Source organism: Tsukamurella sp. NPDC003166, from assembly GCF_040611135.1.
Classification (GTDB): domain Bacteria; phylum Actinomycetota; class Actinomycetes; order Mycobacteriales; family Mycobacteriaceae; genus Tsukamurella.
The window spans coordinates 56540-114210 of the sequence record NZ_JBEXNL010000012.1 but is presented as its reverse complement, the minus strand read 5'-3'; the positions used below and the strand labels follow the sequence as shown (position 1 = coordinate 114210).

Here is a 57671-nt window from a genome sequence, read left to right as displayed (position 1 = left end):
GCTTCACGCCGGCCTCGCGCAGCTGATCCTCGATCTCCTCGACGATGGCGCTCACCTGACGCTCGTTGCTCGCCGACGCGATGACGAAGGCCTCGGTCAGCACGAGCTGTTCGGACACGTCGAGGACGACGATGTCGCTCGCGAGCTTGTCGTCAGCCGCACGGGCCGCGATCGCGGCGAGGGTGCGGGCTTGATCGGACGCGGTCATGATCCTCCTGGGTTGACGGTCTTCTCCTGCGCCGGGCTGCTCTGGTAGAGGGCGCGTTTGGCGATGTACTGGACCACACCGTCGGGCACGAGGTACCAGACGGGGCGCCCGGCGTCGGCCCGCGCGCGGCACTCGGTGGACGAGATGGCCAGCGCGGGCACCTCCACGAGGAACAATCTATCCTTCGGCACGTCCGACAGGTGATCCGCGGCCAGCTGGTAGCCGGGCCGGGAGACCCCGATGAAGGTCGCGAGGCCGAACAGTTCCTCCCAGTCCTGCCAGCTGAGGATGGAGGCGAGGGCGTCGGCGCCGGTGATGAAGTACAGGTCGGCATCCGGGTTCTGGCCCTGCAGGTCGCGCAGGGTGTCCACGGTGTAGGTGTCGCCGCCGCGGTCGATGTCCACGCGGCTCACCGAGAACCGAGGGTTGGACGCCGTCGCGATGACCGTCATCAGGTAACGGTCCTCGGCGGGCGTGACCTCGTTCTTCTGCCACGGACGGCCCGTGGGCACGAACACCACCTCGTCGAGATCGAACCGGTCCGCCACTTCGCTGGCGGCCACGAGGTGGCCGTGATGGATCGGGTCGAAGGTCCCGCCCATGACGCCCACGCGGCGGCGTGCGGCGGTGCTGGACTCACGCATAACCGACCATCCTATGCGGCAGCGGTTCGGGACCGCGTACTCACACGGGCAGCAGGCGTCCGACGACCTCGGCCAGCTGCCCCGCGGTGCGGCACTCGTACATGTCGATCAGGCGGCCGTACTTGTCCGCGACCGAGTCGCCCGTCCCCCAGGAGGCCTTCCGCTCGGGGTTGAGCCAGAACGCGTGCCGCGCCTTCTCGACGAGCTCGTCGAGTTCCGCGAGCGCCGGGTCGGTGTGGTTCGAGCGGGCGTCGCCGAGGATCAGCAGCGTCCCGCGGTGCGTCACAGCGTCGGGGAAGTCGCGGACGAACGTGCGCAGCACGGTGCCGTAGTCCGAGCCGCCGAACCGCGCGACCTTGGTCTCCCGGATCACGCGGTCGAACATGTCCACCACGGTGTCGACCGTCAGCGTGCGCGACGGGTCGATGTAGTCGGTGATCTCGTCCACCGAGTCGACGAACCCGAACACCCGGATCTTGGAGAACTCGGCGCGCAGCGCGTGCGTGAGCAGCAGCGTGAAGTTGGAGAAGCCCGCGACGGAGCCGGACAGGTCGCAGAGCAGCACGAGCTCGGGCTTGGTCGGGCGGGGCCGACGGTGCGCAAGATCGATCGGCACGCCGCCGGTCGACATGGACTTGCGGAGCGTGCGCCGCAGGTCGATGGGGCCGCGGCGGGCGCGGCGCCGCCGCACCAGCAGGCGCGTGGACAACTGCCGGGCCAAGGGCCGGACGGTCTGCTCCATGCGGTGCAGCTCGGTCCGGGTGGCGGCGAAGAAGGCGACGTTCTCCGGCAGCTGCGGCGCGGCGTACTGCGCGACGGCCTCGGGGCCCCGTCGGGCGGCCATGGCAACGGACGTGAGCTCCTGCACCCGCTCGGTCAACCCGGCGACCCGTGAGCGCGCGACCCGGCGGGCGGACTCGTACTCGAAGCTGCCGGGCGCGGCGCCGTCCTCGCCGGCCGCGGCGAGGAGTCCGTTGGCGATGGCGGCGATGAGCGTCTGCGGGTTGAGCGCCTTGAGCGCCTGGTAGGAGGAGAAGGCGGTGCCGGTGGCGGAGTTGTACTCGCCGAGCTGCTCGACGATCTGGCCGGCGATGCCGTCGTGGTCGCCGCCGGCGACGAGCGCGGCGATCGCCTCCTGACGCAGCGCCTCGCGCACCGCATCGGGATCGGGCGGGGTGTCGGCGGCGGGCATCGTCAATGGATCGACCTGATCGGGGGCTTCCCCGGGCACCCCGGAGCACCCGCCCGGGCCGCCCTGGCCCGAGCCGCCGGCGGCACCGTCGGCCCCGAAGCCCCCGCGGACGGGGAAGTACAGGTCGAAGATCACGTCGAAACTCTTGCGGTGCATCTGCTCGCGCAGGAGTACGGCCGCGAGCCCCTCGCGGAGCTGACTGCGATCGGTGAGGTCGAGCACCGTCAGCACCTCGGCGGCCGTGATCGCCTCGCCCGGGCCGATCGCCATACCGCGCTCGCGCAGCGTCCGCACGAAGGCGTGCAGATGCTTGTCGAGCGGGGTCCCGGCCTGCGTGGTGGACATCTACAGGCCCAGCGCCGCGGCGGCGGTCTCGATGTCCACCTGGTGCTTGAGCACCACGCCGAGCGTCGAGCGGAGAGCCGCCTTGTCGATCGAGCCGTTCGCGGTGCCGGTGACACCGAGGGCGAGCAGGGTGCGGCACCAGTCCAGGGTCTCGGAGACGGACGGCTTCTTCTTCAGGTCCAGCCCGCGCAGGGTCGAGATCACGCGCAACAGCTGCTGCGCGACCTCGACCGAGAGGTCCGGGACCCGGCTGCGGATGATCGACAGCTCCAGCTCTGCGTCGGGGAAGTCGATGTGCAGGTACAGGCAGCGGCGCTTGAGCGCCTCCGACAGCTCGCGGGTGGCGTTCGAGGTGAGGAACACCAGCGGCTTGCGCACCGCCGTGATGGTGCCGAGCTCGGGCACCGTCACCGCGTAGTCGGACAGGACCTCCAGCAGCAGCCCCTCGAACTCGAGGTCGGCCTTGTCGGCCTCGTCGATGAGGAGGACCGACGGTCCGCTCTCCCGGACGGCCTGCAGGAGGGGGCGCGGGAGGAGGAACTCCTCGGAGAAGACGTCCTGCTTGGTGTCGTCCCAGTCGCCGTCGGCGCCGCCCGACTGGATGCGCAGGATCTGCTTGGCGTGGTTCCACTCGTAGAGGGCGCGCGCCTCGTCGATGCCCTCGTAGCACTGCAGGCGCACGAATCGCGCCTCGCGGGCCTGGGCGCAGGCGCGGGCCAGCTCGGTCTTGCCGACGCCGGCCGGGCCCTCGACGAGGAGCGGCTTGCCCAGCTTGTCGGCGAGGAACACCGCCGTCGCAGTGGCGACGGACGGTATGTAGCCGGTCTTGCGGAGTGCCGCGGCGACGTCGTCGACGCTGGTGAACAGCGCCGTCGGGGCCGTGATCGTGGTGTTGGTGCTCAGCGTGCAGCCTTCCGTTTGAGGACCTCCTTCTCGAAGCCCTTCGACGCGATCTCTGCACTCATCTTCACACCCTTGCGCACGACGAAGCCGGGCAGCTTGATCTTGAGGTCGATGTTCATGTCGCAGAGCACGTGCACCCTGCCCTCGCCGAGGGGCGTGAGCTGGTAGTACCCGCCCTGGGAGCGGACCGCCATGCCCTCGGCCTCGGACTGCCACGCGACCCTGGTCCCGGGCGTGAAGGTGTAGCGGAACCGCATGCGGTCGCTGATCCCCACCAAGCCTGCTTCGACCTCGACGACGCTCGGAGTGCCGTCCGCCGCCCGCTCGACGATCGTCACGCTCTTGTGCGATGACGACCACTCGGGCAGGGACTCGACGTCCAGCAGCGTCGCGTAGGCGAGCGCCGCCGGCGCGTCGATCTCGAACTCGACCTTCTCATTGATTGCCATTGCAACAATGTAGCCGCCCGGCTGCGCCGTGCGGTGCTGTGGCCGGCGCCGAGCGGATTCAGCCGTTCTTGCGCTTCATGACCTCTTTGGTGAGGCCGTTCTTGATGATGTCCATGGCGAGCTTGATGCCCTTCTTGACCACGAAGCCGGGCGCCTTGACCTTGGGGTCGAGGTACATGGTGACCTTGACGTGCGTCGCATCGTCGCCCTTCGGCGAGAGCTCGTAGATGCCGCCCTGGCTACGCACCGCGGTGCCCTCGTTGCGGGTGTCCCACTTGCAGCTGACGTCGGTGAACACGTAGTCGAAGGTGAGGTTGTCGCTGAACATCAGCAGGCCGACGGAGGCGTCCACCACGCTGGGGCGGCCGTTCGCGTCGCGCTCGACCACCTTGACGTTGCTGTGCGCCGACGACCAGTCCGGCAGGGCGTCGACATCGGCGAGCGTGTCGAGGACCAGCGTGACGGGGGCGTCGATGTCGAATTCGAGGGATTCGTTGATTGCCATGGCGACAACCTACCCCCGACGGTGCCGTCGTCCTGCGGCTCCGGAGTTACCGGGGGCGGACGTGCCCGTCACCCCAGGCGATCCACTTGGTGGAGGTGAGCTCGGGAAGGCCCATCGGGCCGCGTGCATGCAGCTTCTGGGTGGAGATGCCGATCTCGGCACCGAACCCGAACTGCTCACCGTCGGTGAACGCCGTCGAGGCGTTGACCATGACCGCCGCGGCGTCCACGCGCGTGGTGAACGCGCGGGCGGCGGCGAGATCGTCCGTGACGATGGCCTCGGTGTGCCCGGTGCCGTAGCGGTCGATGTGCTCGATCGCCTGATCCAGCCCGTCCACGACCTTCACCGCGACGTCGAGGCTGAGGTACTCGTCCGCCCAGTCGGTCTCGGTCGCGGGGACCATCCCGGCCTCGTCGCCGTGCACGATCACGCCCTCCGCCTGGAAGGTGCCGAGCAGGCGGGGCAGGAACGTGTCCTTCAGTGCCGCATCCACGAGGACGGTCTCGGCGGTGTTGCAGACGCTGGGCCGGCGGGTCTTGGCGTTGAGCACGATCCGCTCGGCCATGTCCTGATCGGCGGAGGCGTGCACGTAGACGTGGCAGTTGCCCGTGCCCGTCTCGATGGTGGGGACGGTCGCGTCGCGCACGACCGCCGCGATGAGCCCCGCGCCCCCGCGCGGGATCACGACGTCGACGAGGCCCCGGGCGCGGATCAGCGCGGTGACGCCGGCGCGGGAGTCGGCCGAGAGCAGCGCGACGGCGTCCGGGGTGGTGCCCGCCGATGCCAGCGACTCGCGCAGCACGGCGACCAGGGCCGCGTTCGACGAGGCCGCCGAGCTCGAGCCGCGTAGCAGCACGGCGTTCCCGGACTTGAGCGTGAGCCCGAAGGCGTCGACGGTGACGTTGGGCCGGGCCTCGTAGACGATGCCGACGACGCCGAGGGGCACGGCGACCTGCCGCAGCTCGAGGCCGTTGGGCAGGGTCGAGCCGCGCAGGACGTTCCCGATGGGGTCCGGCAGGCCTGCGACCTGCCGCAGGCCGGAGGCGATGCCGTCGACCCGGGACTCGTTGAGCGCGAGCCGGTCGATGAGGGACTCCTCGGTACCGGCGCTGCGAGCCCGCTCGACGTCCTCCGCGTTCGCCGCGAGGATCCGGTCCTTGTTCGCCAGCAGCGCGTCGGCGGCGGCGTGCAAGGCGGCGTTCTTCTGCTCGGTGGTCAGCGTGATCAGCTGTTTCGACGCGGCACGGGCGGCGCGGGCCGCCTCCTCGACAGCGGTGGTCGCGGCCTGCAGATCGGCGTCCTGGGCGGTGGGCGTGCTCATGATCCGAGAATACGTGCCGGCACTGCGGCCCTTCCGACGGACATCAGCTCGTGGGGACGCGCACGAAGTCGCCGCCGATGGTGCCGTTCAGGGTCGGCGAGATCGAGTTCATGAAGGCGATCAGCTCACGCGATTCCGCGGGCTCGTACCGGGTGGGCACGAAGTCGTTGTAGGCGGCGGTGCTGGACACCCTGGTGGGCACGATCCGGTAGTCCACGCGGGTCGCCGTCGGCCCCTGTACCGCCACCCTGGTCTGCACGATCATGGTGCGCTTATCCGAGGGGTTGTTGTTGCCGCCGAAACTGAAATTGGCCAGCGAGTACACGATGAGCTTGCCCTTGTACTGCGCCATCGACTGCAGGACGTGCGGGTGACTTCCGATCACCATGTCGGCGCCCGCATCGATGGCGTGCTTCGCGAGGTCCGTCTGCACCTCATAGGGAACGTGCTGCGATTCGATCCCCCAGTGCATGAACGGAATCACCACCTGCGCGCCGCGTGCCCGTAGACCGGCGACGTGCCGGGTGATCGACTCGCGGTTCTGAGCGGTGTCCTGCCAGGTCATCATCCCGAACAGCCCGACCTTCACCCCCTTGACGACGGCGATGTGGTCGCTCTCCTCGTCGAACATGTCGCCGAAGGGCGCCACGCCCACCCGCCGCAGTGCCGCCACGGTGTCGTCGTAGCCTTCCCGGCCGTAGTCGCCCGTGTGATTGTTGGCGGTGGTCGCGGCCTCGATCCCGCCGGCCCGCAGCGATTCGGCGACCGCTGGGGAGCCCCGGAAGTGGTAGAACTCGCCGGTCCCCTTGTCGACCTTCTGGCCGCGCTCGCTCAGCACGACCTCGACGTTGGCCACGGTGAGGTCGTCCGCCCGCAGAATCGGCGCGACGTTCCGGAAGAAGTAGGCGGGGTCGTTACCCGCCGCAGCCCACCGCGCAGGCAGGCTCGTGCCCGCGTCGAACCTGTCGTCCGTGCCCAGGATGTTGTCCCCGATGAAGGAGAGAGTGATCACGGCATCGCCCGTCTGGCGCGCGGACGACGACACGGCCATCTCGGTACTCGACGCGGGCACCCCGCACGCGGACAACACCGTCGCACCGACGACCAATCCCGCTTGCGCCGCGCGGACCCGCCTGCGGTACCCCGTCTCGGTATTCCCCCACCATCGCGTCACGCACTCCACCCTGGGGCGCCGGACGTCGCGCCGTGTGCACCTCCGCCGGATTTCATCCGATCGGAGGACGCCTCGGGGGCGCGGGCGATGCCGCCGTGTCGGTGGGCGGTGCTAGGTTGCGCTCGTGTCCCGCCGGAGAACGCCCCGTCGCCTGTCCAGGCAGTCCTGGATCGGGCTCGTCCTCGTCACGGCGACGGCCGTGTTCGTCGCGGTCGGGGCGTACCGGGACCGGTCCGCAGCGGAGCCCACTCCCGGACCGGCGGCACCGTCGGCCCAGGTGTCCGACGGTGCGCCGCTGGCCGGCGTCCGGATCGTCGCGGCACGCGAACGGGCGCCGCAGGCGTACCGTCGGGCCGCCTTCGGCGAGGCGTGGACCGACGACCAGTCCGCGCCGCTCGGGCACAACGGCTGCGACACCCGCAACGACATCCTCGACCGCGACCTGACCGCCAAGACCTACATCCGGACCTCGGGGTGCCCGAACGCCGTGGCGACCGGCACGCTGGTCGACCCGTACAGCGGCACGACGATGCGTTTCGAGCGCGGGCCGAAGACCTCCGCGAAGGTCCAGATCGACCACGTCATCGCGCTGGCCTATGCGTGGGACATGGGCGCCTGGTCGTGGGACGACGCGAAACGCACCGCGTTCGCCAACGATCCGCGCAACCTGGTCGCGGTCGACGGCCCGGCGAACGAGAACAAGCGTGATTCCCCTCCGGGTCGCTGGATGCCGGCCAACGAGCGCTTCCACTGCCAGTACGCGCGCCAGTTCTCGCTCGTCGCCCGGGAGTACGGGCTGTCCGTCGACCGTGCGTCCGCTGCCGTGGTCGAGCAGTCCGTGGAGACCTGCCGCACCTAAACAAGCATTGCTGCTTGTTTTTTTCGGCCTCGACTGACAGAGTGTGGGCGTGCCCACTTCAGCCCCCGTGTTCGACGCGCTCGAATCCACCTCGGCCGCCGTCGCCGCGATCGCGGACGCCCTCCCCGACTGGTCGCTGCCCACGCCCGCCGAGGGCTGGACGGTCGCCCATCAGGTCGCCCACCTGGCCTGGACCGACGAGGTCTCCCTCGTCGCCGCCACCGATCCCGAGGGGTTCACCGCGCTCCTGCGGGAGGCCATGCAGGACCCGATGGGCTTCGTCGACGCCGGCGCCGCCGAACTGGCCGCCGACCCGGACCTGCGCGCGCGCTGGGACCGCGCCCGCGCCGCACTGGCCGTCGCGCTGCGCGAGGCCGACCCCGGAACGCCGCTCCCCTGGTTCGGCCCACCCATGCGGCCCGCGACGATGGCGAACGCCCGCCTCATGGAGACCTGGGCGCACGGCCTGGACATCGCCGACGCCGCGGGCACCGAGCTCGACGCCCCCGAAGCGCTCCCCCACGTCGCCAAGATCGCCTACAAGACGCGTGATTTCGCGTACACCGTCAACGGCGAGACACCGCCCGCCGAGTCCTTCGACGTCTTCCTGGTCGCCGCCGACGGCTCGGAGATCTCCTTCGGCCCCGGCGATGCGGCGCAGCGCGTCACCGGCTCGCTCGAGGACTTCTGCCGGCTGGCGACCCAGCGCGTCAACGTCGCCGATACCGATCTCGTCGCCACGGGCGAGGACGCCGCCCACTGGCTCACGATCGCGCAGTGCTTCGCCGGGGCCCCCGGCGCCGGCCGCGCCCCGCAGGAGGGACGTCCATGACCCGCACCATCAGCATCGCCAACGTCTCGGGGTTCTACGGCGACCGCGCAGCCGCGATCGGCGAGATGCTCGCCGGACCGCGCGTCGACTACATCACCGGCGACTACCTCGCCGAGCTCACCATGCTCATCCTCGGCCGTGACCGGCTCAAGGACGCGGATCTGGGCTACGCCAAGACCTTCCTGCGCCACCTCACCCCGCACCTCGGCCTCCTCGCCGAGCGCGGCACCAAGGTCGTCGTCAACGCCGGCGGCCTCAACCCGGGCGGCCTCGCCGCCGCCCTCGAGAAGGCCATTGAGAGCTCCGGGGAGTCCGTCCGTCGCCTCAAGGTCGGGTGGGTCGACGGTGACGACCTCATCGCCCGGTCCGCCGAGCTCGGGGTGCCGAACGCGGTCACCGCGAACGCCTATCTCGGCGCCTTCGGCATCGCCGACTGCCTGGCCGCGGGTGCGGACATCGTCATCACCGGCCGTGTCACCGACGCCTCCGTCATCCTCGGTCCCGCCATCGCCGAATTCGGCTGGCAGCGCACCGACTTCGACGCCCTCGCCGGCGCCGTCGCCGCGGGCCACATCATCGAGTGCGGCACCCAGGCCACCGGCGGCAACTACGCCTTCTTCGACCGCCACCCGATCGAGCAGCTCCTCCACCCCGGCTTCCCCATCGCCGAGATCGCCGCCGACGGCTCCTTCGCCATCACCAAGCAGCCCGGCACCGGCGGCGTGGTCGAGGTCGGCACCGTCACCGCGCAGCTGCTCTACGAGGTCACCGGCCAGCGCTACGCGAACCCCGATGTCACGCTGCGACTCGACTCCATGACCCTCACCCAGGACGGCCCGGACCGCGTCGCCGTGAGTGGCGTCCGCGGCGAGGCACCGTCGACCACCACGAAGGTCGCGACCACCACGCTCGGCGGCTTCCGCAACGAGATCGCCTTCCTGCTCACCGGCATCGACGTCGAACGCAAGGCCGCGCTGCTGGAGGCGCAGCTGCGCGATTCGCTCGAGCGGAGCGGCGGCGCACCGTCGGACCTGCAGTTCCGCCTGGCCCGCACCGACCATCCCGACGCCCCCACCGAGGCGGCCGCGTCGGCCACCCTCACCGCGGTGGCGTGGGACACCGACCCGAACCGCGTCGGGCGCGCGTTCAGCTCCGCCGCCGTGGAACTCGCGCTCGCCACCTACCCCGGCGCCTCCCCGATGGCGCCGCCGTCGAGTGGCGGCCCGTACGGGGTGTACCAAGCCGTGTACGTGCCGAACGGCGACGTCCCGCACCGCGCCCACCGGCCCGACGGCACCGTCGTCGACATCGCCCCGCCGGAGGTCGTCCAGGAACTCGTCGCCGACCCCTCCCAGCCCGGCGGCGCGGCCTCGCTCCCGGCCGGCCCGACGGTCCGCGTCCCGCTCGGCACCGTCTTCGGCGCGCGCAGCGGCGACAAGGGCGGCAGCGCCAACGTCGGCGTCTGGGCGGAGTCCGACGCGGGCTACGACTGGCTCCGCAGTAATCTGACCGAACAGGCTCTGCGCGAACTCCTTCCGGAGGCCGCGAGCCTTCCCGTCCGCCGCTACGAGCTGCCGAATCTCAAGGCCCTCAACTTCGTCATCGAGGACCTGCTGGGCAAGGGCGTCGCCCACGGCTACCGGTTCGACCCGCAGGCCAAGGGCGTCGGCGAGTGGCTCCGGGGACGCTATGTCGACCTGCCCACCGGCCTGCTCCCCGCGGGCCACACCACGAAGGAGTTCGCATGACCGGCCTGTGGGAGTCCGAGGAGCGGCTCGCGCTCCGGAAGACGGTGACCGCGTTCACCGAACGCGAGATCATCCCGAACCTCGACGACTGGGAGGCGGGCGGCCTGCTCCCCCGCGAGCTGCACCGCAAGGCGGGCGATCTCGGCCTGCTCGGCGTCTCGTTCCCCGAAGCGGTGGGCGGCGGGGGCGGCGATCCTCGCGACGCCCTCATCGTGTGCGAGGCGATGCACGAGGCCGGCGGCTCCGGCGGCCTGTTCGCCTCGCTGTTCACGTGCGGGATCTCGGTGCCGCACATCATCCTCGCGGGCACCGATGAGCAGAAGCAGAAGTGGGTCGCGCCCGTGCTCGCCGGCGAGAAGATCAGCTCGCTCGGCCTCACCGAGCCCGGCGGCGGCTCCGACCTGAGCCACCTCACGACCACCGCGCGCAAGGACGGCGATCACTACATCGTCAACGGCGCCAAGACCTTCATCACGTCGGGCATCCGCGCCGACTGGGTGGTCACCGCCGTCCGCACCGGCGGCGACGGCGCGAGCGGCATCAGCCTGCTCGTGATTCCCAAGGGTCTGGACGGCTTCGAGGTGAGCGCCCCACTGAAGAAGATGGGCTGGCACGCCTCGGACACGGCCGAGCTGTCCTTCACCGACGTCCGCGTTCCCGCCGAGAACCTCATCGGCCCCGAGGGCAGCGGCTTCCTCATGATCGGCGCCGCCTTCGTCACCGAGCGCCTCGCCCTCGCGGTGCAGGCCTACTCGCACGCGCAGCGCTGCCTCGACCTCACGCTCGACTGGGTCCGCACCCGGGAGACCTTCGGCCAGCCCCTGATCAAACGCCAGGCCGTGCAGAACACCGTGACCGAGATGCGGCGCCGCATCGAGGTCGCCCGCGTGTACAGCCGGCACGTCGCCGACCAGTACGCGGAGGCGATGGAATCCGGCGGCCCCGCGGCGGCAGCCGAGCTGGTGCCCCAGGCCTGCTTCGCCAAGAACACCGCCGTCGAGTGCGGCGAATGGGTCGCCAACGAGGCGGTGCAGCTCTTCGGCGGCCACGGCTACATGTCCGAGTACGAGGTCTCCCGGCACTACCGCGACGTCCGCATCCTCGGCATCGGCGGCGGCACGACGCAGATCCTCACGACGCTCGCGGCGAACCGCCTCGGCTACAAGTGAACCCCGTAGACCGCGCCCCGCGCGCACACGACGACGAAGGACTCGACTCATGACGGTGCTCCGCAGCACCCCCTCCCCCGACGCGGCCGCGTACCGCGAGACGATGCTCGGCAAACTCGCCGACCTCACCACCGAGTTCGACAAGGCCCTCGCGGGCGGCGGCGAGAAGTACGTCGAGCGGCACCGGGGACGCGGCAAGCTCACCGCCCGCGAACGCATCGACAGCGTCCTCGACCCCGCCTCGCCCTTCCTCGAGCTGATGCCGCTCGCCGCCTGGGGCAGCGACTTCCAGGTCGGCGCGTCCCTCGTCGGCGGCATCGGCGTGGTCGAGGGCGTCGAGGTGATGGTGGTCGCCAACGACCCCACCGTCAAGGGCGGCACCTCCAACCCGTGGACGCTGCGCAAGTCGCTGCGCCTCAACGACATCGCCCGCGAGAACCGCCTCCCCGTGCTCTCGCTCGTCGAGTCCGGCGGCGCCGACCTCCCCACGCAGAAGGAGGTCTTCGTCCCCGGCGGCGCGATGTTCCGCAATCTCACGCAGCTGTCGAAGGCCGGGATCCCCACGATCTCCGTCGTCTACGGCAACTCCACCGCGGGCGGCGCCTACATCCCCGGCATGAGCGACCACGTCGTGATGATCAAGGAGCGCTCCAAGGTCTTCCTCGCCGGCCCGCCCCTGGTGAAGGCCGCGACGGGCGAGATCTCCGACGACGAGACGCTCGGCGGCGCAGAGATGCACTCGCGCACCTCGGGCCTCGGCGACTACCTGGCCAGCGACGAGCTCGACGCGGCCCGTATCGCCCGCTCGATCGTCAAGCGGCTCAACTGGCGCAAGCAGGGCACGGCCCCGTCGAGCCAGGTCCTGCCCCCGCGGTACGACGCCGAGGGCCTGCTCGACATCGTCCCGGACGATCTCAAGATCCCCTTCGACCCGCGTGAGATCATCGCCCACATCGTCGACGACTCCGACTATGACGAGTTCAAGCCGCTCTACGGCGGCTCGCTCACCACCGGCTGGGCGAACCTGCACGGCTACCCCATCGGCATCCTCGCCAACGCCCGCGGCGTCCTGTTCTCCGAGGAGGCCCAGAAGGCCACGCAGTTCATCCAGCTGGCGAACCGCTACGACACGCCACTGCTGTTCATCCACAACACCACCGGCTACATGGTGGGCGCCGAGTACGAGCGCGGCGGCATGATCAAGCACGGCTCGATGATGATCAACGCCGTCTCCAACTCGGAGGTGCCGCACCTCTCGCTCATCGCCGGCGCCTCCTACGGTGCCGGGCACTACGGCATGGCGGGCCGCGCCTTCAACCCGCGGTTCCTGTTCTCCTGGCCCAGCGCACGCTCGGCCGTCATGGGCGCCAAGCAACTCGCCGACGTCGTCACCGAGGTCGCCGCCGCCTCGGCAGCGTCCCGCGGCCAGGCCATGGACCCCGCCTTCGTGGACGGCATGCGCACCGCCATCGAGACCCAGATCGACAAGGAGTCGCTGCCGGCCTTCATGTCCGGGATGCTCTACGACGACGGGATCATCGACCCCCGCGACACCCGCACGGTGCTCGGTATGGCCCTGTCCGCCATCCACAACGGCCCCGTCAACGGCACCTACGCCTTCGGCGTCTTCCGGATGTGAGTGAAATGACTGAGACTGCTTTCGATTCCGTCCTCGTCGCCAACCGCGGCGAGATCGCCCGCCGCGTCATCGCCGCGGCCCACGCCCGCGGCCTGCGCGCCGTGGCGGTCTACTCCGACCCGGATGCGAGCGCGCCGCACGTCGCCGAGGCCGACGAGGCCGTGCGCCTGCCCGGCGAGTCCCCCGCCGACACGTATCTGCAGGGCGAGAAGATCATCGCCGCGGCGAAGGCCACCGGCGCACAGGCGATCCACCCCGGCTACGGCTTCCTCTCCGAGAACGCCGACTTCGCCGCCGCGGTCCAGGCCGCCGGCATCGTCTGGATCGGACCCTCACCCGACGCGATCACCGCGATGGGCTCCAAGGTCGCGGCGAAGGCCCGGCTCGCCGAGGCCGGCGTGCCCATGCTCACGAACCTCACCCCGGACCAGGTGTCCGACAGCGACTTCCCCGTCCTGGTGAAGGCGTCCGCCGGCGGCGGCGGGCGCGGCATGCGCGTCGTGCGCACCCGCGGCGAGCTCGAGGAGAACCTCGCGGCCGCGGAGCGCGAAGCGAAGTCCGCGTTCGGCGACGGCACCGTCTTCTGCGAGCGCTACCTCGAGCGCGGCCGGCACATCGAGGTCCAGGTGATGGCCGACTCCCAGGGCACCGTCTGGGCCGTGGGCGAGCGCGAATGCTCGATCCAGCGCCGCCACCAGAAGGTCCTCGAGGAGGCCCCGTCGCCGCTCGTCGAGCGGCATCCGGCGATGCGCACCGCCCTGTACGAGGCGGCCGCCAACGCCGCCAAGGCCATCGGCTACACCGGCGCGGGCACCGTGGAGTTCCTCGCCACCGACGCCGGCGAGTTCTTCTTCCTCGAGGTGAACACCCGCCTGCAGGTCGAGCACCCCGTCACCGAGGCCACCACCGGCCTCGACCTCGTGGGCCTGCAGTTCGACGTGGCCGCAGGCCGGCCGCTGCCCTCCGCCGAGCCGCCCGCGACCCGCGGGTGGGCGATCGAGGCCCGCCTCTACGCCGAGGATCCCGCCAACGACTGGCGGCCCGCCGCCGGCACCGTCCACCGCTTCGAGGTTCCCGGTGTGGTCAGCGAGTTCTCCGGGCCGGATCGTCCCGGCATCCGGCTCGACAGCGCGCTCGCGCGGCGGGACAGCGTCGTCGAGGTCTTCTACGATCCGATGCTCGCCAAGGTGATCGGCTTCGCGCCGACCCGCGCGCAGGCACTCGCCATCACCGAGGCAGCACTGCGGAAGGCAACGATCCACGGCCTCACGACGAACCGTGACCTGCTGGTCCGCATCCTCGCGGACGCGGACTTCAAAGCCGGCGACTTCGCCACCGACTTCCTCACCGGCGAGCGGCTCGAGCGCCTGGCCGCGCCGCTGCTCGACGAGGCGGAGCTCGCGGAGGCGGCATCCGCAGCCGGCGCCGTGCTGGATCGCCGGGGTGCCGCCGCGAGCCCGCTGCCGCACGTCGCGCCCGGCTGGCGCAACATCGGTGCGCGCAGCCTGGTGCCCGAGTTCCGGACCGCGGACGAGCGCGAGTTCCGGGCCGACACCGGCCAGGTCGCGACCGTCGTCGACGACGGTGACCGTGCGACGGTCGCGGTGGAGCGCGACGGTATCCGGCGCACCGTCGCCGTGACCGCCTACCCGGGCGATCGCACCGTCGTGGAGGTGGAGACCGCGCGCGGCGCGGCGACCCTGACGCTCGTCGACCCTCTGCCGTCGGCCGACGCCGCGGCGGCGGCCGGCTCCCTGCTCGCGCCGATGCCCGGCGTGATCACCCGGATCGGCGCGCAGGAGGGCGATTCCGTCGCCGCCGGGCAACCGGTGCTGTGGATGGAGGCCATGAAGATGGAGCACGCGATCTCCGCTCCCACCGACGGAGTCATCGCCTCGATCCCGGTCGAGGTGGGCCAGAACATCGATGCCGGCGCCGTGGTCGCCGTGCTGGAAGATTCAGGAGACAACGAGGAATGAGCACCACCAGCATTTCCATGGACGTCATCGAGTCCGAGGAGCGCCAGGCGCTCCGCAAGACCGTCTCGGACCTGGGCAAGCAGTACGGCCCCGCGTACATGCGCGAGAAGATCGCGGCGGGCGAGGGCCCCACCGAGCTGTGGAAGGCCGCGGGCGATCTCGGCCTCGTCGGCGTGAACATCGCCGAGCAGTACGGCGGCGGCGGGGCCGGCATGTACGAGCTGGGCATCGTCGGCGAGGAACTCGCCGCGGCCGGCTCCTCGCTGCTCATGCTCGTGGTCTCGCCCGCCATCAACGGCACGATCATCTCCAAGTTCGGCACGGAGGAGCAGAAGCAGCGCTGGCTGCCGGGCATCGCCTCGGGCGAGACGATCGCCGCCTTCGCGATCACCGAGCCCGATGCGGGCAGCAACAGCCACCGGATCACCACCACCGCCCGCCGCGACGGCGACGACTGGATCATCTCGGGCCAGAAGACCTTCATCTCCGGCGTCGAGCTGGCCGACGTGATCCTCGTGGTCTCGCGCAGCGAGGACGCCAAGACCGGCAAGCTGCGCCCCGCACTGTTCCTCATGCCCACGGACTCACCCGGGCTGCAGAAGACGAAGATCCCGATGGAGGTGGGCCTGCCGGAGTCGCAGTGGACGCTGTTCTTCGACGACGTGCGGCTGCCGGCCGACGCGCTCGTCGGCGAGCCCGACGCGGCCATCGCCCAGCTCTTCGCGGGGCTCAACCCCGAGCGGATCATGGCCGCCGCCGGCTCGGTGGGCTCGGCCCGCTACGCGATCGGCCGCGCGGTCGACTACGCCAAGCAGCGCACCGTCTTCAAGGTCCCGATCGGCGCGCACCAGGCCATCGCCCACCCGCTCGCCGAGCTCAAAGTCGAGACCGAGCTCGCGAAGCTCATGCTGCAGAAGGCCGCCACGCTCTACGACGCCGGCCAGGAGTTCGCGGCGGCGGAGGCCGCCAACATGGCGAAGTTCGCCGGCGGCGAGGCGGGCGCGAAGGCCGTGGACCGGGCGATCCACTCGCTCGGCGGCAACGGCCTGACCACCGAGTACGGGCTGGCGCAGATGCTGGTGGCGTCGAGGCTGTTCCGCATCGCGCCGGTGAGCCGCGAGATGGTGCTCAACTTCATCTCCGAGCACTCGCTCGGCCTGCCCAAGAGTTACTAGGAGTCCGCATGACCGAACCCCTGGTCCGGTACGAGAACAAGGGCGGCGCCGCGTATCTCACGATCGACAGCCCGCACAACCGCAACGCGATCTCCCAGCGGCTCCTCGCCGACCTGAGCGCCGGGCTGGAGCGCGCGGCAGCCGACGACGTCGCCCGGGCCGTGGTGCTCACGCACACCGGCACCACCTTCTGCGCGGGTGCGGACCTCAAGGAGGCGGCCGCCAACGGGGCCGGCTCGGACCCGAAATCGCGCACCCTCGCCATGATCGGCGCCATGCGCGGCATCATCGAGTGCCCTAAGCCGGTGATCGCCCAGGTCGACGGGCACGTGCGCGCCGGCGGATTCGGGCTCATCGGCTCGTGCGACTTCGTCTTCGCCGGCCCCGCGGCGTCGTTCGCCGTGACGGAGACGCGGATCGGCGTCGCGCCGGCGATGGTCTCGCTGGTGCTGCTCCCGCACCTGCCCTCCCGGGTCGCCTCCACCCTCCTGCTCACGGGCCGGAAGTTCGACGGTGCGCGGGCCGCCGAGTACGGGCTCATCACCGCCGCCGTCGACGATCCCGCGGCGGCCGTCGCGGAGCAGCTGGCCGAACTGCAGCTGTGCAGCCCGCAGGGCCTGCGGGAGACGAAACAGATCGTCTGGCACGACGTCCTGCGCTCGTTCGACGAGCGGGCCGACGCGCTCGGCGACCAGTCGGCACGGCTGTTCGGGTCGACGGAGTCGGTCGAGGGGATCACCGCGTTCCTGCAGAAGCGGGCGCCGAGCTGGGCGCAGCCGGCACCGTCGGCATAGGCTTATCCGCAATGGCACCCCTTCGTCCGCCCATCCGGGCGCCCCAGCAGTCCCGCAGCCGGGAGACCCGGCAGCGGCTGTTGGAGACCACGATCGCGTCCCTGGCCACCCGCGGCTGGGTCGCGACCACCGTCGGCAGCGTCGCCCGGCAAGCGGGCGTGTCACGCGGCGCGGCGCAGCACCACTTCCCCACCAGGGAGGACTTGATCAGCGCCGCGCTCGAGTACATGGGTGAGCAGCGCCTCGCCCACGTCGCGGCGGCGGGCGCAGCAGTGCCGGAGGGCCCTGAGCGGCCGTACGCCGTGGCGCGCCTGATCGTCGAGTACTACACCGACGACCTGTTCAAGGCGGCGCTGCACGTGTGGACCGCGGCCGCGAGCGACGACGCCCTCCGCGAGCGGATGCTGCCCTTCGAGAACAAGCACTCCCGCGAGGTGTTCCGGCTCGCGATGCGACTGCTCGGCGTGGACCATGACGACGAGGAAGCCCGCCGCGCGGTGCAGGCCACACTGGACCTCGCCCGCGGGCTGGGCCTCGCCGACCTGCTGTCCGACGATGAGGCGCGCCGCGAGCAGGTCGTCGACTTCTGGGGCAGGCAGCTCGCGGCCATCGTCGCGCAGCACTGATCGGGACGGGTCGCCTCAGTCCCGGTCGGACCTGACCAACCGCTCCAGCCGATCGAGATCGCGGCGCAGGTCGGAGATCGCTCCGAGTGGGCCGGGTTCCGCCTGCGGGACGAAGCCCTCCGCGCGCAGCGCGCGCACGGCCATGTCGGAGAGCTGGGCCGCGATCGCGGCGCGATCATCGCCGTCCCGGTACCACCAAGCGATCCAGTTCAGCATCCCCACGACGCCGAGAGCGCCGGTGCGGGCGTCGACATCGCGGAACCGGCCCTCCCGAGCACCCGCCTCGATGACGGCGGTCAGCTCGCGCAGGACCTTGCGGCGGCTCGTCCGGTATCCCGCTGCGAGGCTCTCCGGAAGGTCGGCCTCCGAACGGATGAGCAACCGGAACCGGTCCGGCGACTCCATCTGGTTCAGGGCGAGCGATTCGGCCATCCGGCGGAGTTTCGTCTCGGGGTCGAGCCCCTCGATCGCGTTGATCTCGTGGAGGAGTTGCGCGGGTTCGGCCGCGACCTCGCTGACCAGTTGGCCGAACAGCTCGTCCTTGTTGGCGACGTAGTGGTACACCGCCTGCCGGGTCAGTCCGGTGGCGTCGGCGATGTCCTGCAGCGTGGTCCCGGCGACGCCGCGCTCGGCGAAGAGCCGCGCTGCGTTCTCCTTGATCTCCCGTTCGACCAGCTCCCGCCGCACGCTGGGGCGCCCGCGCCGCTTCGCCGGCGCGGGCGCCGCTGCCTTCTCCGTGGCCATGGAACCCAACCCTAGACCTCAGCCGGCGATCGCAACGAGGTCGACACGCTCGCTGACCAGCGCGGCGGCGGCCACGTCGCGCATCGCGGCGGGGACTTCCGCCACCACGATCGCAGGGGACGAACGCCGGATCCGCTCCGCCAGGTCGAGCCGGTCGAGGACCGCCTCGCGGTCGTCCGCGCCCGTGAGCCAATAGGTCTCGGCGGCGCGGAGCCCCTCGACGAGGCCCGTGGCCTCCGCGCTCCACGGCCTGGCCTCCGTGTGGATCTCGACGGTGCCGGTCGCATCGTGCAGCTCCGCCGGGGCGATGCGGCTGGGCAGGCGCCGCGCCGCGAGGGGCTGAGCGAGTACCCACTCCGTCACCTCTGCGGGCTCGGGGACCTCGTCGACGGTGACCCCGGCGTACGCCGCGAGCCCCGCCGGGACCACCTGCGGGGCGGTCTCGGCGAACCGCTCCAGCGAGACCTTGCCAGCGCGCGTCATGTACGCGATGAGCAACTGCGCCACCGGGATCGACGTCCGCTCCGGGAAGTCGTCCCACCAGGCCATCGACCGCTCCGCGATCGTCTGCAGGTAGTGCACGGCCGGGCGGCGCTCCTCCTCGTAGGCGGTCAGCGCCGATTCGAGGTCGTCCGCGGCGAGCACCGCCTTGTCCAGTGCGATCGCGTCCTCCATCGCCAGCTTGGTGCCGGAGCCGATGGAGTAGTGCGCGGTGTGGGCGGAATCCCCGAGCAGGACGATGTTCCCGGCGTGCCAGTTCGCGCAGCGCACCGTCCGGAACCGCGTCCACTTGGTGCGGTTGCCGATGAGGGGGTGCCCGTCGAGGGACTCGCGGAAGGCCTCCTCGAGGAACTTCAGAGAGACCTCGTCGTTCTCCGTGTTCGGCGTCTGCTCGGTGGTCACGTCGAATCCCGCGCGCTTCCAGGTCGCCTCGTCGGTCTCGATGAGGAAGGTGCTGCGGTCCTGCGCGTACGGGTAGGCGTGCGCCACGAAGGTGCCGTACTCGGTGGTCACGGGGGTGAACACGGCGGCGGGCAGCTGGTAGTCGGTGCCGGCCCACAGGTACAGGCCCTCGCCGAGGACGACCGACGGCCCGAACTCCGCCTCGTGCTCAGCGCGGGTGGCGCTGGAGATGCCGTCCGCGGCGACGATCAGGTCGGCGTCGAGGTCAGCGGCGGACCGCCGCTCGCCGAACCTGAGCACGACGCCCGCGTCCTGGGCGAACCGCTGCAGCACCGTCAGGAGGGTCGCCCGGCCGATGCCCAGCAACTCGCCGTGTGCGAGCCGCACCGCGGCGTCGCCGACCCGCATCGACATCTCGTGCGGGTGCGCCGCGGCGACGATCGCATCCAGCGAGGCCTCGTCGGCCTCCCGGAGGTTGCGCTGCGTGCGCGAGGCGAGTCCGACGCCGAAGCCGAAGGTCTTGTCGGGCACGCCCTGCTCGTAGACGGTGACCTCGGCCTCCGGGTGGCTGAGTTTGAGCAGGCGGGCGGCGTACAGCCCGCCGGGCCCGCCGCCGAGGACCGCGATGGTGTTCAGTTTCATGACTGCGCTCCTTCGAGAGCCTCGGCCTGCAACCGCTCGACGATGTCGGATCGCAGACTCTTCTTGTTGACCTTGCCCACGTTGGTCTGCGGCAGCGCCGCCACCCAGACCAGCCGCTCGGGCCACTTGAACTTCGCGACGCCCAGGGCGTCCATGTGTGCCTGTACCTGCGCCATGCTCAGCTCGGCCCCGGTCGCGGACACCACGAACGCGCAGGCCTTCTCGCCCAGCCGCTCGTCCGGCATGGCGACCACCGCGGCTGCCGCGATGTCGTCGTGCCGGAGCAGCAGGAGCTCGACCTCCTCGGCGTTGACCTTCTCGCCGCCACGGTTGATGAGGTCTTTGATCCGGCCCTCGATCGCGATGTACCGCTTCCCGTCCTCGAATTCGTGCAGTGCGGCCAGATCGCCGGTGCGGTAGAAACCGTCCGAGGTGAAGGCCGTCGCATTGTGCTCGGGCGCACCGAAGTACCCGGCGATCGTGTACGGGCCGCGGCAGCACAGCTCGCCGACGGCACCGGCCGGGAGGTCGTCCTCGGAGGACGGATCCAGGATCCGGACCTCGTCCGAGGCGGCGATCGGCAGCCCGACGGTGGCCGCCCGCGCCGCGGCCGGCGCGTCCAGGGGCGTGACGATGAACATGCCCTCGGACATACCGAACATCTGTCCCGCCCAGTGGTCGGCACCGTCGTCCAGCTTGGCGAACAGCTCCGGCGGGACCTTCGCCCCCGACAACACCGTGTGCCGGACCGTGGGCAACAGCTGATCGAACGCCGATGAGCCGGCGGCCTGGTAGTGCCCGTGCCCGATCAGCACGTCCGTCACCCCGCTGCGGCCGCACAGCTCGAACGACGACACCGCGTCGGGCGTGCCGAGGACCAGCGTGGCGCCCACCGCGTGGGACGCGTGCAGCGAGCACGAGATGCCGGCGTTGTGGATGATCGGGATCAGGTGCGCCACCCGGGAGTTCTCGTCCCACCCGAAGGTGCGGGCGTAGAAGAGGCCGTTGTTCCAGTACTCGGCGTGGATCCGCGGGATCACCTTCGGCACGCCGGTGGTCCCGCCCGAGAGTTGGAACACCGCGACGTCCTCGGGGTCCGTCTCCGCCTCGATGGCCTCGACCATGGCGCGCGCCTGCGCTGGGTCGATGTCGGCGCCCAGGTCCTCGATGCGGATCGTCCCGTCCTGAGGCTGCGGGGCCTCGATCGTGAGGACGTGCCGCAGCGTCGAGTGGCCCTCGCCGACCTCGCGGGCGAAGCCCACGAGGTCGAACGGCAGACCCGCCTCCACCAGGTGTGCGACGGCGCCCACCTTCTCGCTGATGTGCCCGATCTCGTGCATCCGGTGCTGGGACAGCGTCGCCACCGGGATGAGGCCGGCCTTGAGGACTCCGTACCAGGCCAGCACCGTCGACGCGCGGTTGGTGACCTGGAAGATCACCGGATCCAGGCGGCGCAGGCCCAGCCGGACAAGGCCCGCTGCGATGCGGTCGGTGCGCTCGTCGAGGTCGCGGTAGGTGTAGGTGGCCTCGGCGGTGATGAGGGCCGTCCGATCCGCGAACCGGACCGCCGCGTCGTGCAGGCGCGCCGAAGTGGCCCTGTCGCTCCACTCACCGCTCGCCCGGTAGGCCGCGGCGCGGTCGGCCGGATATCCGACCAGCCTTGCGTCCCAATCGAATGCAGTCACGTCGTTACCTTTCTGCGGGTGTCCGTACCCGGCTCACCGGGTGGGCGCGGCGGGCAGCAGCTCGGTCAGCTCGCCCACGTGGTCGGGATGGTCCGCCGGGACGATGCCCGAGTAGACGGCGGACCAGCAACCGGGGCAGCACTGCTGACGGAAGACGACCTCGGTGTCGACGTACTCCGTCGGGTCGGAGGTCACCTGCGGCCCGGCGGCATTCGACGGCCCCTCGTAGCGGGCCAGCGAGAGCTTGCCCGACTTGGTGTCGCCGAGCAGGCGACCGCAGTGGGCGCACGCGATGACACGCGCGTCGCCGATGGCGACCTCGGCGAGGTTGTCGTCGATGCGGCGCGCGGCCCGCAGGTCGACGGTGGCGTCCTGCGACTCCGGTACCTCGGAGCGGTCGCGCCGCTCGTCCAGCATGGAGGCGCGCAGATCCGCGGTGGCGGCCTCGTCGACCTCGCCGCCCACGACCACGACGCCGTAGTTGACCCGGGCACCGTCGTCGGTGACCTTGCCGTTCACCACATCCCGCGCCACGGATGCGGGCTCGCGGCGCAGCGGGTCGCCGTAGCCGCCACCTCCCTGCCAGTGCATGTACAGCACCTCGCCGGGGGCGAGGTAGCTCTCGGCGTAGCAGGCACCGGTCTCCTGGGTACCGCCCAGGTCCTCCAGCCCGCCGGGCAGCTCGCCCGCCGACAGCAGTTCCTGGATCCGGGAATCGCGTGCCAGGATCTCCAGCCCGGTGTTGCCGGGCAGGCCGCCGGCGAGGCCGCCGTTCTGCGCCACGGCCTTACCTGCGGAGGCGAAGACGAGGCCCATCGGGACGCTGGAACCGTACGGGGTGACCGCGAGGGAGGCGCTGACGCCGCCGCGCATGCGGCCGGGGCCGCCCGAGTCGGGCTCCTCGCGCCGCCAGAGGGTGAGCAGCGGGTACAGGAACTCGGTCATCTCGGTGTCCGGGATGCGGCCCATCGGGATGCAGAACAGGCCGCCCGTGTCCATGCCGTCGGAGACCGGACGCGCGCCGTAGCCACCGGCCATCGGCTCCATCATGATGTTGAGGAAGGGCACCGGCTGCTCGCCGCGCTCGTCGAGGCCGGCCACGACCGCGGTGTCCCACGTTCCGCAGCAGCTCGCCTGGACGTTCTTGCCGAGCTCGATGTTCTGGTCGAGCATCTGCGCGAGGCACTCGGCGATGAGATTGCCGGTGAGCCAGGCGGGCCCGATCGGGCCGCGACTGACGGCCGCGGGGAAGGTCGCGTTGTTGATCGTGCCCTCCTCCGAGACCAGGTCGAAACAGCGCATGAGGCCGCCGGCCGACCATGGGATGTCGCCCGCGAGGATCGGCAGCAGGGCCAGCATCACGCCGCCGCGCATGCCCGCATAGGTGCAGTTGATGACGCCGGTCTGCGGATCCGTGCCGGTGAAGTCGAAGACCAGCTTGTCGTCGGCCTTGGTCATCGCGACCGTGATCTTGTGCAGCCCACGGTCGCCCACGGACGCCTGGTCCTGGTAGCCGGTGGCCCTCCAGGTGCCGTTCGGCAGCCCCTCGAGCTTGGTGCGCAGGCGCGACTCGGCGTCGTTCATCATGCGCTTCATGACAGCCTTGACGGTGTCGGCGCCGTACTGCTCGATCACCGCGAGGAGGCGGTTGCGGCCGACGGTGTTCGCGCCGATCTTGGCGCGCAGGTCCAGGCCCACGAGCATCGGGACACGCGAGCGCCGGGTCCAGGCGTCGGCCACGTCGCGCTGCAGCTGATGATCGCGGACGACCTTGATGGGCGGCGTCGGCAGCGATTCGGAGAAGACGTCCTTGGCGGACGGGTCGAACGAGCCGAGGCCCGAACCGCCGAGGTCGGGCTCGTGGCAGATGGCGCTGGTCCACGCGAAGAGCTTGCCCTCGTGGAACACCGGCTAGTAGACGATCACGTCACTCTGGTGCAGGCCACCACCGACCCACGGGTCGTTGCAGAGGAACATGTCGCCGTCGGCGATGCCGGGGTTGTCGGCGCGGTGCTGCAGAGTCCAGTAGATCGCGAGGTCGACGGCGCCGACCAGCATGGTGTTGTAGAGGCCCACCTGAACCTCCTGGCCGACCTCGTCGCTCACGGCGAAGTCGAAGTCGTTGGCGTCGGTGACGATCGGCGAGCCGGACATGCGCTTGAGCGCCTCGCCCATCTCGTCGGTCACCGACCACAGGCGGTGGCGGATCACTTCGTAGGTGAGCGGGTCGACGGCGTCGATCTGCTCCTGGGTGACGGTGTGCAGTTCGACGTGCGCGCCGACGGCGCGGCCGAGGGCCTCGGGGTCGAGCGGACGGCTGGAGAAGATCTCCGAGCCGGGGATCGGTGCGGTCATGGTGGTTCTCCTTGGGGGATCAGGCGCGCGCGAGGGCGTCGGCGGGGTCGGTGACGATGGCGGCGGGCCGGTCCACGGCGATGTGCAGGTTGCCGAGCTTGTCGATGGTTCCGGTGGTGTCGTGCGGGACGACGACGGTGGTGGTCGGCACCTCGATCACCGCGGGACCGCGGAGCACGTGGCCGGCACGGAGCTTGGTGTAGTCGTAGATGTCCGTGTCCACGTAGCCGCGGGTCGCGCCGAGGCAGACCTTGCGGGTTCCGGTGAGCGCCTCGGACGCGTCGGCCGAGGCGGCCTCCGCCATCGGCGGCAGGGTCGGCGAGAACGGCAGGACGCCCGTGCCGCGCACGCGGTAGGTGATCGCCTGGATGCCCGCCTCGCGGAAGCCGGAGCCGGCGCCGTAGAGGTCCGCGTACTTGGCCTCGAACCTCTCCGCCGCCTCGGCCAGGTCCTGCGCGGTGAGATCCCCGCCGGGAATCGGTGTCGCGACCTCGGCGAGCTGCATCGAGTAGCGCATGTCGATCTCGCGCTCGATCTCGATCGACGAGAAGTGCAGGCCCTGGCGGTCGAGCATCGCCCGCACCTGCGCCTCGAGCTGCTCGAAGTTGCGCTGCACGCGCTGCGGGTCCAGCGGCAGCGCGGCCGGGTCGGACATCTCCTTGGCGAGCACGATGTCCGACGAGGCCAGGCCGTACGCCGAGAACGCGGAGGCCACCTGGCCGAGCGGGACGACGACGTCGGTGGCGCCGATCTCCTGCGCGTAGAGGCCGCAGTGCGCGGGGCCGGAACCGCCGAAGGCGTAGACGATGAAATCGCGCGGGTCGTGGCCCGCCTCGACGACGGTCTTGCGCAGCAGGTCGCCGGTCTGGGCGTTCTGCACCTCGTAGATGGCTGCGGCCGCATCCTCGATCGACAGTCCCAGCGGCTCGGCGATGCGGGTCCGGATGGCCTCGCGGGCCAGGCTCACGTCCAGCGCGCGCCGGCCGCCGAGCAGGCCGCGCTCGGGGATGATGCCGAGCACGAGGTTGGCGTCGGTATTGGTGGGCTCGGTGCCGCCGGCGCCGTAGCAGGCGGGGCCTGGCACGGCCTGGGCGCTGTGCGGGCCGATCTGCAGGTTGCCGCCGGCGTCGAGCCAGGCGATCGCGCCGCCGCCCGAGCCGATGGCGTGCACCTCGAGGGTGGGCACGTTGATCGGGTGGTGGTTGATGATCGTGTTCGACGACCGCACCGGCTCGCCGTCGACGACGAGGCCCGCCAGGAAGGTGGTGCCGCCGGCGTCCGTCGCGATGATGTTGCGGTGGCCGAGCTGCTGGCCGAGCGAGACCGCGCCGACGACACCGCCGGTGAGGACCGAGCCGACCGTCGAGATCGCGTTGCCCGGAGCCTCGGCGGCGGCGACGGCGCCGCCGTTGCTCTGCATGACCAGGAGCGGGCCGGCGAGCTTCTTCTCGCGCAGCTTGCCTTCGAGTTCGCCCAGGTAGTCCCGCAGGCCGGGGCCGATCTGCGTGCTCATGATGGTGGTCGCGTTGCGGGCGAACTCACGGATGCGCGGGGAGACCTCGCTGGAGATCGCGACGAACAGGTTCGGGTCGACCTCGTGGGCGATCTCGCGGATGCGCTTCTCGTGCGTGTCGTTGCGGAAGGACCAGAGCAGGGACACGGCGATCGCGGTGATGCCGTCGGCCACGAGGGCGCGCACGGCCTCGCGGACCTCGGCCTCGTTCAGCGGGACGACGACCCGGCCGTCGCGGTCGACCCGCTCGGTGACCTCCATCGCGTGACGCTTGCGGACGAGGCCGTGGGACTTGCTCTGCCCGATCGGGTCCTGCAGCTCCTCGGGCGCCCGGCCGAGATAGCGGCCCTCGACGTTCATGATGTAGATCGAGTCGCGGTGGCCCTTGGTGGTGATGAAACCGATGTCCGGCACCTTGTTCATCACCAGAGCGTTCAGCGACGAGGTGGTGCCGTGCGCGATGTGATGGGTGTTCGCGAGCATGTCCTCGACCGACTGACCGAGTTGCTCCGCGAGTACCGCGAGCACGTCCATGACGCCCCCCGAGTAGTCGGGCGGGGTCGACGGTGCCTTGCCCGCCACGACCATGCCGTTGCCGTCGTCGAGGACGGCGTCCGTGAACGTTCCACCGACGTCCACACCGATTACATATGCCATGAGTACTGACTCTCCTTCGGCCGGGCTCCCGCAGTGACCGGGATCACTTCATTGACTGTCACGACGATTATTCGACGCCTTCGCAGAGAAAGTCAAGAGGGTGATGGACATCACCGAAAAATCTCACAGAGCCTTGACTGACCGACATTAACGTCGAATACTCGTCGTAGTCGCAAGTTAATTCTCGCCCCTGGAAGGACCTCCATGAGCACCCATCGGATCGGGCTCGTCGTACCGAGCAGCAACGTCACCGTCGAGACCGAACTGCCGAGGATCCTCGGCCGGCACCCGATCTCGGACTTCTCGTTCCACTCGACCCGGATGCGGATGCACACCGTCTCGCCCGAGGGGTTGAAGGCGATGAACGCGCAGCGCGAGCGGTGCATCCTCGAGATCGGCGACGCCTCCCCCGAGGTGATCCTGTACGCGTGCCTGGTCGCGATCATGGTCGGCGGGCCCGACGAGCACCGCCGGGTCGAAGGCGCCGTCGCCGAGCAGCTCGCCACCGGGGGTTCCGAGGCCAGGATCCGCTCGAGCGCCGGCGCGCTCGTCGAGGGACTCCAGGCCCTCGGCGCCAAGCGCATCGCGCTCGTGATGCCGTACATGAAGCCGCTCGCGCAGCAGGTCGTCGAGTACCTCGAGGCCGAGGGCTTCGACATCACCGATTGGCGGGCCCTCGAGGTCGCCGACAACAACGAGGTCGGCTGCATCCCCGGCGACCGGGTGATGGAGGCCGCCCGCTCCCTCGACGTCACGGGCCTCGACGCGCTCGTGATCAGTTGCTGCGTCCAGATGCCCTCACTGAGCCTGGTGCAGGCCGCCGAGGACGAGCTCGGCCTGCCCGTGCTCTCCGCGGCCACGGCCGGCGCGTACAGCATCCTGCGCGGCCTCGATCTCCCCGTCGCGATCGAGGGCGCCGGCAGCCTGCTGCGCGCCGACGTCGACTCCACCCCGGCCTGATCGCCGGGCTTTCATCCGAACACCCGAATCGACAAGGAGGACAGCATGTCCGATTCACAGCACCTGGTGAAGGGCGTCGACCATGTCGCCTACCCCACCTTCGACCCAGCCGGCACCGTCCGCTTCTACCGGGACACCCTCGGCTTCCCCGTCGTGCACTCGATCTGTGCCGCGGGCTGGGGTCCGGACCAGCACCCCGACTTCATCCACTTCTTCTTCGACATCGGCAACGAGGACCGGCTGGCCTTCTTCTACTACTTCGGGCTCGAGGAGTTCGACGGTGGGCCGCAGGGCGACGCGTACTCGAAGTTCGCCGAAGACGTGCCGATCTGGTTCATCCGCTCCCGCCACCTGGCCATCCACGTCGAGAGTGAGGAGCACCTGATGGAGTACCGCCGCCGCCTCGACGAGAGCGAGTGGCCCGTCGAGATGCAGATCCAGCACGAGACCATCGAGTCGATCTACACCCACGATCCCAACGGCTACATGATCGAGATCACCCGCGCGATGCGTCCCGTGACGCCGCAGGAGGACCTCGACGCGACCATCACCATCGACGCCCTCGTCGACGTGGTGTCCGGCCCGAACCCGTCGATGGACGCCCTGCTCGTGCGCAAGGCCGAGCTGATCGTCGAGCGCGCAGAAGAGTGGCAGTCCGCGCAGCCCGTCGCCGCCACCACGGCCGCCGAGTCCACGGAGGAGGTGACGGCGCGATGACCTCCGTCCTCGTCCTCGACGTTCCCGAGAACCGCCCCGTCGTCGACGTCGCCGCCACCGCGGAGACCGTCACCGTCGAGAAGATCGGTCCCTACTTCAAGGTCAGCGCCCCCGGCGCGATCGTCATCGATCGCCGGGCCACCGGCTGCCGGCACGCCGTCTGGTACAGCAGTGTGGCGGGCCTGCTCGACGCGCGGATCACGCAGTGGGACAAGGACGCCATGCGTGTGGAGCAGCGGTGAGCACGCCCGCCGCCGAGGCCCGACTCGGCGCGGGACGCTACATCGAGTCCGCTGAGATCCCCGCGGGCACGATCACCACGGCACACGAGCTGGCCACCGCCGACGGTGCCAAGGTGTACGGCATCCTGCGTACCCTCCGCGGGGCGCGCACCGTCGTCTCCCTGATGCATCCGCGACAGGACCTGAGCCACCACGTGCTCGTCCCCGAGCTCCTCGCGCGGGGCTTCGCCGTGTGGACGCAGGGCACCCGCTCGACCAACAACGACCTGAGCCTGATCCACGAGCAGGCGCTCCTCGACGCCGCGGCCGGCCAGGTCTTCCTGCGGGACCAGGGCTTCGAGAACCTGGCGACCCTGGGGCACTCGGGCGGCGGCACCCTGTACGCGTTCTACCACCAACAGGCCGGGCTGGCGCCCGCGGACCGGCTGCGGAAGGCACCGTCGGGCCGCCCCGTGGACCTGACGGTCGCGGACATGCCCGTGCCGGACGCGGCCGTCTTCATGGCGCCGCACCCGGGCCAGGGCGCGCTGCTGCAGCGGCTGATCGACCCGTCCGTCGCGGACGAGTCCGATCCGCTGTCCGTGGTGCCGGATCTCGATCCCTACTCCGCGGCGAACGGCTTCGCCGCGCCGGGCACCCCGTCGAGCTACTCCCCCGAGTTCATCGCCCGGTATCGCGCGGCGCAGGCCGAGCGGATCGCGCGGATCGACGCCGAGGCCGCGTCTCGCGTGGCCTCGGCCGACGAGGCCCGGGCCCGGTTCAAGGCCTCGCAGGACCCGGCGGACCGTCGGGCATCGCTCGCGCCCCGCGTGCTCACCGTGTACCGCACCGACGCCGACCTGCGCTTCGTCGACCCGTCGATCGACCCGAACGAGCGGCCCTACGGATCGCTGTTCGGCCGCCGCCCCGACCTCACGAACTACGGGCTCGTCGGCTTCGGACGCCTGGTGACCCCGGACGCGTGGATGTCGACGTGGTCGGCGAACACCACCAACGCCGACTTCCTGCGCTGCGCGCCGGGGGTCCGCGCCCCGACACTGTTCGTCGAGCTGACCGGCGACGCCGCGTGCTTCCCGGCGGACGCGACGGCCATGGTCGGCGCACTCGGAGCCGCCGACAAGGAGCATCGCCGCGTCGCTGGAACACATTTCGGCGGACCGATCCGGGCGGGCGCGCCCACCGGTGCGAGCCTCGCGGCGGCGGAGATCGGCGGCTGGCTCGCGGAACGGTTCGGCGCATGAAGACCCGGATCGTCACGGCCCTGTGCCTGTTCGCGCTCGTCCTCGAGGGCTACGACATCCTGATGTACGGCCTCGTCGTGCCCTCGCTGCTCAAGTACGCGCCGTGGGGCCTCGACACGGCGCAGGTCGGCTGGCTCGGCTCGATCGCGCCGCTGGGCATGCTGATCGGCGCGTTCGCGGCGGCCGCGCTGGGCGATAGGCTCGGCCGCCGCGCGACGCTGATCGGCGCGGTCGCGGTGTTCTCCGCAGCGATGCTGCTGTGCGCGCTCGCCCCGGGCTACGAGATGTTCGCGACCGGCAGGCTGGGGATCGGCCTGGGCGCGGGAACGCTCATGCCCACCGCCGCGGCGGCGATCGTGGAGGCCAGCCCGCCCGCCCTGCGCAACCGCATGGTCACCGTCGGCTTCGCGGGGACGTGCGTGGGCGGGATCCTGGCGGGCGTGCTGTCGCTGTGGCTCGTGCCCGCGTACGGTTTCCGGGCCATGTTCTGGGCCGGGGCGGTACCCGCCCTGGCACTGCTCCCCCTGCTGTGGCGCTTCTTCCCGCGGGGCTCGCGGTCCGACGGTGCCGCCCGCGCCGCCGGGCCGGTGGCCCGGACCGCGCAGGTGTTCCGCGCCGGCGGCGCACGAGCAACGATCGGCTTCTGGGTCGCGATGGCGCTGTGCCTCCTGCTGGTGTTCGGCGTCGCGGCGTGGCTGCCGAAGCTGATGCAGAACGCGGGCTACGGCCTGGCGGCGGCGCTGTCGTTCCTGCTGATCCTCAACGTCGGTGCTCTCGTGGGCACACTGGCGGGCGGGGCGCTGGCCGATCGCTACGGCATCCAGGCCGTCACCGCGGTCTTCTTCCTGGGCGCGGGCGTCGCGCTGTTGATCCTGACGGCGCAGCCGCCCACCGCTGCCGCGTACGTCCTGGTCCTCATCGCGGGCGCCGGAACCACCGGAACACAGATCCTGCTCAACGCCTACGTGGCGGCGTACTACCCCGCCGAGTGCCGCTCGGCGGGTGTCGGACTGGCGCTGGGCGTGGGGCGGCTCGGCGCCATCGCGGGCCCCACCTACGGGGCGTGGATCATCGGCTTCGGCGCCGGATACGGCTGGCAGATCACGGCGTTCGCCATCCCGGCGCTGCTCGGCGCGGGGGTCGTGATGTCGCTGGGCACGAGGCGAACGGAGCGCCGCGCCACCGGCCCGGCGGTCACCGTCGTCGACGGTGCCCCCGCCCCGATCTCGGAGCCCCTCACCCATCATCGATTCGAGGAGAACCCGACATGACCGACTTCGACGGACGGGTGGCGATCGTCACCGGTGCGGGCGGCGGCCTCGGCCGCGCGCACGCGGAAGCCCTGGCGCGTGCGGGCGCCCGGGTCGTCGTCAACGACGTGGGCGACGGTGCCGTCGCCGTCGCAGCGTCGATCGGCGCGGCCGGCGGCACCGCGATCGCGGACCGCACGGACATCACCGACGAGACCGCGGTCCGCGCCATGGTCGACGGTGTGCTCGCGCGCTGGGGCCGGATCGACATCCTCGTCAACAACGCCGGTGTCCTGCGCGACCGCAGCTTCGGCAAGTCCGATCTCGCGGACTTCCGCACGGTGCTCGACGTCCACCTGATGGGCTCGGTCCACTGCACCCACGCGGTGTGGCCGCACATGGCGGAGGCCGGCTACGGCCGGATCGTGATGACCACCTCGGTCTCGGGCATCTACGGCAACTTCGGCCAGGCCAACTACGGCGCCGCCAAGTCCGCCCTCGTCGGGCTCATGAACGTGCTCGCGATCGAGGGGCGCGCCAAGGGAATCCGCGTCAACGCCCTCGCCCCGACCGCGGCCACGCAGATGACCGAGGGCCTGATCGAGCCGGAGAAGGCAGCGCTCGTGACACCGGAGTCGATCTCCCCCGGCGTGCTGTTCCTGGTCTCCGAGAACGCCCCCACGGGGGTGATCCTCGGCGCCGGCGGCGGGGTGTTCGCCGTCTCGCGCATGGTCGAGTCCACACCCGTGTTCGTCCCCGAGGAGCAGCGCACGCCGGAGGGCATCGCGTCCCGGTGGGCGGAGATCGACGTGCTCACCGACCTCGACCGGTACGGCTCCGCGTTCGAGCAGACCGACCGGTACCTGCAGGCGATCCCCGCCACGACCGCCACGGAGAACAGCGATGCGTGAGGCCGTCATCGTCTCCACCGCCCGGACCCCGATCGGCCGCGCGTACAAGGGCGTCCACGCCGAAACACCCGGCCAGGAACTGGCGGGGCACGCCATCGCCGCCGCCGTCTCCCGCGCCGGGCTCGACGGTGCCGAGGTCGAGGACGTGGTCCTGGGTTGCGCGATGCAGGAGGGCAGCACCGGCTACAACACGGCCCGCCAGTCCGCGCTGCGCGCCGGCCTGCCGGTCACGGTGCCGGGCATGACGGTGGATCGCCAGTGCGCCTCGGGCCTGATGGCCGTGTCGATCGCGGCCACGGAGATCGTGGTCGACGGCCTGCAGGTGGCGGTCGGCGGTGGCGTGGAGTCGATCTCGCTGGTACAGAACGAGCACCGCAACGCCTACCGCACACAGGATCCGTGGCTCGTCGACAACGGCCACGACGTGTACGTCTCCATGCTGGAGACCGCCGAGAACGTGGCCCAGCGGTACGGCGTGACGCGGGAGGCGCAGGACGCGTACGCACTCGAGTCCCAGCGCCGCACCGCGGCCGCGCAGGAGGCGGGCCTGTTCTTCGGCGAGATCGTCCCGCTGCAGCGGGATCTCGACGAGGGGAACCGCCCGGGCACCACCGCCGAGGGGCTCGCGGGACTGAGGGCCGTCCTCCCCGACCGCGACGGCCACGCCGCCACCGTTTCGGCCGGCAACGCCTCGCAACTGTCCGACGGTGCCGCCGCCCTCGTCCTCATGGAGGCCGGCGAGGCGAGCCGGCGCGGACTCACGCCCCTCGGCGTGTACCGCGGGATCGCCGTCGCCGGATGCGAACCCGACGAGATGGGCATCGGCCCCGTGTTCGCCGTGCCGAAGCTCCTCGCCCAGCACGGGCTGACCGTCGACGACATCGACCTGTGGGAGCTCAACGAGGCCCTCGCCTCCCAGGCGCTGTACTGCCGCGACCGGCTGGGCATCGATCCCGCCAAGTACAACGTGAACGGCGGCGCCATCGCGATCGGGCACCCGTACGGCATGAGCGGTGCCCGCATGGTCGGCCACGCGCTGCTGGAGGGCCGCCGGCGGTCCGCGCGCTACGTCGTGGTGACGATGTGCATCGGCGGCGGCATGGGAGCCGCGGGGCTGTTCGAGCTCTGAGCTCGCGGCGCGCCGTCACCCCCAGGCGTGCACGCGGCCCCGAGTTTCGTACCAACCCAGCAGGTCCGGAGCGTCGATGGACCGCGGATCGACGTTGACGTCCCGGCCCGCGAGCATGGCCGTGATCGGGATCTCGAGCTTCTTGCCGGTGCGGGTGTGCGGGATCCCCGGCGCTTCGATCACCTCGTCGGGCACGTGGCGCGGTGACAGGCGGGACCGGACCTCGGTGCGGATGCGCTGCTCGAGTTCGTCGGTGAGTTCGGCGCCGGGTAGGAGGGTGACGAACATGGGCATCCAGTAGGTCGCGCCGGGCCCGTCGACACCGACGACCATGGCCTCCGCGACCTCGGGGATGCCTTCGACCACGTCGTAGATGTCCGCCGAACCCATGCGGATGCCGTTGCGGTTGAGCGTCGCGTCACTGCGGCCGTGGATGGTCACGGACCCACGCTCGGTGACGCGCAGCCAGTCGCCGTGCCGCCAGACGTTCGGGGCGATGCCATCGGTCCACTCGTGCTCGAAGTACGCGGCTCGGTACTTCGCGTCGCCGGGGTCGTTCCAGAAGTGGATGGGCATCGACGGCATGGGGAGCGTGATGACCATTTCGCCGACCTCGTCGATCAGCGGGGTGCGATCGGGGCCCCAGGCCTCCAGCGCGCACCCGAGGTAGCGCACCGTCAGCTCGCCCGGCACGTAGGGCACCGACGGGGTGCCGCCGCAGAAGCCACTGCACACATCGGTACCACCCGAGGTCGAGCTGATGGGAATCCCCGCGGCGACGTGCTCGTCGATCCACGTGAACAGGTCCGGAGCGAGGGGCGAGCCGGTGCTGGCGACGGTGCGGAGCGCGAGCCGGTGGTCCCGGCCGGGCTCGAGTGCGGCCTTGCGCGAGGCCTGCAGCTGGCCCGGACTGGTGCCGAAGAAGGTCACCGCCTCGTCTTGGCAGATCTGCCACAGTCGATCGGCGGTGGGCGCGGTCGGGTGTCCCGAGAAGGTGACGATCGTCGAGCCCATGAGCAGCCCGGAGAGCTGGAGGTTCCACATCATCCACGACAGCGCGGTGTGCCAGAAGAAGACATCGCCCGGCCCGATCTCGTTGTGCAGACCCAAGATCTTCACGTGCTCGATCAGGATGCCGCCGTGGCCCTGCACGATGCCCTTGGGCTTGCCCGTCGTGCCCGACGAGAACAGCACCCACAGGGGATGATCGAAGGGGACCCGCACGGGCCGCAGCGGCGGGGTCGTGTCCGTCGGCTCGGGCAGCCCTGTGATCACGTGCGAGGCCGGACCCCCAGCAGTCCCGCCAGTTCCGCGGTGTCCGAGCGCTTGTCGACGTACTTGCCGCCGAACCGGTACCCATCACGGGCGAAGAGCACCTTCGGCTCCAGCTGAGCCATCCGGCCCGCAGCGCCTTCCGGCGCGTAGTCCTGCCCGCAGCCCGACCAGATCGCGCCGATCGACGCCGTCGCCAGGAAGGCGATCACCGCGAAGGGTTCGTCCGGCAGGTATGCGGCGACCGTGTCTCCGAGCCCTACCCCCGCCGACCGCAACAGCTCCGCCGTCGCCGAGACCCGGGCCGGCAGCTCCAACCACGGGACCTCGACCCGGGCACCGTCGTCCGACACGCCCACGATCGCGGCGCCCGGGCGCGAGGCGAACCGGAGCACGCGATCGACGTAGTTCAGCTCCACCTCCGGGAACCATCGCGCCCCGGGCATCTCGCGTGAGACCAGCACGGGGCCGTGGCGCTCCCCCAGTTCGAAGAAGTCCCACACCCCGCCCCAGAACTGCTCGGGTTCCTCGATGGAGAAGCGGTGCACGGCCTCGTAATCGCCGGTGGGCAGGCCGACGGACTCGGCGAACCGGTCGATGATGAACATGGAAGTAGGACTCCTTCTTCGGACTGGGGGTCGGTGTTACTCGAAATCGATGAGGAGATCGCCGCCGTCGACGGAACCGACGGGGGGAATCGCTATGCGGCGCACCACACCCCCGACGGGAGTGGTGATGGCCGCCTCCATCTTCATGGCCTCGATGGTGCCGACGGTGCCGCCCGCCGCGACCTGCTCGCCGACGGCCACAGAAACCGTGACAACGCCGGAGAAGGGTGCCGCGACGTGCTTCGGGTTGTCCGGCTGCGCCTTCTCGGAGGTGGTGAGCGCGATGTCCAGGCTGCGATCGCGCACGACGACGGGCCGCATCTGCCCATTGATCAGGCACAGCACCGTGCGCATGCCGCGCGCGTCCGGCTCGCCGATCGCCTCGAGCCCGATGATCAACTCGACGCCGCGCTCCAGGCGGACGCGGTGCTCCTCGCCGGGCCGCAGGCCGTAGAAGAACTGGTTCGTCGACAGCGAGGTCGTGTCACCGTAGGCGCTGCGGTGCTCCTCGAACTCCCGGGTGGGACCGGGGAAGAGCAGCCGGTTGAGGGTCCGCTGCCGCGCCCGGCGGTCCGTCCCGGTCAACACCGCGAGGTCTGCGGGCTCCACTTCGGTCTCGCCGACGGCGGGCGCGCGCCCCTTGAGGGCCCGGGTGCGCAGGGGCTCCGGCCAGCCGCCGACCGGATCGCCGAGGTCGCCACGCAGGAAACCGATCACCGAATCGGGCAGGTCCTGCTTCGCGGGATCCGCAGCGAACTCCTCGGCGCTCACCCCCGAACCCACAAGCGCGAGAGCGAGATCGCCGACGACCTTCGATGAGGGAGTGACCTTGACGAGCCGGCCGAGCATCCGGTCAGCAGCGGCGTAGGCCGCCTCGACCTGTTCGAACCGGTCGTCGACGCCGAGCGCCACGGCCTGCTGCCGCAGGTTGGAGAGCTGTCCACCGGGGATCTCGTGGGTGTACACCCGCCCCGTCGGGGCCGGCAGCCCGGACTCGAAGGGCTTGTAGGTGGTGCGCAGCGCCTCCCAGTAGGGCTCGAGATCGCAGACCGCCGCCAGGTCGAGCCCGGTGTCCTTCTCGGTGGTGGCGGTGAGCGCGACGATCGACGACAGCGACGGCTGGCTCGTGGTACCCGCCAGGGGCGCCGCCGCGCCGTCGATCGCGTCGGCACCGGCCTGGATCGCGGCCAGGTAGGTCGCGAGTTGCCCACCCGGGGTGTCGTGGGTGTGCACGTGCACCGGTAGGTCGAACTCGCGGCGCAGGGCACCGACGAGGGCCGTGGCCGCCGGCGCGCGTAGCAGGCCCGCCATATCCTTGATCGCGAGCACGTGGGCGCCCGCGTCGACGATCTGCTCCGCGAGGCGGAGGTAGTAGTCGAGCGTGTACAGCTGCTCGCCGGGGTCGGAGAGATCACCCGTGTAGCAGACGGCGACCTCGGCCACCGCGGTGCCCGTGGCGCGCACGGCATCGATGGCGGGGCGCATCTGGTCGATGTTGTTGAGCGCGTCGAAGATCCGGAAGATGTCGACTCCGGTCGCCGCCGCCTCGGTGACGAAGGCGTCGGTCACCTCGGTCGGGTAGGGCGTGTACCCCACGGTGTTCCGCCCGCGCAGCAGCATCTGCAGGCAGATGTTCGGCATGGCCTCGCGGAGCGCGGCGAGTCGCTCCCAGGGGTCCTCCTTGAGGAAGCGCAGGGCCACGTCGTAGGTGGCGCCGCCCCAGCACTCGACCGAGAGCAGCTCCGGCGTGGACCGCGCCACGTACGGGGCCGCGGCGAGGAGGCTCGCCGTGCGCACGCGGGTGGCGAGGAGCGACTGGTGCGCGTCGCGGAAGGTGGTATCGGTGACCGCGAGCGCGCTCTGTTCCCGGAGCGCGCGGGCGAAGCCCTCGGGGCCGAGGAGGTCGAGCCGTTGCTTGGAGCCCGACGGTGCCGGCGCGGACAGGTCGATCGCCGGCAGCTTCGTCGCGGGGTACACCGCCGAGGGCCGTTCTCCGTAGGGCTTGTTGACGGTGACGTCGGCGAGATAGTTCAGGATGCGGGTGCCGCGGTCCGCGGAGCCTCGGGCAGTGAGCAGTTCCGGGTGTTCGGCGATGAAGGACGTGGTGACGCCGCCCGCACGGAAGTCGGGGTCGTCGAGTACGGCCTGCAGGAACGGAATGTTGGTCGCGACGCCGCGGATGCGGAACTCGGCGACGGCACGCCGGGCGCGGGTCACCGCGGTGGCGAAATCCGCTCCGCGACAGGTGAGCTTGACCAGCATCGAGTCGAAGTGCGCGCCCACCTCCGCACCGGCCGAGGTGGAGGAGTCCAGCCGGATCCCGGCGCCGCCCGGGGTGCGGTAGGCGGTGATGCGTCCGACGTCGGGCCGGAAGCCGTTCGCCGGGTCCTCGGTGGTGATCCGGCACTGCAGCGCGAATCCGCGGACCGTGATGCGCTCCTGCGTGATCCCGATCTCGGGGAGGGTCTCGCCCGCGGCGATGCGGAGCTGTGCGGCGACGAGGTCGACGTCGGTGATCTCCTCGGTGACGGTGTGCTCCACCTGGATCCGCGGGTTCATCTCGATGAAGACGTAGTTCCCGGCGGGGTCGAGCAGGAACTCGACGGTGCCCGCGCACGAGTAGCCGATGTGCCGGGCGAACGCCACGGCGTCGTCGCACATGCGTTGCCGCAGTTCGGGGGCCAGATCGGGGGCGGGCGCCAGTTCGATGACCTTCTGGTGGCGGCGCTGCACCGAGCAGTCACGCTCGTACAGGTGGACCACGTTTCCGGCGGCGTCCGCGAGGATCTGCACCTCGATGTGCCGGGGGTCGACCACGGCCTGCTCCAGGAAGACCGTGGCGTCGCCGAAGGCGGCCTCGGCCTCGCGGGACGCGGCCTCGATCGCTGCGCGCAGCTCCGCGAGGTCGTCGACCTTGCGCATGCCGCGCCCGCCGCCGCCGGCGACCGCCTTGACGAACAGGGGTGCGCCGATCTCCTCCGCCGCGCGGACCAGCTCGTCGGGATCGGCCGACGGGGCCGAGGATTTCAGCACCGGGAGCCCGGCCTCCCGCGCAGCGGCGATCGCGCGGGACTTGTTGCCGGTCAGGCGCAGCACCGCGGCGGACGGTCCAACGAACGTGATTCCCTCACGTTCGCAGGCGTCGGCGAGACCGGGATTCTCGGACAGGAAGCCGTAACCGGGGTAGATCGCGGTCGCCCCCGAGTCGAGCGCGGTCCGCACCATCTCGTCGATCGAGAGATAGGCCTGCACAGGGTGTCCCAGGGCGCCGATCTGGTAGGACTCGTCCGCCTTCGACCGGTGGAGAGAATTCCTGTCCTCGTACGGGTACACCGCGACGGTGGCGCAGTTGAGTTCCGTTGCGGCACGGAACCCTCGGATCGCGATCTCGCCCCGGTTGGCGACGAGCACCTTGCTGAACATGTCGGTTCTTCCTGCCTGCCGGCGAGCGGCGGTAGCTGCTGTCACGACCGGTGTCCCCGGCGTCGTGGTACGCCGGGGACACCAATCGGGTGGTCGGGCTCTCCGCTATTCGGAGCTGTGGGAGCCGGTCATGAGCGCAGCCAGATCCTCGGGCATGAGGAACGACGGCGGCGGGGGCGGGCCCCAGTTGAACAGGCTCTTGGCGCCCTCCCAGACGCCCGGCTTCCAGAGGGCGTCGTCGACGATGCAGTCGATGTCGGAGTAGTACTCGGAGAAGTTCCCCGCCGGGTCCTTGAGGTACCAGAAGAAGTTCGACCCGATGTGGTGCCGCCCGAGGCCCCAGATGTGCCGCTCAGGGTTGTCCTCGAGCATCGCCATCGCACCACGACCGATCTCGTCGATGTCATCGACCTGCCACGACGTGTGGTGGAGGAAGTTGACCGGCGCCTGCTGCACGAGCACGTTGTGGTGGTCCGTCGAGCAGCGCATGAACGCTGCGAGCGAGGGGACCTCGTCGCTGACCTTGAAGCCGATCCCCTCGGTGAAGAACCGCTGGGTGGCCGCCTGGTCGGTGGACCCGATCACCACGTGACCGAGCTTGTGCGGGCGCACCTGTCCCTCACGCTCGATCCCAGGAGCCCGACCGGCGCGCTCGATCCGGCCGGGACCGTTGTACGGCGTCGCCGGCACCGGTTCCTGTTCGATCCGATCGGCGATGGACACAACCGCCTTGAAGCCGGCGATCGGCTCGTTCACCGTCACCGCGGTGTCGGAGCGCTCCGCGACCAGGTCCAGCGCGGCGAGCTGGCGCTCGACGCGGTCGAGGTCGTCGGCATCGTCGACCCCGATCCCGATCTCCAGGAGCCTGCGCTGCGCGGAGTGCGCGAGCCGGAACTGCTCGCCGCCGTCGGACGTCGCAAAGGCGTTGCCGCCCAGCGGAGTGAGCCCGAAGTCGGTGTAGTAGGCCGCGGTGGCCTCGACGTCCGGGACGCCGACGGTGATCGCGGTCAGTCGATGCAGAGGCATGTCCTTCTCCTTGTTCTAGCTCGCGGACGCCGTGGTGTGGCGCTTGCCGGGAACGCACTTCTGGCGCAGTTCCCCGAGTCCTTCGATCCGGGTGACGATCTCCTCGCCGGCCTGCAGGAAACGCTTCGGGTTCATCCCGCCGCCGACGCCGCTGGGGGTACCAGTGAAGATCAGGTCGCCCGGCAGCAGCGGCAATACCGCCGATAGCCGCTCGATCAGCACGGGGATCGAGAAGATCAGCCCGCTGGTACGGCTGTGCTGCACCTGATCGCCGTCGATGGCGGCGCTGATCTCGAGGTCCGACGGGTCGTCGAGCTCGTCGAGGGTGACCACCGCGGGACCGACGGGCGAGAACCCGGGGAAGGACTTGCCGAGACTGAACTGCGGGGCCGGCGGAACCAACTGCCGCGTCCGCTCGGAGAAGTCCTGGCCGACGGTCAGGCCCGCGACGTACTCCCAGGCGTCCCCCGCGGCGACATCGCGGGCCGTCTTCCCGATCACGACGACCAGTTCGGCCTCCCAGTCGACGGTGTCCGTCGGCAGTTCCAGCTCGCCGACCGGGCCGGCGAGTGAGGTCCGGAACTTCGTGAACACGGGCGGCTCGACCGGGAAGTCCAGCCCGGATTCGATGGCGTGCTCGCGGTAGTTCAGGCCGATGGCGAAGACCTGGGCCGGCTCGGGCACGGCGGCACCCAGATCCGTCTCATCGTAGGCGGCGCCGGCCGGGAGCGCGGCGCCGCGCGCCCACTCCGCGAACTCCGCCCAATCCTGGTACACGGCCGTCGGGTCCGGGCCGAACCGGCCGGCGCTGGCGCGCTCGACGTCCACGGCGCCAGTGTCGGTCAGCAGCGTCAGGCGCCCACTGAGGTTTGCGATACGCATATCTGAACTCCTTGTCGTTTCTGTCGGCTCAGCGCAGCTCGGTCGCGAGGACCTGGTTCAGCGCGCCGCGCAGGACTGCCGCGGGATCCTCGGCAGCGCCGGTCGACCGGAAGGCGATGTACCGGTCGGGGCGGACCAGCAGCACCCCGTCGTCGGAGATGCCGCGATGGGTGCGGAACGAGAACCGGACGTCGACCAGGTCGGCACCGTCGATGCCGACGGTGGCGGCCTCCAGCGGCAGGCCGTTCTCGGCGGCGAGCTTGTTGGCCGCATCGACCCACGCACGCCCCTTCGGGCCGGCGAGGACGAGGAACTTGCCGCCGTGCACCAGCGAGACCAGCGGGAACCGCTCACCCTCGCGCTCGACGAAGGCGTGCGGCAGCGGCGCGCCCGGGCGGGTGGTGGGCTGGTAGATCCGGACCTCGTCGAGCTGAACCGGGGCGGGCGTACCGTCCGGCACCACCGCGGTCGAATCGTAGTGGTAGCCGAACTCGGTGTTGTGGTGGTGGAACTCGATCGTCTGGGAGACGACGGCGCGGTTCACCGCCTGCCGCTTCTCCGCGGACTGCGGGCCGTCGTGCCACAGCGGCGCGAGCTCGGCCCAGTTCTCCTCGGGCGTCTTCTCGGCCGACAGGTTGAGCGCCTGGTCGATGGTGAAGTGGTTCATCGCGTTGGCGATGGCGTTGTTGATGTTGTTCTGGTCCACGGGCTTGCGCTCGGCCTCGTACGTGTCCAGCAGGCCGTCGCCGGCGCGCCCTGCGAGCACGGCCGCGAGCTTCCAGCAGAGGTTGTAGACGTCGGCCATGGCCGAGGTGAGGCCGAGGCCGCCCGTCGGCGGATGGCGGTGCGCGGCGTCGCCGGCGATGAAGACGCGGCCCACGCGGAACTTGTCCGCGATGACGCCCTCCATCACCCAGGGGCTGATCTTGTGCACCTCGACGGGGTGGTCGGCCGGGAGGCCCAGCGTGTTGTACATGCGCTCGAGGACCTTCTCCTCGCGCATGGCATCGGGGTCGTCGTTGTCGTACTCCATGTGGAAGACCCACTCCTCCGACTTCGAGCCCCAGTTGTCGGGCCCCATCGGGACGAGCACGCCGGACCACGAGCCGCCGAAGTCGGGGTTGACCAGCCAGCGGATGAGAACGTCGTCGTCGGTGGCCCACTGCGACAGGTCCGCGGTCATGTGTACCGAGACCAGCTTCTTGATGTTGCGCGGGCCGTCGACCACGACGCCCACCTGCTTGCCGACGGTGCGGCCGCCGTCAGCGGCGATCAGGTACTGCGCACGCACCGTGTACTCGGTGTCGGCGTCCTTGTCTCGGACGGTTGCGGTCACGCCGTCCGCATCCTGGACCACGGTGAGGACCTCATGGTTGAAGCGGACGTTGCCGGGGTTGAGCTTCTCGGCGTGGTCGCGCAGCACGGGCTCCAGCCGGATCTGCGGCAGGTTGCAGGTGCGGCACGGGCTGGCGGCCACATAGGCGGGGTCGGTGTAGCCGCCGCCCCAGACCTCGAGCACGCCGAGGCGCTTGCCGTAGTCCTCGTGCTTGCCGGTGAGGCCGGCGTACCAGCCGGTGGCCCGCATGTTCTCCGCGGGAGTGCTGCGCTTGTAGATCTCGGAGGCCACGCCGGCCTCTGTGAGGATCTCCATGGCGCGCTGGTTGAGGACGTGGGCCTTGGGGAGCTGCGACGTGGTCGGCAGGCCGCTCAGCAGCAGCGACTCGACACCGAGGGTGGACAAGGTCATCGACGCGGTCAGGCCCGCGCCGCCGCCACCGACGATCAGGACGGGGGTTTCGATGATGTCGGACATGGGTGCCTCCTCGGGCTGTTCAGGAGCAGTTGCGGCCCTCCGGAAGGAGTGACCCGTGTCACTCGACGTGGTGACCATCACAGTATGCCCACATGAACATCGGCAAAGCAAGCGAAAAAAGATATTTGAGCCGACAATCGGTGAACTGCCTGCATCTGGGCTATTCTTGCGGCATGACATCGAGCACCGAGAAGGCGACACTCGCCGAGGTGGTACACGACCGGCTCCGCGACGAACTGCTTCGCGGCGAGCTGGCACCGGGTTCCAAGGTGCACATCAGCGAGACCGCGGCCCGCTTCGGCGTGAGCCCCAGCGTCCTGCGCGAGGCACTCACCCGGCTCGCCGAACGCGGCCTCGTGATCGCCATGCCGCAGCGCGGCTTCACCGTCTCCGACCTGTCCGTCGAGGGACTGCAGGACCTGACGCGCGCCCGCACGCTGATCGAGGCGATCGCGCTGCGGGAATCGATCGCCGACGGTGACCTGACCTGGGAGTCCAGCGTGCTCGCGGCGCACCACCGCTTGCAGCGGACGCCGATGACGGGCGACGACGGCAGGTTCAACCCGGACTGGTCCGAGGCCCACCGGCAGTTCCACCACGTGCTGCTGGCCGGCGGATCGAGCAAGCGGCTCACCGGCATCGCCGACGGCCTGCGGGACTGCTCGGACCTGTACATCCACTGGTCGCGCACCCTCGCACACGACGACCACCGCGACGCCGCCGCCGAGCACCAGCAGATCGCGGACCTCACCCTCGCCCGCGATGCCGACGCAGCGGCAACAGCCCTGGTCGCACACATCGAGCGCACCACCGAAGTCCTGATCGGCTACGCCGCAGCGGTGGCCGAGGCCGACACCGCGAGCGCCTGATTCAGCCGGCCGGTACGAACAGCACCAGGCGGTGCGCCGAATCATCGGCCGACTGGAGCACCACCTGGTCGTACGCGGTCACCGCGCCGTCGTCGCCGCACAGCCGAACCCGGATCCGTAGGTGCGGCCGGACCGCGTCGTTCCGCTCCCAGAGCGCCGCGAACTCGGGACTGATCCGGGCCAGGTCCGCGATCCACTCCCCTGTCGGGATTCCCGACGGTGCGCTCGTGCGCACGACGCCGATCACCGTGCGGCGCATGGCGTCGAGGTCCTCGAACCGATTCTGCAGTTGCTCGTCCGTGAACAGCAGGCGTACGTACAGACGTTCCTCGACCGGGACCCGGCCGAAGTCGATGAGCAGCGCCGCGGCCGCCGCGTTCCACGCCAGGATCGCGGTGAACGGGCCGACCACCACCGCCGGTAGGTCGCCGAGGTGGTCCAGCACGGCGGTCAGGGCACTGTCGGGACCGTTCGACGGTGCCGCGGGCGCGGGCTGGCCCAGGAGGCCGAGCGCGTACGCGGCCTGGTCACCGTCGAACCCGAGGACGGCACCGATGCGCTCGACGAGTTCCGGGCTGGGCACCGCGCGCCCCTGCTCGATGCGGGTGTAGTACTCCTCACTGATGAAGGCGCGCGCCGCGACCTCGCCACGACGAAGCCCGGGCACGCGGCGTCTTCCCGGCGGCGCGGGAGCCTCGCCGCGGCGGGCCCGGAGAAAGGCCCCGAGCTGTGTATTCCGTGCGTCGCGGGCCATCAGCGTGTCTCATCCCGAAGGGGGATCATTTTTGCCCCCTGCAACGACCGCGCGCCGGGCGGCACGGTGAGGACATGACCGAGAACAACCGCATCGACGTTCACACCCACCTCGTTCCGTCCTTCTGGGGCGAAGCCCTCCCCGCGCACGGCGGAGATCCGTCGGGCTGGACCACCCCGCCCTGGAGCCCCGACGCCCACCTGAGCTTCATGGACGCCAACGGCATCGCCACGAGCGTACTGTCCCTGACCGCCCCGAGCGTGGTGGGTTGGAAGGGTTCCGAGCGGCGGGAGATGGCCCGCCGGGTCAACGAGTACACCGCGGGCCTGGTGAGCGACCGCCCCGACCGGTTCGGCAACTTCGCGACGGTGCCACTGCCGGACGTCGACGGCGCCGTGGCCGAAATCGACTACGCGCTCGGGGAACTCGGCGCCGACGGCGTCGTGCTGCTGTCGAACTACGAGGGCGTGTACCTGGGCGACGACAGCTATGCGCCGGTGTGGGAGGCCCTGAACCGGCACCGCGCCGTGGTGTTCATCCACCCCGGGCATCCGCTGCTGCCCGTGCTTCCGGGCGTCCCCGGCCCGGTCGTCGACTACCCCTTCGACACCACCCGCAACGCCGTGCACATGGCCTACAACAACGTTCCGCTGCGCTACCCGGACACGAAGATCATCCTCTCGCACGCCGGCGGGTTCGTCCCGTACGCGGCGATGCGCTTCTCCCTGGTGCGCTCGCTGCTGAACGTCGCAGCGGGCGGACCGACCCCCGAGGAGGTCCTGGAGCAACTGCGGGGCTTCTACTTCGACACCGCGCTGTCGGCGGGCCAGGCCACCATGGCCGCGCTGACCGACTTCGCCGATCCGTCGCGAATCCTCTTCGGCAGCGATTTCCCCTACGCGCCGGCGGCGCTCGGCACCCGCATCACCGAGGTGCTCGACGCGGACTCCGGATTGACGGCCGAACAGTCCGCAGCGATCAATCGCACCAACTCCCTCCCCCTGTTCCCGCGCCTGGGCTGATCCTGGCGAACACGCACGGGCCCGACCCAGCGGGTCGGGCCCGTGGGGTCGGCATCAGGCGCCGGCCGTCACGACGTCTCCCCGTGGCGATAGAAGCCCTCGCCGGTCTTGACCCCCAGCTTGCCCTCGTCGACGTACCGGCGGAGCAGCTCCCGCGGCCCGGTCGGCAGGTTCGGGTGCTGCTGCGCGTAGTGTTCCTCGATGTCGAGGACGACATCGAGTCCGACTGCGTCCATCAACTGGAACGGCCCGATCGGGGCTCCCATGTTGAGCCGGAACAGCGCATCGACAGAGGCGGGTTCCGCGACACCTTCTTCCACGACGGCCAGGGATTCGCGCTTGATGGCCGCCCACACCCTGTTGAAGATGAAGCCGGTGGACTCGCGGTGAGCGATGAACGGATGGACGTCGAACTCCGGCAGGATCCGCTGCAATGTCGCCAGGACTTCCGGGTCGGTCTCGCCGTCGGACATGAGGTCGGCACCGTTGGCGGCCGGCGGCATGTAGAAGTGCAGGTTGCACAGGCGGGTCCGGTCCGAGACCGCGTCCGCCATCAGTCGCGACGGGTACGACGAGGAGTTGGTCGCGAAGATGGTGTCGGGCGCCGCGGCCGCATCGATCGCCGACCACATGGCCTTTTTCACGTCGAGTCGCTCCGGCACCGTCTCGATGGCGAGCCAAGCGTCGTCGAGCGCCTCGGCGACGTCGGTGACGGGCACGACGGTGCCGGCCGCCCCCGATCCGCGCGCCTTGAGGACACCCGGAAGGGTCTCCTCGACGTACCGGACCGCCTCGGCGGCGGTCTCGGCGCTGCGGCTGTAGATCCGCACCAGCCCGCCGCGCGAGGCGAGCATCATGGCGATCCGGCGGCCGAGAGTGCCGGCGCCGAAGACGGCTACGGGACGATCGGCGATGTCGTCGAACGTGTACGAGAACGGCATGGGGACTCCTCCTACCTGAGACCGGTCCGAGCGGGACCCGGTGACGGCGCTCACACGCCGTCCTCACTGTAGCGCGAAGACCGACGTTTCGACCGAATATCTTTTTCTTATGGCTTTATCGACAACTCTTCGGATAGTCTGAGACCCGCGTCACAGCCGGCGGCACGGCTTAGCACACACGACGATCACGATCAGGAGTACCCATGAGCACCGACAGCCAGTACGACAGCCCCGCGTCCGGAGCGTCCGGCGTCCTCGTGATCGGGGCCGGCCCCGTCGGCCTTACGACAGCGCTCTACCTCGCGCGATCCGGATGGACCGTCACGGTGCTCGAGCGGTGGCCGAACGCCTATCCGCAGCCCCGGGCCGTGCACTTCGACGACGAGGTCGCCCGGCTGCTCGCCGATGCGGGACTCGCCGATCGCCTGGGTCCGCTCAGCGAGAAGGCGAGCACGTACGACTGGCAGAACCGAGCGGGAGAGACTCTGCTGCAGTTCGATTGGAGCGGCACGGGACCGTCGGGCTGGCCGCGCGCGAACATGTTCAACCAGCCCGCGCTCGAGGCCGAGCTCGCCTCCGCCGCGGAGACGCACGCGAACATCACCGTGCTACGCGGCTACGAGGCGGTGGCGCTGCGCGAGGAAGCGGACTCCGTGGTCGTCACCGCACACGGTCCTCTGGTCAAGCACAAGGCCTTCCGCGCGTCGTACGTGATCGGCTGCGACGGGGCGAACAGCTTCGTCCGCACGCACATGCCGACGTCGATGACCGACCTGGGCTTCTTCTTCGACTGGCTGATCGTCGACGTGATCCCCCAGGTACAGCGCGAATGGAGCCCGGTCAACCTGCAGATCTGCGATCCGGAGCGGCCCACCAGCGTCGTCTCCGGCGGGCCCGGGCGCCGGCGCTGGGAGTTCATGCGCATGCCCGGCGAGACCATCGACGAGCTGAACACCGACGAGACCGCCTGGCGCCTCCTGCAGCCGTGGAACCTGACTCCTGACAACGCCGACCTCGAGCGGCACGCCGTGTACACCTTCCAGGCACGGTGGGCCGACCGCTGGCGTGCCGGCCGGCTGCTCCTGGCCGGCGATGCGGCGCACCAGATGCCGCCCTTCGCGGGCCAGGGCATGTGCTCCGGCATCCGGGACGCGGCCAATCTCGCCTTCAAGCTGGATCTCGTCCTGCGCGATCAGGCTCACCCCGATCTACTCGACACCTACGGGACCGAGCGGTCGGGGCACGTCCAGCACGCCATCGGACTCTCGATCGAGCTCGGCAAGGTCATCTGCGTGACTGATCCGGCGGCCGTCGCGGAGCGCGACGGCTTCATGCTCAGCCAGGGTGGCGATCCGGACAAGGTCCTGCCGCCGATCCCTCCGGCGACCCTCACCGGCGGGCTGCTGCACCGCACGCCCGACGGTGCGCTCGGGGTCGGCGCCGGCCGCCTCAGCGGTCAGGGGCGCGTCACGCACCGGGGTCGCACGGGGCTGCTCGACGAAGTGCTCGGCACCGGTTTCCTCCTCGCCTCGATCATCGACGCGCGCGCCGAACTCTCCGCGGAACAGTCGGCCTTCCTCGACGCGCTGGGCGTGAGGATCGTGCGGTTCGTGGCGTCCGAAGCCGACGTCGAGACCGATGACGACGTCGTCGACCTCGACGACACCTACCTCACCCACATGACCGAGGTCAGCCACCTGTCAGCGCTAGTCCGTCCCGATCACTACCTGTTCGGCGTCGCGGTCGATCCCTCCGAGATCGGCCGGATCGTGGACGGTCTGCGCGCCCAGCTCAGTGGCGCCGCCCCCGTCGGGTCGGCGGCCGAAGTATGAGCGATTCCATGTCGGCGGGGCCGACGATCAACCGTCGGCGGGCCCTGTTCGGCACGGCCGCAGTGGCGTCCACCGCGGTCCTCGCTGCCTGCGCGGGACCGCAACAGGCCGGTGCGCCCAGCTCGTCCGCGGCGCCGTCGGGAACGGCGGGCGGCGGGGCGGGCCTCGTCGACGTGCACGCGCACTTCGTCACCGACGACTACATCGCCGCGGCGCGCTCGGTCGGCCACGAGAAGCCGGACGGCATGCCCGCCTGGCCGGCGTGGAACATCGACAAGCAGCTCGCCGACATGGATCGGCGAGCCATCCGCAAGGCGGTGCTGTCCATCTCCTCGCCGGGTGTGCACTTCGGCGATGATGCCCGGGCGGCCGAGCTCGCTCGCACGGTCAACGACCGAGCGACGGCGGAGGTCCGCGCCCATCCGACCCGGCTCGACCATTTCGCCTCGCTTCCGCTCCCGGACGTCGATGCGGCCGTCGTCGAGGCGCGACGGGCCCTGAGCGCCGGGGCGATCGGCGTCATCGTGATGTCGAACGCGGGTGGTCAGTACCTCGGAGACGCTGCGCTCGAACCGCTCTGGGCCGAGCTGGCATCGCGGCGGGCGATCGTCCTGGTGCACCCGACGTCGCCTCCCGGGTGGGAGCGGACCGCCTTGGGGCGGCCACGCCCCATGCTGGAGTTCATGTTCGACACGACGCGTTCCGTCGTCGATCTCGGATTCTCGGGCGTCCTCGCGCGGCACCCGGAGCTACGGATCGTCGTGCCGCACTCAGGCGCGACGCTCCCGATCCTCAGCGAGCGGATCGGGCTGTTCCAGAAGGGCATCGGTGTGCCGGCGGCGGAGCCGTGGGCGAAGACACTGCGCAAGCTCTGGTTCGACACCGCCGGGACGCCGTTCCCCACCGCCATCCCCGCCCTCGCGTCGCAAGCCGGCACCGAGCGGATCGTCTACGGCAGCGACTCGTGCTGGACTCCGGACGCCGCGATCGACGCCGTGCTCAAGGCCATCGACGAGGCCGCGCCGCCCACCGGGGCACGGAACTGGCGCGAACTCGCCGCGGCCAACGCCGAGCAGCTGTTACGGCGCGACTGACGACGGTGCGGCACGCGCGAACGCCCGACGGTGCGGTGGCACGGTCGGGCGTTCGTGCGCGGATGCCGACGGTAGCGGCCGCCGAGCGGCGGATCAGCGGCGGCGACGGCCCCGTCGGGCGTGGACGGCCGCGCGGGCGGCCTTGAGGCCGAACCGGCGTCCGGTGCGCGCGTCGACGACCGGGTCCTCGAACCCGGTGCCGAGGAACATCGCCTCGGACGCGGTCTCGGGCGCGTCGTCGGCCGTGTCGCGCAGGTACTTGTCCGGCAGCGACAGCTTGGCGATGGTCCGCCACGTCTTCGCGTACTGCACGTGCAGCGGGCCGATCGTGTACGGCAGGTCGTACTTCTCGCACAGCGCGCGCACCCGGATCGCGATCTGCGACAGCCGGTTCGACGGCAGATCGGGGAACATGTGGTGCTCGATCTGGTAGCTCAGGTTGCCCGAGAGGAAGTCGACCGCTGGGCCGCCGGAGAGGTTCGCGCTGCCCAGCATCTGCCGCAGATACCACTCCGCCTGCGTCTCGTTGTCGACGTCCTGCTCGGTGAACTTCTCGGCACCGTCGGGGAAGTGGCCGCAGAAGATGACGGCGTTCGTCCACACGTTGCGGATCAGGTTCGCCGTGAGCGTCGCCGTCAGGGCCTTGCGCCAGCCCCGCCGGCCTCCCAGCGGAACACCCAGCAGCGGGGCCGCCGCGTAGTCCTTGAAGACCTGCCGCCCGATCTTCCGGCCCACGTCCCCCGCATCGGCCTTGAACTTCGCGCGGTCGAACCACGGCCGGTTCCACTTGGTGGCGGCCCGGCCGAGCTCGAGGTGCTGGATCGCCACGCCGTACTCGAAGAGCAGCATCAGCAGGGTGTTGTAGACCAGGTTCCCCGCATGGAAGGGCTGCCAGGGCTGATCCCGCGTGACCCGCAGCGTCTTGAAGCCCACGTCGTCGTCCATGTCGAGGACGTTCGTGTACTTGTGATGCACGTAATTGTGCGTGTGCTTCCACAGGCGCGAGGTACCCGCGTTGTCCCACTCCCACGTGGTCGAATGCACCTCGGGATCGTTCATCCAATCCCACTGCCCGTGCATGATGTTGTGCCCGAGCTCCATGTTCTCGATGACCTTCGCCAACCCCAGCGACACCGCCGACCCCCACCAGAAACCCCGCTTATGCGCCCCCAACAGCATCGCCCGCCCCGCCACCTCGAGCCCGCGCTGCGCCGCGATCGTCCGCCGCAAGTACTGCACATCCGTCTCACCGCGCACGGCCTCGATATCACGCCGGATCGCATCCAGCTCCGCCCCCAGAGTCTCCACGTCGGCCTCTGTGAGGTGCGCGTACTCGGGGATATCGGTGATCGCCATGCGGGCCCGCCCTTACCGGTCGTGGTCTACTAACCTACGCAACCGTAAGTTAGCGTCGGACGACAGTCAAGGTCTTCGCCGATTTTATGACGCGATATCTTTTTCATCGAGGCCTGACCGGTACCACCCCCACCGCGCGGCCCGCGTCCCCGAGTATTCGCCCCATGCGCTTGTAGTGGCGCAGAACCAGGGCACGGTCCTCGACCTGCAGGGCCGCGACCCGCTCGCTGAGCTGCTCCTCGAGGCGCTGCAGATCCCCGGGCGAGCGCAGCCAGAGCGTCAGCAGCAGATTCGTCGGACCGCCTGTCGTCGAGGCGCACAGCCGGACCTCGGGCATCGCGCTCAGCCCCGACATGACCTGGTTCATGCTCCCGGGCGCGACTCGGCACCACAGCGTCGCCGCCACGGGCCGGCCGCTGAGCGGCTGCGCCACCTCGCAACGGAGACCGACCGCTCCGGAGGAGATCAGGCGCTGGATCCTTCGGCGGACCGTCGTGATCCCCAGCCCGGTGGCGACGGCCGCCTCGCTGTAGCCGATCCGTCCGTCGACGCCGAGGAGATCCATCAGCGCCCGATCCCGGTGGTCGACGCGCGTGGACCGGGGATAGGCGAGCGGGCGGTCGTCGGTGACCCGGCGGATCGCCTCGGGAGACAACGCGCCGAGACGCCAGCCGGCGCCCTCCACCGTGATCACGGTGGCCACCTGGATCCTCGTCGACACCACGCCGTCGATCACCTCGAGTTCCTGGGTCAGCAGAGCCGTCAGCGCCTCGAGGTCGCGGACCATGCCGCTGACCAGGAGGTCGCGACGTCCCGTCGTGCGCTCGACGGTCGCCGCCCACGGGCGACCGACGAGAGCATCGGCGACGGCGTCGACGGATCCGGCGCCGCAGGAGATCTCGATGAAGGCGATCAGAGGTGGGCCGGACTCGGTGGCGCGGGGATAGGCGGAGACCCACGCACGCCCCGATTCGGTCAAGCCGCGCCACGTCCGACTGATCGTGGTCGGGTCGACGCGGAGAGCGCCGGCGGCGGCCACCCACGAGACACGCGGATTCACCTGGAGGACGCTGATCAATTCCTGCTCAGATTCCTGCAGATCGGCGAATTCCTGAGATTCGGGCGCCATGAACAGCAAGCTACGCACAATTTCGGCCTCGCGTCGCCCGAACTCTCAGGCTTGCCGAATCGCCGCGAGACGGCGGAAGCCGAAGGAGTCAACCGATGGACACCGACCACATCGAAACCGCGCCCCAAGAACCGGGACGTTCGAGGAAGGAGCTCACCGCTTCCACGGTGGGCGCGATCGTCGAATCGTTCGACTGGAACATCTACGCGGTCCTCGCCCCGTTCTTCGCCGCCGCCGTGTTCGGCGCGGGGAGCAGCGAGCTCCTCGCCGCGTACGCCGGATTCGCGGTGGGCTTCCTCGCCCGACCGCTCGGCAGCGTCCTGATCGGCCGGTTCAGCGACCGCCACGGCCGTCGGATCGGCCTCACGGTGAGTATGGCCGCGATCGCGATAGCGAGCCTCTGCATCGCCCTCCTGCCGTCGGCCGCGACCATCGGCGCCGCGTCCGCCGTCCTGGCCGTCGTCTTCCGCGTGGTGCAGGGCCTCGCCTACGGCGGCGAGACGCCGACGGTGGCCGCGTACGTGACGGAGGCCGCGCCGCGCGGCATGCGGTGGCGGTTCAGCGCCATCTCCTACGGGGGCATGATGATCGGCTCGCTCCTCGCGTTCGGAACGATCACCGTGCTGTACGCGGTGTTCGGGAAGGACGGGCTGTCCGACGGCGGATGGCGCTGGGGCTTCGCGATCGCCGCCGCACTCGGGCTCCTCGCCATCTGGGTCCGACGGTGCGCCCCCGAGTCCGCGGCCTTCGAACGCCTCAAGGAGGAGCACGGCACCGTCCGGCCGCCCGTCGGCACCGTCCTACGGGAGCACCGGTGGTCGTGCCTGGCGCTCCTCGGCATGTCGATCGCCGGCACCGTCCCCTTCTACTTCGAGATGATCTACCTGCCGGTGTACGCGCACAACCGCGGCATCGTCGATAAGGCGTCGGCGTCCAGCTACATGACCTTCGTCCTGGCGATGGTGCTCGTCGCGACGCTGTGCGCCGGCTGGCTCGCCGATCGCATCGGTCCGCTGGTCGTGGTGCGCACGGGCTTCGTGGTGCAGGCGCTGCTCACCCTCCCCCTGCTCTTCGCCATGCAGTCCCATGCCGTGCCCTTCTGGGCCGGCGCCTTGATCCTGGGCCTCATGACCGCCCCCGTGACCATGGCGATCAACCTGGTCGCCGGGCTCCTTTTCCCCGTCGAGGTCCGCGCGGTCGGGGCCGGCTTGGTCATCGGCGTCGCCACCATGCTCTTCGGCGGCACCTTCCCACTGCTCGCGGAGTGGCTGCACACCCACGGCGGCTACCCGGTACTGCCCTTCTACGTGACCGCCGCGGCCGTGGTGGGGCTCCTCGGCACCTTCGCCGCGATGCGGGCCCCCACCTTCGTGCAAGCGATGGCCGCCGAACCCTCGCTGCGACGCCGGCCCGTCGCGCTCGTTTGATCGCCGCCCCGACCTGACCAGCACCGACTGATCGCCCCGATCGGCGATCGAGGAGACCACCATGAGCGAATCCCGAACCACCACGATCATCGGCCGCGCACACCCCGCTCCGCCCGATCGCGAGACCGAGCTCCGACGCTACGGCGGTATCCTCGCCGGACTGCGGCTGGCTGCGGGCGCCTCTGGCCCCGCGACCCTGGAGGCGGTCCGGATCATGAAGGAAGCCGCCCTCATGGGCGTGCACGTGGCGTCCCGACTCGTCGGAACACTCGACGCCGCCGATCCACGCAGCGACGCGGGCCTGCACACGATCGATGCCATCCTGACCGACATGCACGGCGCGAAATGGAGCCTCGGCCGCGCCGACGGCACGTACATCGACGCTGCCGGCTCCGCGCCGACGACCGATCTCGAAGCCCTCCTGCACCGCTTTCGCGGCGCCCTGACGCGAGCGATCGAGGTCGCCGACGCGGTGATCGGAGAGACCGAGATTCCGGCCCCGATCTCGGAGCCCCTCGGACTCTCGGGCGAGACCCCACTCACCCCCGACGGTGCTCCCCTCGTGCCGTCCGTCTGCCCGGTCGTCGTACTCGAAGGCAGCAACCGCGAGATGGGCGTCCAGTACGCGAACCAGATTCTCGACATCTACGGACCGTGGATCTTCGCCCATCTCACGGAACACGTCGTTACGGACGAGGAGCGAGAGGTCCTCGCGCAGTGGACCGCAGAGCTCGAAAGGCACACCCCGGAGATCGTCGAGTTCGCCCACGGCTGGTCCGCCGGCGCGAACGACCGTGGAATCCCCTTGACACCGGAGCAGGCGGTCGCGGTGTGGACCGGCTATCTCCCGCCCGCGGACCACCACGTACTCATGGCGGAGGAACTCACCGAAGACAAGTCGTACGGCACGAACGTCTACAGCGGCGCCGTCGTCACCGCGAACGGCGAGACGGTCGACATGTGCAGCGGCTTCTGCGCGTGGGGCACTGCGACGGCGGACGGCAACCTGCACGCCGCGTCGACCACCGACCACGACTGCACCCACCAGGCAACCATCATGGCCTTCCCCGACAAGGGGAACAGCTTCGTCTACACCCCGTTCTCCGCCAACGGATTCATCCCCGGGCTCGGGCGGTTCTACATGGCCGGACACCCCGGATTCAACAGCAAGGGCGTGACCTACGTGCATCACGGGGGGCACGGCAACGAGGGCGCGAGCAACGGTGGCGGTCCACAGGAGGAGTGGGGATACGGGGTCCGACGCGGCGCCGCGACCTTCCATGCCCTTCAATTCGCGAACAGCGCCGAGGAAGCGCGCGACATGATGCTCGCGATGCCGGTGGGCGATCCCGGCCGGATCCTGGGCTCCGCGGGCGGCCTGTGGGCCGACGACGACTACGGCGTGGCGATCGAACAGCGGGCAGGCAGCCCGGAGCGCCCCCGTCCCGTCCTGCGGGAACGGACCGCGTCGCGGTCAGGCACGCCGATGGACGTGCTCTACGCGAACAACAATGCGCTGAGCCCCGATCCGGACGCGTGGCACGTCCCGGACGAGTTCGTCTTCGACGAGGAGGGTGGTTGGTACCTGCCCTTCCCCGAACGGCCCGGCACCACCGACGCGGGCACGGCGGCCGCGCGGCGCGGCACGCGGAACAGCGCGGCGCGCAACCGCTTCTTCGCGGACCAGGCGAACGCGGGCGTCGGCGGCATCGACGGAGACTTCCTGACGGCGATGTACCGCACGGGCGGAACGATCCCCGACGGTCCGTACGAAGATGCGGTCGCCGTGTGGAACGCGGGTGGTGAATGGGCCGCGTCGGCCGCGCACCGCGGGAACGCCTTCACCGCGGTCGTCGATCCCGCTGCCGGGGAGTACCGCGCGTGCGTCGGCCCGGCCGACCGCGACCTCGAGGTGCGCGAACCCAGCCACGGCTACTACTATGTGGACGAGACGGGCGAATTCTGGACCCTGCGCCTGCTGAGCGCCCCTTCCGACGTTCTCTCCGACGCTCTGCAGACCGCTCGAGACGCGGTCATCGAAGCCCGCGCCGCGGTGGAATCACTCGGTCGCGCGGTTCCGCGCGCCGATCGTCAGCTCCGGGATGCGGAGCAGTTCCTGGACGCGGCCACAAGCCTCGGGCCCATGGTGGATGGGCGACGGTCCGCAGTGCTTGCGGAGACATCGCGGCGATTGCGTCTCGCGTGCCGCGCACAGGTCCGCGCAGCTCAGGTCAGCTCACTGATGGAGCGGATCAGTCGATAGCGACGCCACTGGCACGCGATCGCAGCAGCAGGAGAGCCGTCGTCGTCTCGATGTGCGAGATGAGGGCGGCCTCCGTAGCTACAGGAGGTCCCGCGACAGCCGTTCGGACGATGCGGTCCTCGCCCGCGAAGTCCTGGACGACCGCCGCTCACGCCTTGTCGAGGTAGTCGCCGCGGTCGCCGCCGAGGACGACGTCGTTCATCGCCCGCAGGGCGGCGTGGTCCGCGAGTTCCGGGTCCTCGCCCACGATCTCGTACGCGAGGTCCCGCGCCGCGGCGAGCACGTCCCCGTCGGTCGCGAGGTCCAGGAAGCTCAGGCGCCGGGCGAGCCCGGACTGGTCCACGCCGAGGATGTCGCCGAAGCCGCGGTACTCCAGGTCGAGCTGGGCGAGGGCGAAGCCGTCGACGGTGTCCGCCACCGCGTTCAGCCGCCCCAGCGTGCGCTCGGATCCGCTCGCCGTGAAGAGCAGGCACAGCCCGGGCAGCCCGCCGCGACCCACCCGGCCGCGCAGCTGGTGCAGCTGGCTGATGCCGAACCGGTCCGCATCGCGGACCACCATGGTGGTCGCGTTCGCCACGTCGACGCCGACCTCGATCACCGTGGTGGCCACCAGGATATCGATCTCGCCGGCGGCGAAGGCGGCCATGATCTCCGACTTCTCCTCGGCGGGGAGGCGGCCGTGCAGGAGGGCGATCCGGTGCTCGCCGAGCGGGCCCGCGGCCAGTTCGTCGTACATCTCGATCGCCGACACGGTGTTCTGCTTCGTTTCGTCTTCTTCATCACGATCGTCGCGGGACGAGCTCCGCGCCTGCGCCTTCGGCGCAGCCGTCGGCTTGTCGAAATCGTAGTCCTCGTCGGTGAAACCGGCCTTGGCCTGTTCGCCCGTGGCGTCGTCGCCGATCCGGGGGCACACCACGTACACCTGACGCCCGGCGCGGACCTCCTCGTCGACGCGGGCCCACGCCCGAGCGACCCACGCCTCCCGCTCCGCCGGGACCACGGAGGTCTGGATCGGCTGCCGGCCGCGCGGCAGCTCGCGCAGTACCGAGGTCGCCATGTCGCCGAACTGGGCCAGGGCGACGGTGCGCGGGATCGGCGTGGCCGTCATCACCAGCAGGTGCGGCATGGAGTCGTCGTCGGTGCTCTCGCCGGTACCCTTGCGCCGCAGCCGGTCGCGCTGCTCCACGCCGAACCTGTGCTGCTCGTCGACCACGACCAGGCCCAGCCGGAAGAACTCGACCGTGTCCTCCAGCAGCGCGTGCGTGCCGATGACGATGCCGGCCTCGCCGGTCACGATGCGCAACAGCGCCGCGCGCCGCTGCTTGACCGTCATGGACCCCGTCAGCAGCGTCACCGTGGTGGCGGCGTCGGCCGCGCCCAGCTGCCCCGCCTCCGCGAGGTCGCCCAGCATCTTCGAGATCGAGAGCAGGTGCTGCGTGGCGAGGACCTCGGTCGGGGCCAGCAGCACCGCCTGGTGCCCCGCGTCGACCGCGGCGAGCATCGCCAGCAGCGCGACCAGCGTCTTGCCCGAGCCCACCTCGCCCTGCAGCAGCCGGGTCATCGGGTGATCGCGCGCCAGGTCCGCGAGGATCTCGGCGAGCACCTCCTCCTGGCCGGCGGTGAGGGAGAACGGGAGTCGCTCGCGCAGCCCGGCCTGGAGCGGACCGTCGGGCGCGTGCAGCGGCGGGGCGCTGACGGTGCCGACATCGTGCGCGCGGCGTGCCAGGGCGGTCTCGATCGCGACGGCCTCGTCGAACGCGAGCCGGCGCTTGGCCTGCTCCGACTGCGCTCGCCCGTCGGGCTTGTGCGCCGCGCGCACCGCCTCGTCCAAGCCCATCAGGCCGTGCAGCGCGAGGAACTCCATGGGCAGCGACTCCGGCACGGGCGCAAGCCGCTTGAGCAGCGCGTCCACGAGCGAGAGGATCAGCCACGTGGGCATGTTCTTGGTGCCGTGGTAGATCGGGACGGTCGGCTGCATCAGCAGGCTCAGGTCCGCGAACTTGAGCCGCTTCGAGCCGGCCTTGGTCGAGCCCGCCTCGTTCGCGGCCAGCGCCTCCGCCGAGGTGATCGTCGTGTCCGGCAGGACGAGCCACTCGGGGTGCGTCAGCTGCAGCTTCCCGTTGAACTCGCCGAGCCTGCCGATGAGCAACAGCTGACGGTCGGGCTGGATCGGCTTGGGCAGGTAGTTGAAGAAGGTCACGTCGTAGGCGCGGACCTTGTTGACCACCTGCACCTTGAACATCTTCTTGCCGCGATGGTGCGCCCGCGGCGGCGTGATCGCCGTGACGGTGCCGATGACCACCACGTCGTCGCCGATCCGGGGCTCGGAGCGCCGCGTACCGTCGTCCTCGACGGCCCCGCCCTCGTACCGGAACGGGAAGTGCCGCAGCAGGTCCCCGGCGGTGTACAGCCCGAGCTCCGTGGTGACCAGCTCGGCGATCTCGGGATCGAGGGCCCGCGCCAGCGGCGTCTGCAGCGTGAGGTCGCGTGCAGCGGTCATTCGACGCCGATCTCCATCACGCTGGCGCTCTGCCCACCGCGGTAGCCCATCACCTCGACCTCGGGCCGGTCCGGGCGCAGCGCCGCACTCACCCGATCGGGGAAGTCGCCGTCGGCCGCGTCGCCGAGCAGCACCGTGACCATGTCCCCGCCCGTGGCGAGCAGCAGCTCCGTGAGCGCCTCTCCGGCGGAGTACTGATCCTCCTCGAGCACCACCACCTCACCGCCGACCATGCCCAGGTAGTCGCCCGGACCGCAGGGGCCGAGGATCGTCAGAGCATCCTCGGTGACCGCCACGACGGAGCCGCAGCGCGCCCCGGCCGCCGCCTCCGCCATGGAGTACGTGTCGTCGGCGGCGTGCCCCGAGGGCTCGTGCACCGCGAGCGCCGCGATCGCCTGCACCATCGACGAGGTGGGCAACAGCGTCACGAGCACGCCCGACTCCCGGGACCGGGCCGCGACCGCCAGCAGCTCGGGGGTCGGCAGGGCACCGTTGGGCATGAGCAGCACCTCGCGGCCCTCGAAGCGGTGCAGCGCCGCAAGCAACTCGGCGTGGGTCATGCCCTGATCGCAGCGGATCACCTCGGCACCCGCTCCCGCGAACAGCTCCGCGGCACCGTCGCCGGAGACGAGGGCGACGATGGCCCGAGGCGCGTCGAGCAGTGCCTGCAGCGGCGTCTCGGCCTGTCCCGCCTCCTGGAGGACGTTGACAGCGATGCTGCGCAGCTTGCCGTGCCGCAGGCCGGTCTGGATCGCGGCGCCGGGCTCGGTGGTATGGGTGTGGACCGACCAGGTGGCCACCGGATCAGGGTCGGCCGCCGCGACCACGACCACGGAGTCGCCGAAGGCCTGCAACTCCGCCCGCAATCGGTTCGCCGTGGCCTCGGTCGCGTCTGGCAGCAGGTACATGACCTCGTAGTCCGCGTGGGGACCGCGCGGCGGATCCTCGC

General features: G+C 70.5%; 44 protein-coding genes and 2 pseudogenes (2 of these 46 running past the window's edge). 22 read left to right on the top strand and 24 right to left on the bottom strand.

The features are described from left to right. The 8 genes in view from rsfS to ABZX10_RS14855 are tightly spaced (at most 58 nt apart) and all read right to left on the bottom strand, a layout consistent with a single transcriptional unit that may run on beyond the window. Window positions 1-208: the beginning of a ribosome silencing factor gene (rsfS, locus tag ABZX10_RS14890; protein ID WP_355541004.1), read on the bottom strand. 209 nt of this gene lie to the left of the window's left edge; only the first 208 of its 417 coding nucleotides appear in the window; the start codon lies at window positions 206-208; the stop codon falls past the left edge of the window. Then, window positions 205-852 (bottom strand): nicotinate-nucleotide adenylyltransferase, encoded by a 648-nt coding sequence (gene nadD / locus ABZX10_RS14885; RefSeq protein WP_355541001.1) that lies wholly within the window; start codon window positions 850-852, stop codon window positions 205-207. The genes rsfS and nadD overlap by 4 nt, the downstream gene beginning before the upstream one ends. A gap of 40 nt (window positions 853-892) precedes the next feature. Beyond that, window positions 893-2389: a VWA domain-containing protein gene (locus ABZX10_RS14880; RefSeq protein WP_355540998.1), complete on the bottom strand. Its 1497-nt coding sequence runs from the start codon at window positions 2387-2389 to the stop codon at window positions 893-895. Then, entirely contained in the window at window positions 2390-3274 is an 885-nt protein-coding gene (locus tag ABZX10_RS14875; protein ID WP_355541125.1) for a MoxR family ATPase, read from the bottom strand. A gap of 14 nt (window positions 3275-3288) precedes the next feature. After that, window positions 3289-3741, bottom strand: coding sequence for an SRPBCC family protein (locus ABZX10_RS14870; protein WP_355540995.1), 453 nt, complete (start codon window positions 3739-3741; stop codon window positions 3289-3291). 58 nt (window positions 3742-3799) lie between these two features. Further along, the gene (locus ABZX10_RS14865; RefSeq protein ID WP_355540992.1) at window positions 3800-4246 is read right to left on the bottom strand and encodes an SRPBCC family protein; all 447 of its coding nucleotides are present in this window, start codon (window positions 4244-4246) and stop codon (window positions 3800-3802) included. Between the two features lie 46 nt (window positions 4247-4292). Continuing rightward, a complete protein-coding gene (locus ABZX10_RS14860; protein WP_355540989.1) occupies window positions 4293-5567 on the bottom strand; it encodes a glutamate-5-semialdehyde dehydrogenase in 1275 nt (424 codons plus the stop codon). Window positions 5568-5610: 43 nt separating this feature from the next. Then, on the bottom strand, window positions 5611-6741 hold the full coding sequence (locus ABZX10_RS14855) for a CapA family protein (RefSeq protein WP_355540986.1): 1131 nt from the start codon (window positions 6739-6741) through the stop codon (window positions 5611-5613). Window positions 6742-6892: 151 nt separating this feature from the next. Between ABZX10_RS14855 and ABZX10_RS14850 the strand changes: the two genes are divergently transcribed. From ABZX10_RS14850 to ABZX10_RS14810, 9 genes are read left to right on the top strand one after another with little or no spacing between them, the layout of a single operon-like run. Beyond that, complete coding sequence (locus ABZX10_RS14850) at window positions 6893-7600, top strand: HNH endonuclease family protein (RefSeq protein WP_355541122.1); 708 nt, start codon at window positions 6893-6895, stop codon at window positions 7598-7600. A gap of 49 nt (window positions 7601-7649) precedes the next feature. Further along, window positions 7650-8432, top strand: coding sequence for a TIGR03084 family metal-binding protein (locus ABZX10_RS14845; RefSeq protein ID WP_355540983.1), 783 nt, complete (start codon window positions 7650-7652; stop codon window positions 8430-8432). After that, entirely contained in the window at window positions 8429-10180 is a 1752-nt protein-coding gene (locus ABZX10_RS14840) for an acyclic terpene utilization AtuA family protein (RefSeq protein WP_355540980.1), read from the top strand. Before ABZX10_RS14845 ends, ABZX10_RS14840 begins: the two co-directional genes overlap by 4 nt. Further along, window positions 10177-11349: an acyl-CoA dehydrogenase family protein gene (locus ABZX10_RS14835; RefSeq protein WP_355540977.1), complete on the top strand. Its 1173-nt coding sequence runs from the start codon at window positions 10177-10179 to the stop codon at window positions 11347-11349. The genes ABZX10_RS14840 and ABZX10_RS14835 overlap by 4 nt, the downstream gene beginning before the upstream one ends. Window positions 11350-11398: 49 nt before the next feature. Then, the gene (locus tag ABZX10_RS14830) at window positions 11399-12988 is read left to right on the top strand and encodes an acyl-CoA carboxylase subunit beta (protein WP_355540974.1); all 1590 of its coding nucleotides are present in this window, start codon (window positions 11399-11401) and stop codon (window positions 12986-12988) included. Window positions 12989-12993: 5 nt separating this feature from the next. After that, complete coding sequence (locus ABZX10_RS14825) at window positions 12994-14967, top strand: biotin carboxylase N-terminal domain-containing protein (RefSeq protein WP_355540971.1); 1974 nt, start codon at window positions 12994-12996, stop codon at window positions 14965-14967. Continuing rightward, window positions 14964-16142, top strand: coding sequence for an acyl-CoA dehydrogenase family protein (locus tag ABZX10_RS14820; RefSeq protein ID WP_355540968.1), 1179 nt, complete (start codon window positions 14964-14966; stop codon window positions 16140-16142). Before ABZX10_RS14825 ends, ABZX10_RS14820 begins: the two co-directional genes overlap by 4 nt. Window positions 16143-16150: 8 nt before the next feature. Further along, a complete protein-coding gene (locus ABZX10_RS14815; RefSeq protein WP_355540966.1) occupies window positions 16151-16936 on the top strand; it encodes an enoyl-CoA hydratase family protein in 786 nt (261 codons plus the stop codon). A gap of 11 nt (window positions 16937-16947) precedes the next feature. Beyond that, on the top strand, window positions 16948-17562 hold the full coding sequence (locus ABZX10_RS14810; protein ID WP_355540963.1) for a TetR/AcrR family transcriptional regulator: 615 nt from the start codon (window positions 16948-16950) through the stop codon (window positions 17560-17562). Window positions 17563-17577: 15 nt separating this feature from the next. On the opposite strand, the gene ABZX10_RS14805 is transcribed toward ABZX10_RS14810, so the two are convergent. From ABZX10_RS14805 to ABZX10_RS14785, 5 genes and pseudogenes are all read right to left on the bottom strand, one after another. Next, window positions 17578-18306, bottom strand: coding sequence for a TetR family transcriptional regulator (locus ABZX10_RS14805; RefSeq protein ID WP_355540960.1), 729 nt, complete (start codon window positions 18304-18306; stop codon window positions 17578-17580). 18 nt (window positions 18307-18324) lie between these two features. Continuing rightward, window positions 18325-19851 (bottom strand): FAD-dependent monooxygenase, encoded by a 1527-nt coding sequence (locus ABZX10_RS14800; protein WP_355540953.1) that lies wholly within the window; start codon window positions 19849-19851, stop codon window positions 18325-18327. Next, a complete protein-coding gene (locus tag ABZX10_RS14795; protein ID WP_355540950.1) occupies window positions 19848-21536 on the bottom strand; it encodes an AMP-binding protein in 1689 nt (562 codons plus the stop codon). The genes ABZX10_RS14800 and ABZX10_RS14795 overlap by 4 nt, the downstream gene beginning before the upstream one ends. 33 nt (window positions 21537-21569) lie before the next feature. Then, a pseudogene (locus ABZX10_RS14790) lies at window positions 21570-23891 on the bottom strand (hydantoinase B/oxoprolinase family protein). A gap of 19 nt (window positions 23892-23910) precedes the next feature. Continuing rightward, window positions 23911-26061 carry a hydantoinase/oxoprolinase family protein gene (locus ABZX10_RS14785; RefSeq protein ID WP_355540947.1) on the bottom strand — a complete coding sequence of 717 codons (2151 nt, stop codon included), beginning with the start codon at window positions 26059-26061 and terminating at the stop codon, window positions 23911-23913. A gap of 204 nt (window positions 26062-26265) precedes the next feature. Here ABZX10_RS14785 and ABZX10_RS14780 point away from each other — a divergent pair, with 204 nt between their 5' ends. From ABZX10_RS14780 to ABZX10_RS14750, 7 genes are read left to right on the top strand one after another with little or no spacing between them, the layout of a single operon-like run. Then, a complete protein-coding gene (locus ABZX10_RS14780; RefSeq protein ID WP_355540944.1) occupies window positions 26266-27021 on the top strand; it encodes a maleate cis-trans isomerase in 756 nt (251 codons plus the stop codon). A gap of 45 nt (window positions 27022-27066) precedes the next feature. Next, on the top strand, window positions 27067-27738 hold the full coding sequence (locus ABZX10_RS14775; RefSeq protein WP_355540941.1) for a VOC family protein: 672 nt from the start codon (window positions 27067-27069) through the stop codon (window positions 27736-27738). Beyond that, entirely contained in the window at window positions 27735-27980 is a 246-nt protein-coding gene (locus ABZX10_RS14770) for a hypothetical protein (RefSeq protein WP_355540938.1), read from the top strand. Before ABZX10_RS14775 ends, ABZX10_RS14770 begins: the two co-directional genes overlap by 4 nt. After that, on the top strand, window positions 27977-29221 hold the full coding sequence (locus ABZX10_RS14765) for an alpha/beta hydrolase (RefSeq protein WP_355540935.1): 1245 nt from the start codon (window positions 27977-27979) through the stop codon (window positions 29219-29221). The genes ABZX10_RS14770 and ABZX10_RS14765 overlap by 4 nt, the downstream gene beginning before the upstream one ends. Then, window positions 29218-30492, top strand: coding sequence for an aromatic acid/H+ symport family MFS transporter (locus tag ABZX10_RS14760; RefSeq protein ID WP_355540932.1), 1275 nt, complete (start codon window positions 29218-29220; stop codon window positions 30490-30492). Before ABZX10_RS14765 ends, ABZX10_RS14760 begins: the two co-directional genes overlap by 4 nt. After that, window positions 30489-31382: an SDR family NAD(P)-dependent oxidoreductase gene (locus ABZX10_RS14755; protein WP_355540929.1), complete on the top strand. Its 894-nt coding sequence runs from the start codon at window positions 30489-30491 to the stop codon at window positions 31380-31382. Before ABZX10_RS14760 ends, ABZX10_RS14755 begins: the two co-directional genes overlap by 4 nt. Next, window positions 31375-32511, top strand: a complete 1137-nt coding sequence (locus ABZX10_RS14750) for an acetyl-CoA C-acyltransferase (protein WP_355540926.1) — start codon at window positions 31375-31377, stop codon at window positions 32509-32511. The genes ABZX10_RS14755 and ABZX10_RS14750 overlap by 8 nt, the downstream gene beginning before the upstream one ends. Window positions 32512-32526: 15 nt before the next feature. Here the strand turns inward: ABZX10_RS14750 and ABZX10_RS14745 are convergent. The 5 genes and pseudogenes from ABZX10_RS14745 to ABZX10_RS14725 all read right to left on the bottom strand — a co-directional run bounded on the left by ABZX10_RS14745 (window position 32527) and on the right by ABZX10_RS14725 (window position 41535). Then, window positions 32527-34391: pseudogene (locus ABZX10_RS14745) on the bottom strand (acetoacetate--CoA ligase). Window positions 34392-34427: 36 nt separating this feature from the next. Next, the gene (locus ABZX10_RS14740; RefSeq protein WP_355540923.1) at window positions 34428-37814 is read right to left on the bottom strand and encodes a pyruvate carboxylase; all 3387 of its coding nucleotides are present in this window, start codon (window positions 37812-37814) and stop codon (window positions 34428-34430) included. Between the two features lie 105 nt (window positions 37815-37919). Further along, window positions 37920-38840 carry a VOC family protein gene (locus ABZX10_RS14735; protein ID WP_355540920.1) on the bottom strand — a complete coding sequence of 307 codons (921 nt, stop codon included), beginning with the start codon at window positions 38838-38840 and terminating at the stop codon, window positions 37920-37922. Window positions 38841-38855: 15 nt separating this feature from the next. After that, on the bottom strand, window positions 38856-39722 hold the full coding sequence (locus ABZX10_RS14730) for a fumarylacetoacetate hydrolase family protein (protein WP_355540917.1): 867 nt from the start codon (window positions 39720-39722) through the stop codon (window positions 38856-38858). Window positions 39723-39750: 28 nt separating this feature from the next. Continuing rightward, window positions 39751-41535: an FAD-dependent monooxygenase gene (locus ABZX10_RS14725; RefSeq protein WP_355540914.1), complete on the bottom strand. Its 1785-nt coding sequence runs from the start codon at window positions 41533-41535 to the stop codon at window positions 39751-39753. A 173-nt stretch (window positions 41536-41708) separates the two neighbouring features. Between ABZX10_RS14725 and ABZX10_RS14720 the strand changes: the two genes are divergently transcribed. Beyond that, window positions 41709-42404, top strand: coding sequence for a GntR family transcriptional regulator (locus ABZX10_RS14720; RefSeq protein ID WP_355540911.1), 696 nt, complete (start codon window positions 41709-41711; stop codon window positions 42402-42404). Between the two features lies 1 nt (window position 42405). On the opposite strand, the gene ABZX10_RS14715 is transcribed toward ABZX10_RS14720, so the two are convergent. Continuing rightward, window positions 42406-43158 (bottom strand): helix-turn-helix transcriptional regulator, encoded by a 753-nt coding sequence (locus tag ABZX10_RS14715; protein WP_355540908.1) that lies wholly within the window; start codon window positions 43156-43158, stop codon window positions 42406-42408. Window positions 43159-43232: 74 nt separating this feature from the next. Between ABZX10_RS14715 and ABZX10_RS14710 the strand changes: the two genes are divergently transcribed. After that, window positions 43233-44180: an amidohydrolase family protein gene (locus tag ABZX10_RS14710; RefSeq protein ID WP_355540905.1), complete on the top strand. Its 948-nt coding sequence runs from the start codon at window positions 43233-43235 to the stop codon at window positions 44178-44180. A 68-nt stretch (window positions 44181-44248) separates the two neighbouring features. Here ABZX10_RS14710 and ABZX10_RS14705 read toward each other — a convergent pair whose 3' ends face one another. Continuing rightward, on the bottom strand, window positions 44249-45121 hold the full coding sequence (locus tag ABZX10_RS14705) for a 3-hydroxyacyl-CoA dehydrogenase family protein (protein WP_355540902.1): 873 nt from the start codon (window positions 45119-45121) through the stop codon (window positions 44249-44251). Window positions 45122-45324: 203 nt separating this feature from the next. Here ABZX10_RS14705 and ABZX10_RS14700 point away from each other — a divergent pair, with 203 nt between their 5' ends. Further along, window positions 45325-46953, top strand: coding sequence for a bifunctional 3-(3-hydroxy-phenyl)propionate/3-hydroxycinnamic acid hydroxylase (locus ABZX10_RS14700; protein WP_355540899.1), 1629 nt, complete (start codon window positions 45325-45327; stop codon window positions 46951-46953). Next, complete coding sequence (locus ABZX10_RS14695) at window positions 46950-48047, top strand: amidohydrolase family protein (RefSeq protein WP_355540896.1); 1098 nt, start codon at window positions 46950-46952, stop codon at window positions 48045-48047. The genes ABZX10_RS14700 and ABZX10_RS14695 overlap by 4 nt, the downstream gene beginning before the upstream one ends. Window positions 48048-48140: 93 nt before the next feature. On the opposite strand, the gene ABZX10_RS14690 is transcribed toward ABZX10_RS14695, so the two are convergent. Beyond that, window positions 48141-49403, bottom strand: coding sequence for an acyl-CoA desaturase (locus ABZX10_RS14690; protein ID WP_355540893.1), 1263 nt, complete (start codon window positions 49401-49403; stop codon window positions 48141-48143). 103 nt (window positions 49404-49506) lie between these two features. Continuing rightward, window positions 49507-50532, bottom strand: coding sequence for an Lrp/AsnC ligand binding domain-containing protein (locus ABZX10_RS14685; protein WP_355540890.1), 1026 nt, complete (start codon window positions 50530-50532; stop codon window positions 49507-49509). A 95-nt stretch (window positions 50533-50627) separates the two neighbouring features. Here ABZX10_RS14685 and ABZX10_RS14680 point away from each other — a divergent pair, with 95 nt between their 5' ends. Both ABZX10_RS14680 and ABZX10_RS14675 read left to right on the top strand, forming a co-directional pair. Further along, on the top strand, window positions 50628-51959 hold the full coding sequence (locus ABZX10_RS14680) for an MFS transporter (protein WP_355540887.1): 1332 nt from the start codon (window positions 50628-50630) through the stop codon (window positions 51957-51959). Window positions 51960-52020: 61 nt separating this feature from the next. Beyond that, complete coding sequence (locus ABZX10_RS14675; protein ID WP_355540884.1) at window positions 52021-54222, top strand: hypothetical protein; 2202 nt, start codon at window positions 52021-52023, stop codon at window positions 54220-54222. A gap of 148 nt (window positions 54223-54370) precedes the next feature. Here the strand turns inward: ABZX10_RS14675 and ABZX10_RS14670 are convergent, their stop codons facing one another. Beyond that, window positions 54371-56722, bottom strand: coding sequence for an ATP-dependent DNA helicase RecG (locus tag ABZX10_RS14670; RefSeq protein ID WP_355540881.1), 2352 nt, complete (start codon window positions 56720-56722; stop codon window positions 54371-54373). Next, window positions 56719-57671, bottom strand: the 3' portion of a protein-coding gene (locus tag ABZX10_RS14665) for a DAK2 domain-containing protein (RefSeq protein ID WP_355540878.1). Its footprint extends 706 nt past the window's final position; the window shows 953 of its 1659 coding nt (coding positions 707-1659); the start codon falls outside the window, past its right edge — the gene reads right to left on this strand; it ends in the stop codon at window positions 56719-56721. Before ABZX10_RS14665 ends, ABZX10_RS14670 begins: the two co-directional genes overlap by 4 nt.

Excerpts from the sequence above, each read along its gene's own strand:
- nadD (WP_355541001.1), bottom strand. The coding sequence starts at position 852 with ATGCGTGAGTCCAGCACCGCCGCACGCCGCCGCGTGGGCGTCATGGGC.
- ABZX10_RS14880 (WP_355540998.1), bottom strand. The coding sequence starts at position 2,389 with ATGTCCACCACGCAGGCCGGGACCCCGCTCGACAAGCATCTGCACGCC.
- ABZX10_RS14870 (WP_355540995.1), bottom strand. The coding sequence starts at position 3,741 with ATGGCAATCAATGAGAAGGTCGAGTTCGAGATCGACGCGCCGGCGGCG.
- ABZX10_RS14865 (WP_355540992.1), bottom strand. The coding sequence starts at position 4,246 with ATGGCAATCAACGAATCCCTCGAATTCGACATCGACGCCCCCGTCACG.
- ABZX10_RS14860 (WP_355540989.1), bottom strand. The coding sequence starts at position 5,567 with ATGAGCACGCCCACCGCCCAGGACGCCGATCTGCAGGCCGCGACCACC.
- ABZX10_RS14840 (WP_355540980.1), top strand. The coding sequence starts at position 8,429 with ATGACCCGCACCATCAGCATCGCCAACGTCTCGGGGTTCTACGGCGAC.
- ABZX10_RS14835 (WP_355540977.1), top strand. The coding sequence starts at position 10,177 with ATGACCGGCCTGTGGGAGTCCGAGGAGCGGCTCGCGCTCCGGAAGACG.
- ABZX10_RS14830 (WP_355540974.1), top strand. The coding sequence starts at position 11,399 with ATGACGGTGCTCCGCAGCACCCCCTCCCCCGACGCGGCCGCGTACCGC.
- ABZX10_RS14825 (WP_355540971.1), top strand. The coding sequence starts at position 12,994 with ATGACTGAGACTGCTTTCGATTCCGTCCTCGTCGCCAACCGCGGCGAG.
- ABZX10_RS14820 (WP_355540968.1), top strand. The coding sequence starts at position 14,964 with ATGAGCACCACCAGCATTTCCATGGACGTCATCGAGTCCGAGGAGCGC.
- ABZX10_RS14815 (WP_355540966.1), top strand. The coding sequence starts at position 16,151 with ATGACCGAACCCCTGGTCCGGTACGAGAACAAGGGCGGCGCCGCGTAT.
- ABZX10_RS14810 (WP_355540963.1), top strand. The coding sequence starts at position 16,948 with ATGGCACCCCTTCGTCCGCCCATCCGGGCGCCCCAGCAGTCCCGCAGC.
- ABZX10_RS14805 (WP_355540960.1), bottom strand. The coding sequence starts at position 18,306 with ATGGCCACGGAGAAGGCAGCGGCGCCCGCGCCGGCGAAGCGGCGCGGG.
- ABZX10_RS14800 (WP_355540953.1), bottom strand. The coding sequence starts at position 19,851 with ATGAAACTGAACACCATCGCGGTCCTCGGCGGCGGGCCCGGCGGGCTG.
- ABZX10_RS14785 (WP_355540947.1), bottom strand. The coding sequence starts at position 26,061 with ATGGCATATGTAATCGGTGTGGACGTCGGTGGAACGTTCACGGACGCC.
- ABZX10_RS14780 (WP_355540944.1), top strand. The coding sequence starts at position 26,266 with ATGAGCACCCATCGGATCGGGCTCGTCGTACCGAGCAGCAACGTCACC.
- ABZX10_RS14775 (WP_355540941.1), top strand. The coding sequence starts at position 27,067 with ATGTCCGATTCACAGCACCTGGTGAAGGGCGTCGACCATGTCGCCTAC.
- ABZX10_RS14770 (WP_355540938.1), top strand. The coding sequence starts at position 27,735 with ATGACCTCCGTCCTCGTCCTCGACGTTCCCGAGAACCGCCCCGTCGTC.
- ABZX10_RS14760 (WP_355540932.1), top strand. The coding sequence starts at position 29,218 with ATGAAGACCCGGATCGTCACGGCCCTGTGCCTGTTCGCGCTCGTCCTC.
- ABZX10_RS14755 (WP_355540929.1), top strand. The coding sequence starts at position 30,489 with ATGACCGACTTCGACGGACGGGTGGCGATCGTCACCGGTGCGGGCGGC.
- ABZX10_RS14750 (WP_355540926.1), top strand. The coding sequence starts at position 31,375 with ATGCGTGAGGCCGTCATCGTCTCCACCGCCCGGACCCCGATCGGCCGC.
- ABZX10_RS14740 (WP_355540923.1), bottom strand. The coding sequence starts at position 37,814 with ATGTTCAGCAAGGTGCTCGTCGCCAACCGGGGCGAGATCGCGATCCGA.
- ABZX10_RS14735 (WP_355540920.1), bottom strand. The coding sequence starts at position 38,840 with ATGCCTCTGCATCGACTGACCGCGATCACCGTCGGCGTCCCGGACGTC.
- ABZX10_RS14730 (WP_355540917.1), bottom strand. The coding sequence starts at position 39,722 with ATGCGTATCGCAAACCTCAGTGGGCGCCTGACGCTGCTGACCGACACT.
- ABZX10_RS14725 (WP_355540914.1), bottom strand. The coding sequence starts at position 41,535 with ATGTCCGACATCATCGAAACCCCCGTCCTGATCGTCGGTGGCGGCGGC.
- ABZX10_RS14720 (WP_355540911.1), top strand. The coding sequence starts at position 41,709 with ATGACATCGAGCACCGAGAAGGCGACACTCGCCGAGGTGGTACACGAC.
- ABZX10_RS14715 (WP_355540908.1), bottom strand. The coding sequence starts at position 43,158 with ATGGCCCGCGACGCACGGAATACACAGCTCGGGGCCTTTCTCCGGGCC.
- ABZX10_RS14710 (WP_355540905.1), top strand. The coding sequence starts at position 43,233 with ATGACCGAGAACAACCGCATCGACGTTCACACCCACCTCGTTCCGTCC.
- ABZX10_RS14705 (WP_355540902.1), bottom strand. The coding sequence starts at position 45,121 with ATGCCGTTCTCGTACACGTTCGACGACATCGCCGATCGTCCCGTAGCC.
- ABZX10_RS14700 (WP_355540899.1), top strand. The coding sequence starts at position 45,325 with ATGAGCACCGACAGCCAGTACGACAGCCCCGCGTCCGGAGCGTCCGGC.
- ABZX10_RS14695 (WP_355540896.1), top strand. The coding sequence starts at position 46,950 with ATGAGCGATTCCATGTCGGCGGGGCCGACGATCAACCGTCGGCGGGCC.
- ABZX10_RS14690 (WP_355540893.1), bottom strand. The coding sequence starts at position 49,403 with ATGGCGATCACCGATATCCCCGAGTACGCGCACCTCACAGAGGCCGAC.
- ABZX10_RS14685 (WP_355540890.1), bottom strand. The coding sequence starts at position 50,532 with ATGGCGCCCGAATCTCAGGAATTCGCCGATCTGCAGGAATCTGAGCAG.
- ABZX10_RS14680 (WP_355540887.1), top strand. The coding sequence starts at position 50,628 with ATGGACACCGACCACATCGAAACCGCGCCCCAAGAACCGGGACGTTCG.
- ABZX10_RS14675 (WP_355540884.1), top strand. The coding sequence starts at position 52,021 with ATGAGCGAATCCCGAACCACCACGATCATCGGCCGCGCACACCCCGCT.
- ABZX10_RS14670 (WP_355540881.1), bottom strand. The coding sequence starts at position 56,722 with ATGACCGCTGCACGCGACCTCACGCTGCAGACGCCGCTGGCGCGGGCC.